Consider the following 57,671-nt stretch of genomic DNA (forward strand, 5'->3'; position numbering starts at 1 on the left):
GCATCCTCATATCCCTGCATCAGCATAAATACGCGTTGCTTTAAAAGTTTCTCTATCGTATGGGTGACTAAGATGGGATTGCGACTATCTGGAATAAATTTACTGAAATACCTGATTAACTTGTGTTCCCGCTCTATTTTCTCCAGTAAAACCAGAGAACCATCAGAACTTATTTCTTCTGCAGAAAAATCTACGGAAATTGATTTTTTACCTCGGTAGAAAACTGTATTTTTAGTACTCAAAATTGGGTGATTTTAGTGTTAGTAAAGATGCCTGTAAGCTCTTTAAATATAACACTTTACACCCAATTTTACTATATACCCATGAATTATCCGGGTTAATTGTGTGGGTATTGCCAATAACAGTATCGAAGGCCTTAATGGTATTTTAAAAAAAATGCCCCATATAGTTTTCATTCATTTGAACGAATCGGCCCACGAGTATTTCCATATGATGGCAGAATTACATCAATACATAAAGAAACTTCCGTTGTTTATAGCCGTTTCAAAAACCAAGGAATACGCCTATGAAGCAATAAAATCGCAATGCTATGACTACTGGCTGCTTCCTTACAATGAATATGACATTCGTAAGTCTCTTTTTAAACTGAATTTGAAATTAGGAGAAGAACAAAAACCACCAACTCTATTATTACAATCTTATAAGGATTGCCGCTATCTAAATACAGAAGAAATTGTGTATTTACAAGCTGATAATAATGCTACTGATTTCTATATGGTAGACGGCAGTATTATCAGTGCTTACAAAACCTTAAAGACCTTTGAGAACAATTTACCTGAAAACTTCATTAGGATTCATCAAAGTTTTATTATCAATATCAGCTATATCTCTAGAATAAATTACGGAAAAGGCATTTGCACCTTAAAGCACAATAAACACCAGCTTCCCTTTTCAAAAACCTACCGAAACAATATTGAATTCTTAAAAAAGACCCTATCCAAAAACACCATTTCGACCTTAAACTAATCGAATCCTCTCAGAGTACAACCACTCACTATCAAACAGATAGCATTCACCAAAGATCCTTTCGACAAATATTTTTGACGGTACCGCTTTCCTAGTTTCGTAATAGAAATTTAAAGTACTAACCCCCAAAAATATAGTAGGATGAACAAATTAGCTGGAATTTTCGGAATAGCCATAATAACTCTTGGTTTGGCTGAAACACCTCAAAAACCCTCCTTAGAAAGTCAACCGCCTTTGTTTCAAGAGACAGAAAACACGATCGCTACCGACGGTGACGATGTGCCGATTGACAGAAGGGACCGACCAAACACCATCCTCGCTTTCACGGACGGTGACGATGTACCGATTGACAGAAGGGAGCGACCTACCGTATAACATTTTTTAGCTAAAATGTAAACCCCTGAACATTCTTGTTCAGGGGTTTTTATTTATCTTGTGCTCCATATGGACGCTAAGATTTTACATCCTTTTTATTACGGTTTATTTTTCCTGTGTGTATTACTTTTCAACGGATGCAATCGAAAAAACGTTCTAAAAGATAATTCAGAGGTATCCAATAAAACGGATAGCGTAAAAATAATATTAGACAACCTTACCCCTAAAAGCCTTTCTTCGGACCTAAAGAAGGCATATTATCTTGCTCTTACCGAAAAGGACGACAGTGTTAAAAGCAAACATTTTTCTTCAATTTCATATGAGTTTTCATTTCTCAATGACTCCCTTTACTTTAGGCGTGCCAACAAACTAGCCATACAGATGGCTAAAAAAGTACAGGATTCGACCTCTTTAGCTAATAACTATTGGGACCTGGCATCATTTTTACAAAACACAGTATTAGTAGACAGTTCCTACTATTATTATTCGGAAGCCCTAAAAATATATAACCGTACAAACAATAAATTTTCGGCTGCACGAATGCTGTACAACATGGCTGTCATACAATCTAACGCCAAGGATTATACCGGAAGTGAAATCACCACCATTCAGGCAATCGAACTATTAAAACCGTTGCAAAAAAACCTAAACCTTTATTTTTGCTATAATAATTTAGGGTCTGTAGCCAATGCCCTTAAGGAATATGATAAAGCCCTTGATTACTACGACAAATCCTTATATTATTTAGAAAAACACCAACCATCAAGCGACCTAAGATACAAGTCTTTTAACAATACGGCTATGGTTTACCAAGAAATGGGAAACCACCAAAAGGCTATTAGTTTATTTGAAAAAATTATTCACCGCGACAGTATTTATTTTAAGGACACCAAGTTATATGCGCTTGCGTTATCGAACTATGCCCAAAGCAAAAACAAACTCGGCGACACCACAGGGGTACTCCCCCTTTTGCAGAAAGCCTTAAGGATCAAGGACAGTATCGGAGAGTATAACAGTTTAGCGATTACCAACTTTCAATTATCCGAGTATTATTTAGGGATAAATGACACTGCTACTGCCTTACAATACGCGTTACAATCAAAGTCTATTGCAAAACAAAGCAATAACAATATGCGTTTATTAGAAACTTTAGAATTACTATCCAAGATAGATGCACACAATTCGCTTTATTACACCCAACAGTACATCGACTTAAATAATAGCTTACAACTTGCAGAACGGGCTGTACGTAATAAATTCACTAAAATCCGCTTTGAAACCGATGAATTTATTGCCCAAAACGAATTATTATCCCGTCAGCGTCAACTATTATTAGGTATTTCGGTCGCCATTCTTCTCTTAGCCGGATCGACCCTTGTAATTTTGGATCAACGAAGAAAAAACCAAAAATTAAGGTTCGAACAGCTTCAGCAACAAAAGAACCAAGAGATTTTTAACCTGCTACTTACCCAAAACCAAAAAGTAGAGGAAGGCAAACAATTAGAAAAAAAACGAATTTCGGAGGAATTGCACGACGGAATAATTGGAAAACTGTTTGGCACAAGACTGATTTTAGCCTCACTTAATAGTAAAACGGACTCCGAGATAATAGAAAAACGCGCCGAATACATAAAAAGCTTACAGAATATAGAGGAGGAAATCCGCACAATTTCGCACGAATTAAACAAGGCTTCCCAAGAAAAAATACATAACTTTATAGTATCTATTGAAGAATTAATTCATTCGATCCAAGAATCTTCTAAAATCGAATGTGATTTTAAGTATGATCAAAGCATGGCTTGGGACCAATTGAAGGGAGAAATTAAAATTAACATATACCGTATTATACAAGAAAGTTTTCAAAACTGTATAAAACATGCCCAGGCTAGTCGAGTCGAATTATCCCTTATTAACCAAAAAGGCACATTAAAGATTGTAATACAGGATAACGGAATTGGTTTTAACACCAAGAAAAGCAAAAAAGGGATTGGCCTTAAGAACATACATTCTCGTCTAAAAAAACTAAATGGACACTACACAATTGAAAGTAGCGATAAACAGGGTACCGAGCTTACGGCCACTATCCCATACCGGCTTGACTAAGTTTAACAATAGTTCTAAAAAACATCCTCGACAAACAAGCTATAGATAATGAAGACGATACGAATACTAGCTGTAGATGATCATGAAATGATTACTACCGGATACAAATACATTTTAGAAGCTGCTGAATTTGATGACTTCAAGATAAAGATGGAGACCGCCAACTCTTATGAACTTGGAGCACAGAAAATTATGGACTCGGCCCGCTCCTTTCTTTTTGACCTCATATTATTAGATATTCAATTAACGCCCTCTCAAGAAAAAGAACCTCACTCTGGTGAAGAGTTAGGGTTGTTAGCGAGAAAGCTTGTCCCCGACTCCAAACTTGTTTTTATGTCGTCCTTCAGTGACAATTACAGAATTAACAGCATTCTAGAAAATGTGAATCCTGAAGGTTATATGGTAAAATCCGAGGTAGACGAAAAATCATTGATCGCCATGGTTAAAACCGTAACTACCTGCCCTCCTTATTACAGTCAGAAAGCCCTAGTTGCTATTAGAAAAAAAGTAGCGAACGACCTCATTTTAGACAACAAGGACAAAAAAATCCTTTACCATATCTCTATTGGCACCAAAACCATTGATATCGTAAACTATGTAAACCTTTCCCTCGCAGGCATAGAAAACCGAAAAAGACAACTTAAAGTTGTTTTTGGAGTAGAAAAACAAAACGATATGGCCTTAATTACCGAGGCTAAGAACAGGGGGTTCCTATAGTCTCTAGATAGCCATATTCCATTATTTCCGACAAAAACATCCCTTACCTGCATTTTATCTATTATGTTTTCGATAAAAAACATTGCCCCAAAGCAAAACCTTAGTTTTTTTAAGGTTTTCATTAGGTTCAAAATTAAAAATTAACATAATTTTGAAATTCGGTCATATAAAAATATAATATCCCAAGACGCCTATGTTATCAGAAGACTTTTTCAACAACCCCAAGACGGAATATAAAAGTATACAGCATATAAAGGGTCTAGATACTTTTAAAAAACAATTAGAAAAGTATTTTTTCTCGGACATCAATATTCACAATTATGGAACGGCTCAAAGTGCCGCAAAATTGGTGATAGAGATCGAATGTAACTTTGGCCTTAGCGAGGCACTTCACCACTTAAATCTCAGAAATAGAAACAATGAAGGCACTGTAATAAACAGCAAAAAAATCACTTTTTTCTTCACTTGGGTTTTAAAAAAATTAAAACAGGCAAATAACTTTCCTATAGATATTTCCGAAGTCACTATCTTTTTTGATGACACTACCTTATTAATTTCTAAAATTTACGACCAAAGTATTCCCGAACAGTTAGACGAAATCTTCAATAAACTTATTGAACACAGCGCCCACTACACCAACAGAGGAACCGTTGTTCCTTTTGAAATTTTTATTCCTGTTTTTGAAGACAAAACCGCCTTCGAATATATTTCATCAGAAAAAATAAGCTCTAAAACTAGTATGGATTATTATAAATATTGGGGAATTTACGGGGAAAGAACCGAGGAATGTGTCGTTTACAATTTAGAGACAAAAAGCATTATTATCGGGGATATCAATGTACTTACACCTTAGAAAAAACGTTAAAAAACAAAAAAACCAATAGCAGTGCTATTGGTTTTTTTTATACCTCCTTCTTAATGCTGTTAAGCGTTAAACAAGGCTCTTTCGTTCATTAAGGCATTTACCTTTTCTCTTACTTCGTCAATAAGGGTTTCATCCTCAGGATTCATAAGTACTTGATCGATAAACTCTACAATAGTTGCCATTTGATCTTCCTTAAGTCCTCTAGTGGTAATTGCAGCAGTACCAAAACGTATTCCTGAAGTCACAAAAGGAGACTTGTCGTCAAACGGAACCATGTTTTTGTTTGCGGTTATATCTGCTTTTACCAAGGCTTTTTCCGCATCTTTACCCGTGATGTTCTTATTTCTTAAATCGATAAGCATCATGTGGTTATCTGTACCACCAGAGATAATTTCATATCCTTTTGCTACAAAAGCCTGCGCCATCGCTGCCGCATTTTTCTTCACCTGTAACATATAGTGCAAGAAATTATCGCTAAGTGCTTCTCCAAAAGCAATTGCCTTAGCAGCAATAATGTGCTCTAATGGTCCTCCTTGGTTTCCTGGAAAAACTGCTAAATCTAATAAAGCCGACATTTTTCTAAGGCTACCATTATTCAATTTAATTCCAAATGGATTATCAAAATCTTCACCCATTAATATAAGACCACCTCTTGGTCCTCTTAAAGTTTTGTGGGTTGTAGTGGTAACAATATGACAGTGTGGAATTGGATCGTTTAATATTCCTTTTGCAATTAATCCAGCAGGATGAGAAATATCTGCCAATAAAATAGCCCCTACGCTATCGGCAATTTCCCTAAACCTTTTAAAGTCCATATCCCTTGAATAGGCAGATGCACCTGCTATAATCAACTTTGGCTGTTCTTTAGTAGCTATTTCCTGAATTTTATCATAATTCAACAAACCAGTTTCTTTATCGACCCCGTAAAACACAGGATTGTAAAGTCTACCAGAAAAATTCACCGGAGATCCATGAGTAAGGTGTCCTCCATGAGAAAGATCAAATCCAAGAATGGTATCTCCAGGTTTTAAACACGCATGGTAAACAGAAGCATTGGCCTGTGAACCAGAATGAGGCTGAACATTTGCATAAGCAGCACCAAATAATTCTTTTGCTCTATCAATGGCAAGTTGTTCTATCTCATCTACAACTTCACAACCGCCATAGTACCGTTTCCCTGGATACCCCTCGGCATATTTGTTGGTCAAAACAGATCCGGCGGCTTCCATTACTTGTTCGCTGGTAAAGTTTTCTGAAGCTATAAGTTCAATCCCGTTAATCTGGCGTTCCTTTTCCGCCTCTATTAGTTCAAAAATTTGATTGTCGCGTTGCATACTCTAAAAAGATTCTATTAATGAGGCGTAAAAATACAAATTACAGAGCGTTAATTGGAAGAAAATAATATATTTGATAAGATATTTATCAAATACAACTAAACAGACCAAAGATGCCACTACTCACAAATAGTCCAGAAAAAAAAACTTGGCTCCATGTGCCTGCAAATTCTGACTTTCCGATACAGAATATTCCTTTTGGAGTTTTCTTGACCCGGGACGATATCATTACCATAGGTACTAGGATAGGAGATTATGCGATTGACTTAGGCGCATTGCACCAGTTAGGTTATTTTAAAGGCATTCCGTTAACCGAGGATATCTTTTTACAAGACACTCTTAACGACTTTATATCTGATGGAAAAAAGACTTGGCGCTTGGTCCGAAACAGAATCAGTGAAATATTTGATATCAAAAATGAACAATTAAAGAATAACGAATCGCATAAAAATATTGTTCTTTTTACCTTGGACGAAATAGAAATGCAACTTCCGGTACACATCGGGGACTACACCGACTTTTATTCTAGCAAAGAACACGCCACCAATGTAGGCAAAATGTTCCGGGACCCTGAAAACGCACTTCTCCCGAATTGGCTACATATCCCTGTAGGCTACCACGGCAGAAGCTCTTCTATAGTCCCAAGCAATACTCCAATTAGAAGGCCTATGGGACAAACCATGCCCCAAGGAGCCACACAGCCTGTTTTTGGACCTTCCAACGCAGTCGATTTTGAATTGGAAATGGCTTTTATTACCACCGATGCCAACCTTTTGGGCGAACAAATTTCTGTTGCAGAGGCCGAGAATTATATTTTTGGCATGGTACTCTTTAATGACTGGAGCGCACGGGATATTCAGAAATGGGAATACGTACCTTTGGGCCCGTTTTTAGCCAAGAACTTCGCCTCTTCCATCTCTCCTTGGATCGTTACCCTAGACGCCTTAGAGCCATTTAGAGTAGCTAGTCCAAAACAAAATCCAGAACCCCTGCCCTACTTGCAACAAACAGGAAAAAGAGGTTTCGACATTAATCTAGAGGTTTCCATAACCCCTGAAGGAGCAGCCCCTACCATTGTTTCCAAGTCTAATTTCAAACATATGTATTGGACCATGGCTCAACAATTGGCCCATCATACAGTAAACGGATGCAATGTAAATAGCGGTGATATGATGGGAAGTGGCACCATTTCCGGTCCTACTCCGGATTCCTACGGCTCTATGTTAGAAATTACCTGGGGAGGCACGAAACCAATAGTGCTTTCCGACGGTAGCAGCAGAACATACATTGAAGACCAAGACACCGTTACCTTTACCGGATATTGCTCTAAAAACGGGAGCCGTATTGGTTTTGGCGAAGTATCAACCAAGTTATTGCCCGTCAATCAAAACAAGAAAAAGTAAGCAAGGCAAAACAATTACTTCTTTATATACTAATATTAATTGTACAGCGTTTTTTCATAAAGTATTTTTGGCACAACCTTTGGTTACGCTTAAAAACACCTAAAATGCATCGTTATGAAAAAAACTTTACTATTATCATTACTTTTTTTAACTTTCCTTTCCTGTGGCGGGGTTAAAAAAACCCAAGAGGCTCTTAATTTGGGGAATTACAGAAACGCGATAGATAATGCTTTAAAGAATCTGGCAGAAAACAAAACAAAAAAAAGCCACCAGCCCTATATACTTCTTTTAGAAGAAGCGTATAAAAAAAACACGGAAAGAGAACTTCAAGAAATTGCATTTTTAAAAAAAGATGGAAATCCAGCCAATTTGGAAAGTATTTTTAACAGCTATAATAACTTAAAGGCCATTCAACAAAGAATCAAGCCCTTATTGCCACTTAGACTTTACGAAGAAAATAGAAACGCTAAATTTTCATTTAAAAATTATGATGAAGAAATACTAGCGGCAAAAAGTCAATTCTCAGAGTTTTTATACGCTAGTGCCACCGAGGCCCTTAATACAAGTTCTTCGAAATTTGAGTATAGAAAAGCTTATGAAGATTTTAGGTATTTAAACGAAATAACCCCAGGATACAAGGATACTAGACAAAAAATTGAAGAAGCCTACAACAAAGGCTTAGACTACGTACAAGTGGTCATGACAAACGATTCTGAACAAATTGTTCCTGCCAAACTTGAAAGCGATCTTTTAAATTTCAACACCTATGGTATAAATGATATATGGACCGTTTATCACACCTCCCCAATAAAAGATATTTCCTATGATTATGAAATGCAGCTTGCTTTTCGCGAAATCAATATTAGTCCAGAACAAGTTAGGGAAAAAGAAAGCTCTATAGAAAAACAAGTAATCGATGGATACAAATATGCCGAAGATGCTCAAGGCAATATATTAAAAGATAGTTTGGGCAATAAAATTAAGATTGATAAGTTTAAAACGGTGAAATGCAATTTTTATCAATTTACACAATTCAAAAAAGTACAGGTTGTTGGCAACGTAAGTTTTTTAGATTTGCACACTCAGCAACAACTTAACTCCTACCCCCTAGTTAGCGAATTTGTTTTTGACCATGTCTATGCCAGGTACGACGGTGACAAACGAGCTTTAGAGAACGAATTGATCGACTTACTTAAAGTTAGCGCCGTAAGCTTTCCTTCGAACGAACAAATGGTCTATGACGCTGGAGAAGACCTGAAACTAAAATTAAAGAGCATTATATCACAACACAGATTTTATTAAAAAAGCACTTAACCATGGGTTATGAGGTCTAAGATTTCATAACCCATAATTCCTGCCTTTCTTCTCCTTTCTTCCTACCTACATTTACTTTCTTAGGCTTGGCAATTGCATGCAGAAGAACATTTTTATTTGGCCTTTAGTATTCCATTAAAAACGAAGGTAGATCCTTAAATATACTTTTGTAAGGAAAGCTGTGAAATTGCACCGTGCGACTCATGAGCTACCACAACCTCATTTTTAATAATTAACAACTGGGGAGATTCGTGGATAATTTGAAATTTGTACCCCACTTCATTGGAGACTTCCCTAAAACGAAGTAGATCTAAATAGTACAGATCCACACTATTCTCGGGCATATCATAAGCCTCTTTAAACCGTTTCATAACCATACTACTAATACCGCAAGTCGTAGAATGCTTAAAAATAACCTGCGTTTTTTGCAGTGATTTTTCTTTAATTTCATCTAACTGTTCCAAAGAGGTCAGAGGAATCCAAGGCAGCTCTTTTGCTTCTCGTTTTTCCTGAATATTTTTATTCCCAAATAAATTATTAAACAATCCCATTTCGTAACTTTATATTTATATTGTTCAGCTTCTAAAACACCCCAGACATTATGTCTTGCTTTACAGGAGGTTACCTGACGTTTTGTCTTACCGGCTCCATTGGTAAGGTTGTTGCCATTAACATTTCAAAAATAGTCAATAACATTATAAAAAATACCACTATATGAACTTTAACAACTTTACCATAAAATCGCAGGAGGCAGTGCAACAGGCACAACAGATTGCTCAAGGCCTGGGACATCAGCAAATAGAAAACGAACATGTTTTTAAGGCTATTTCTGAAGTTGAAGAAAACGTTTTGCCGTTTATACTTAAAAAATTAAATGTAAACACTGCGCTTCTACAACAAATTTTATCCAAAGAGCTAGAAAGCTTCCCTAAAGTTTCTGGTGGAGAAATCATCTTTTCCAGAGAAGCGGGAAAAGCATTAAATGAAGCCGGTATTATAGCCAAAAAGATGGAAGACGAATACGTTTCCATTGAGCATCTTTTATTGGCTATTTTTAAGTCTAAAAGCAAGATTGCCCATATCCTAAAAGATCAAGGGGTTACGGAAAAAGACCTTAAGGCCGCCATAGCAGAATTGCGAAAGGGGGGAAAAGTCACCTCCCAAAGTGCTGAAGACACTTATAACTCCTTAAACAAATACGCTAGGAATTTAAATGCCCTAGCCGATTCTGGAAAGCTCGATCCTGTCATAGGGAGAGATGAAGAAATTAGAAGAGTATTACAGATTTTATCCCGCAGAACCAAAAACAACCCCATGTTGGTTGGGGAGCCTGGGGTAGGTAAAACCGCCATTGCAGAAGGGTTGGCCCATAGAATTGTTCAGGGCGATATTCCCGAAAACCTCAAAGAAAAGACTATATACTCCTTAGACATGGGGGCTTTAATTGCTGGAGCCAAATATAAAGGAGAGTTTGAAGAACGATTAAAGGCGGTTATCAAAGAAGTGACCACTTCGGATGGTAACATTGTCTTATTTATAGATGAAATTCACACCCTCGTCGGTGCCGGAGGCGGACAGGGTGCCATGGATGCCGCCAACATCCTTAAACCAGCATTGGCCCGTGGAGAACTGCGCGCCATTGGAGCTACTACCCTAGACGAATACCAAAAGTATTTTGAGAAAGATAAAGCCCTAGAACGCAGGTTCCAGAAAGTTGTCGTTGACGAACCAGACACCGAAAGCGCCATAACCATTCTAAGGGGCATTAAAGAAAAATATGAAGCGCATCATAAGGTGAGAATTAAGGATGACGCGGTAATCGCAGCCGTCGAACTCTCGCAACGGTATATCACCAATAGGTTTTTACCAGATAAGGCCATTGACCTCATGGATGAGGCTGCGGCCAAACTACGCATGGAAATAAATTCAAAGCCCGAAGAATTGGATGTTTTGGACAGAAAGGTGATGCAACTCGAAATTGAGATTGCAGCAATTAAACGAGAAAACGACACCTCTAAATTAAAGGTGTTAAACGAAGATCTAGCGAACGTCAAAGAACAACGTAATGAGATTTTTGCCAAATGGGAAAGCGAAAAAACGGTCGTCGATGATATCCAAAGGACTAAAAATGACATCGAAAACTTCAAGCTAGAAGCTGAACGTGCCGAACGTAACGGCGATTACGGCAAGGTTGCCGAAATCCGGTATGGCAAAATAAAAGAGGCCCAGGAGAAATTAGAAAAACTTCAATCCGACTTAGACACTCAACAACAAGGAGAAACCCTTATTAAAGAAGAAGTTACCCATGAAGACATTGCCGAAGTTGTGGCCAAGTGGACGGGCATACCAGTTACTAAAATGTTACAAAGTGAACGCGAAAAACTATTGCGTCTAGAAGATGTACTCCACAAACGAGTTGTAGGACAAGAAGAGGCGATACAAGCCGTTTCTGACGCCATAAGGCGAAGCAGAGCAGGTTTACAAGACAGCAATCGCCCCATAGGCTCTTTCCTGTTTTTAGGCACTACAGGTGTAGGGAAAACAGAATTGGCTAAAACCTTGGCCGCCTATCTCTTTGACGATGAAAATGCCATGACCCGAATTGATATGAGCGAATACCAAGAACGTCATTCTGTAAGTAGATTGGTTGGAGCACCTCCAGGGTACGTAGGTTATGACGAAGGTGGACAATTAACGGAAGCAGTTCGAAGAAGACCTTATTCCGTGGTACTTTTAGACGAAATAGAAAAGGCTCACCCAGACACCTTTAACGTGCTGCTACAGGTCTTGGACGAAGGGCGACTGACCGATAACAAAGGTAGGGTAGCCGATTTTAAGAACACCATTATTGTAATGACCAGCAATATGGGAAGCCATATTATTCAAGAAAAATTCGAGGTCACCGAAGATACCTATAGTGCCGCAGAAACAGCAAAGGTAGAAGTAATGGGCCTGCTTAGGAAAACTATACGCCCCGAATTCCTGAACAGAATAGACGATATTATAATGTTTACGCCACTAAGCAAAGAACATATCCGCGAGATAGTACTTTTACAATTAGAACATCTTAAAAAACTGGTAGCCAAACAACAAATCAATATCAATGTTACCGATGAAGCTATAGATTATTTGGCAGATAAGGGATATGAGCCGCAATATGGTGCCCGCCCTATTAAAAGAGTCATCCAAAAAGAAGTTTTAAATAACATTTCTAAAGAACTGCTCGGCGGAAAAATCCATGCTGGTAGCGGCATCCTAATTGACTCCTTTAGTGACCAATTAGTATTTAGAAACGACACAACAGTGACAAAGTAAAAACAGCAACTCCAAAAAGGACGTTTTTTTTATAAAGAACGTCCTTTTTTTTGCTATTTTTAAATACCATACAGTATAAAAATCTATATTAGCATAAAACTGTAAGTATATGTCTACTAAAGCAGAAAGAACCACCGCTTATATTATTGAAACCGTAGCGCCTATTTTTAATAGACTTGGTTATGTAGGAACCAGTATGAGTGACCTTACTGAAGCCACAGGCCTTACAAAAGGTGCCATTTACGGGAATTTTGAAAATAAAGATTCCTTGGCCCTTGCCGCCTTTGAATACAATAGCAAAAAACTTCTTCGAGAGATTGACGAGAAATTGAATACTAGTGGCACTTCAATTCAAAAATTATTTGTGCTGACCAATTTTTATCGTCACTACGATGTTTTTATAGAAGAACTGGGAGGATGCCCCATTCTGAATGTTGGCATAGATGCCAACCATAATAATTCCCAATTATTAGCAGCAACCAAGGAGACCATTAAAACAATAGAAGGTAAAATTGCCTTGGTCCTAGAAAATGGAGTCAACAGCAGTGAGGTGAAATTACCGGTAACACCGCTTCAATTTTCCAAGCAATTATACACCATGATACAAGGAGCTGTTGCCATGGCCACAATCACCGGAGACAGAAAATATTTATTAAATACACTAGCTTATTTAGATCAGTTGATAATTAAAGAGATTAAAGTGTAACGGCTTTAACTAGGCCTTCCTCCTAAAGACCGATTTTTTTTTTGACTTACCTTTTATAAAAATGATTATCTCGGACTTGTTCTGCCTTCCTTAAGCTAGAGAACTGTCCAAATAAACACTGTGATCAATATTTGCTGCTCTTTAAAAGAATCTTGGCCCCATTCTTTTGATTTAAAACAAGGGCATGATTTTTAACCACAGATCAACTAGTAATCAAACCTAACTATTACGCCGTCTTATGTAGTAATCCCTTCATAATAAATACTTAGAAATAACAGCTTGCTCTGCGCTTTTTTATTGGTTATACTTACTGAAGTATCATGTGGCAGAAGGGCCTCCTTTTATCCTTCTGATTTATTATCGGAAATACTCCTTCTACAGCTACCTGATTCTTTGTTTGTCGTTAACAGTCAGTTTTTATGTTCTTTGGGATTTATTTTCAACCTCTATTCCAATGCCAGCATTTCCTACTGTCCAAACCCAAAAGCTGTAACAATCTCAAAACTTGGATCTTTTCCCTTCATGCGACTATCGACACCAAATTCAACCAAAGCACCCACAAAAAATCGTTTTAAAAACACTCCGCCTACACCTCCTGAAGCACCATAAAAACTATTATATCCGCCTTGTAGCCAAAACTTTTCGGACTTCAATATAACTCCTAATCCCAATTGGGATTCATCATTTGCTGTGGTTTTCAGGTATACCATGGGCTCAAGAAGTGTTTTCTTTCTATCGAAAATAGAAACCGGAATGTGATAACTGGCTACCCCTAAATATATTCTTTCTTCTTTTCTGGTATGTAATTCCCGATCTGAAAAATTATAATCAAATATATTTTCAGATGTAAAACCTATACTGAATCCAGCCATGGCAAACATTACTCCTGGGGAAAATTGTACTATAAAATCATCCGAGGTTTTTAATTGAGGCAAAGAAATATCTGGATTGGGAGGAAAGAAATGATCGGCAAATGCACTTTTATATCCCATTACATTCACTCCAAACGCCACTTGGATCTTAGCGGCCAAATTAAAAGAAAAGGCATAATTCAACATCCCTCCCGTATTTAAAAACACCCCTGTATTATGCTGTAGCAAGCCTACTCCCATTGCCGAACTAGTGTTTAACTGCCTGGTATAGTTTAAATAAAAAGTAGTTGGATTACCATCTATATGTTGCCATTGGTAACGGGACCAATACGCAATAGTATTACGGTTTTCGCTTTTCAATGAGTGCGCCGGATGGAGGAGACTGGAATTAAATAAAGATAAATTATGATGCCGTAAGTCTTGGGGTAATTCCACTACTTGTGCATACGACACTACTGTCATTAACAAAAAAGAATATAAAATACACTTTTTCAACATATACAAAAGAACAAAAACGATGTGTAAGGAATACTATTTTAGTGTATTTTTAGTTAAAATTATATAATCCTAGGACAGAACGAACATACTTTACAATGAAGACCTTAAAACTCCTATTCATCCTTTCTATCTTCTTCAGTGCAATTAGCTGTAAAGAAGAACAAAAACCAATAGAAATTCCTATCCAATCGGGCATTTCCACCTTTTACTTTATAAGGCATGCCGAAAAAGACCGCAGCGATCCAGAGAACAAGAATCCAGAATTAAATCAGGAAGGACTGGGAAGGGCTATTAAATGGGCCGAGGTTTTGGATCCTGTAGCCATAGACGCTATTTATAGCACCGATTTTAAAAGAACTACTATGACCGCGGCACCCACAGAAATAAAAAAGAACCTAACACTTCAGCCGTATAGTTTATCTAACTTAGATATAGAGGCTTTTAAAAACGATAATTTAGGAAAAAATGTATTGGTAGTAGGCCACAGCAACACCATTCCCGATTTTGTAAACCAAATGCTAGGAGAGCAAAAATATCCGGCCATGGACGACTATGACAATGGAAGTCTCTTTATTGTTCGGATAATAGACGGGATACCGACTGATATCCGATTAAAAATTGATTAGGGCGAGGTATTAACCGAAATGTTTTCCAATTCTATTTTAGAAAGCAACTGTAATTTTCCTTCTTGATACAAACGATCCACATCATCAAAAGAAACTTCTTGGCCATCTGTTTTTAAGTTTTCGTAATCTACGAATCGAATCCCGTTCACATACCGTTCATTATAAGCGACCCTAAACCTGGTCCCACCACCATTTACATGAAACTTATAGGCCAAATAATCGGCCTTAAAAGATTGCTTGTTAAACCAATACAGGTATACATCATCAAAATCGTCTCCTCCGCCTTCTTGATCGAAGGTTACTTTTACTTTATAATATTCCTGAGCTCCAATTGTCACCTCGCCCATCAACTCTTTGTTAACGGCACTATCATTAAGCCCATAGGGTAAAAAGGCAAAATAATGCACAGAATTCACAGAATTAGAATACAAGGTAGCCAAGGAATCCGTCAAAGGCACTTCCTGGCCATGAATGAATCGTCTAAACCCCTTAGTGTCTCTTATATCGATGATGGTATCGGAATCTTTCTTGCGAATTCTTTTAAGAATCCGTTTCCCTTTCTGCCATTCCGACCTATACAGGAGGTCTCTAAATTCAAAGGAAACATCACTAGTTTTATACAAGGGCCCGCCACTTGCTAAAATAGCCTTATCTACAATCTCCTGGGCTGTTAAAAGCTCTTTGGTTTTGTCTTTACAACCAACCAAAAAGAGACCTACAAACATAAAAAACACCCCCCTCATGACTTTTATTTTTAATATCATCGCAAAAACCTCAAATTTAAATAAAACATTCTTTAGATTCTGATTTATCTAAATGGTAAATCACAGAATTGTTCCTATTTTTGTCAAACCTATGCAGAAAAAAGTAAACATAAAAAATAAAAGAGCTAGATTCGATTATGAAATTCTAGACACCTATACGGCCGGAATCGTTTTATCGGGTACCGAAATAAAATCTATCCGTGAAAGCCAGGCTTCTATTTCGGAAAGTTTTTGTGAATTCAACGATCGGGGTGAGTTATTTGTAATTAACATGCAGGTCGATGAATATTCACACGGAACGCATTACAATCACAAACCTAAAGCCGAACGAAAACTTTTGCTTCAGCGCGGTGAATTAAAAAAGTTGGAAAAAGAGGTAAAGAATTCGGGCCTCACTATAGTACCCTTAAACCTATTTGTAAACGACCGTGGACTTGCCAAGATAAATATAGCTTTGGCTAAAGGAAAGAAACTTTATGACAAACGAGAGACCATTAAGGACAGGGACAACAAAAAGAACCTAGATCGGATTAAAAAAAGTTTTAACAACTAATATAGGCTACAACTTATTTGTAGCCTTAGTTCTTATCTTCCAATAAAGGAACAAATCTAAAGGAACCCAATTCTTTCTTTTCAAATTCTTTAGCCGATTTACGTACAAAAAGGGTCATAATTTGTTCATCTACACCTACCGGAATTACGAGCCTACCCCCTATTTTCAGTTGTGCCAACAAAGGATTGGGAACAAACGGGGCTCCGGCTGTCACAATAATACCGTCAAAAGGTGCTTCTTCGGATAAGCCTTTGTAACCATCTCCAAAAATGACGCTTTTTGGCCTATACCCCATCTTGTTAAAAAAGATGTTGGTCTTCTTAAACAATTCTAATTGGCGTTCTATGGTATACACCTTTGCTCCTAACTTTAATAAGACAGCTGTTTGATAACCACTTCCGGTGCCTATTTCCAATATTTTATGATTTGGCTGGACCTCCAAAAGTTCCGATTGGAAAGCAACGGTATAAGGCTGTGAAATTGTTTGATCGGCCCCAATCGGAAAGGCTTTATCCTGATAGGCATGATCCTCAAAACTGCTATCGAGGAACAAATGTCTGGGGATAGTACGAATCGCATTTAATACACTTTCATTGGCAATTCCTTTTTCGATAAGGACATCTACCAATTTATTGCGCATTCCTCTATGTTTTAGGGTATCTTTCACAAGGTTTATTTTGGCTACTAAGGTAAAATTGAATTGAAATAAAACAAAATATAAATGCCGCAATCTAAGCCTTTCAGACATATATACGTACTATATTTTGCAAATATTCGCCTAAGGGTCATTTCCATCCCTAAGGTCCGGATCAACCATCTATCAGCCTAAAAACAACGGACGATCCTCTTTCTTAACAATCGCACTGTTGTCCAACACCTTAGCAACACTAGTACACAGAACAAAACACAAGGTCCCCTTAATGTTATTAGGAACAACCTTACACCTCGCCAATAATTCAAATTTAAAGGCCGAACTTTTTCCATTTAAGACCAAAGAATAATAAACTATCCCTATTTTTGAAGAAAACTAAAACTATGCTAAAAGTTGGCGTCCTAGGAGCAGGACATTTAGGAAAAATACACCTCCGATTACTCAATCAATCTACAAAATATACATTAGTCGGTTTTTACGATCCGGATGCCATTAATGGAAAAAAGGTAGCAGCAGAATTCGGGTATGAATATTTTGACAATATAAATACATTGTTGGATGCTGTAGATGTCATAGATATTGTTACCCCTACCTTGTCGCATTTTGATTGCGCAAAAAAGGCCATAAAAAAGGGGAAACACGTTTTTATAGAAAAACCCATTACCAACACCTTAGAAGAAGCAGAAGAACTCCTTGCTTTAGAATTAGAATATGGGATTAAAGGACAAGTAGGTCACGTAGAACGATTTAATCCGGCTTTTATGGCGGTGAAAGATAATATCGACAGCCCTATGTTCATTGAAACGCACCGATTGGCCGAATTTAATCCGAGAGGAACCGACGTCCCAGTGGTTTTAGACTTAATGATCCATGATATAGATGCCATTTTAAGTGTGGTAAATTCCGAGGTAAAACAAATTAACGCTAGTGGTGTATCAGTGATCAGTAATTCACCAGATATCGCCAATGCCAGGATTGAATTCGAAAACGGATGTGTCGCCAACTTAACGGCCAGCCGAATTTCCTTAAAAAACATGCGTAAATCGCGCTTCTTTCAACGGGACGCCTATATTTCGGTAGACTTCCTAGAGAAAAAAGTAGAAGTTGTTAAGATGAAGGAAGCTCCGGAAGTAGCAGGAGATTTTGATATGATTTTACAAAATGCCGAAGGCGTGAAAAAACAAATCTATTTTGAGAATCCCGAGATCCCGGGCAACAATGCCATATTAGATGAATTGGAAACTTTTGCCGATGCCATAAATAACGATACTACTCCGGTAGTAACCCTTACACAAGGAACCCAGGCATTGCGAGTAGCCCTACAAATTATTGCATCCTTTTAAAAAAACAGGAGTATGAAGAATATTGCAGTTATCGGTGCCGGAACGATGGGAAATGGAATTGCCCATGTATTTGCCCAATATGGATACACTACCAACCTAATCGATATTTCACCAACATCCTTAGAAAAAGGCGTGGCTACTATTGCCAAGAATTTGGATAGAATGATCGCAAAAGCCGTCATCTCTGAAGAAGAAAAGGCAAAAACCCTCGCAAAAATAAGTACCTACACGGACTTAGAGCAAGGGGTGAAAAATGTTGATTTAGTAATAGAAGCGGCCTCCGAAAATCTGGCCTTGAAATTAAAGATTTTCAAGGAACTCGATATTCTTTGTGAGCCTAAAACCATTTTAGCCACCAATACCTCCTCCATTTCCATTACACAAATAGCGGCTGCTACCCAGCGGCCAGACAAGGTTATCGGGATGCATTTTATGAATCCTGTACCCATCATGAAACTGGTAGAAATCATTCGCGGGTATAGCACTTCCAATGAAGTCACCGAATTAATTATGGCATTAGCCCATAAGCTCGACAAAACCCCTACGGCCGTAAACGACTATCCTGGTTTTGTTGCCAATAGAATATTAATGCCAATGATAAACGAGGCCATTGAAACCCTGTACAACGGTGTGGCCGGAGTTGACGAGATAGACACGGTAATGAGATTGGGCATGGCACATCCTATGGGACCATTACAATTGGCCGATTTTATAGGACTCGACGTTTGTTTATCAATATTAAACGTTATGTACGACGGGTTTAAAAATCCAAAATACGCCCCTTGTCCATTATTGGCAAACATGGTTATGGCCGGCAAGTTGGGCGTAAAGTCTGGGGAAGGGTTTTACGATTATGCTGCCTCGCGCAAGGCAGAAACCGTCTCCAAACAATTTCAATAACCAAAACATCATGTAGCGTAGGACGGTCGCCCTACCACAATTAAAATTTTACAATACAAAACATGTCTGTTAAAGATAATCTTAGAATCATAAAGGAGTCTCTTCCGGCCCATGTCACCTTAGTGGCCGTTTCCAAAACCAAGCCAATCAGTGATATTCAGGAGGCCTATGCTGCAGGACAACGAATATTTGGCGAAAACAAGATACAGGAAATGACCCAAAAATGGGAAGTCTTGCCCAAGGACATCGATTGGCATATGATTGGTCACGTGCAACGCAACAAGGTAAAATATATGGCAGAATACGTGTCATTGATTCACGGGGTAGACAGTTTAAAACTTCTTCAGGAAATTAACAAACAAGCTAAAAAACACCAACGTGTTATTCCATGTTTGCTTCAATTTCATATTGCCGAGGAAGCTAGCAAGTTTGGGTTTGACGAGGCAGAATTCAACGATCTTATTACCTCCGAAAACATATCGGCTCTGCAACATATTAAAATAGTCGGCTGTATGGGAATGGCGACCTTTACAGAAGACCAGCATCAAATAAGAAGGGAGTTTAGAACCCTTAAAGCCCTATTCGATCGGGCTAAAATAAAATTCCCCGAAATATCTACCTTATCTATGGGAATGAGTGGCGACTATCAGATTGCTATTGAAGAAGGCAGTACGATGGTACGACTAGGGAGTAGTATATTTGGCTCCCGAAAATAGCCCTTCTACAACCCTTAGACTTGCAAGGGGAATACCTATATTTGTTTTAAATTTGAATCATAGCAGCATACATGTACGTTATACTTGACATAGAAACCACCGGCGGAAAATATAATGAAGAGGGGGTTACGGAAATTGCAATCCATAGATTTGACGGACATCAGGTTGTTGATCAATTTATAAGCCTTGTTAATCCCGAAAAAGAAATTCAGCCTTTTGTTGTAAAACTTACCGGAATCAACAACAATATGTTACGGACAGCCCCTAAATTTCACGAGGTAGCCAAACGCATCGTAGAGATTACCCAAGACGCGGTCATCGTAGCACATAATGCCCAGTTCGACTACCGTATTCTAAGAACGGAATTTAGAAGACTGGGGTACAATTTTGAACGAAAAACGCTTTGCACTGTAGAACTGTCCAAACAATTGCTGCCCGATGCCGACTCTTATAGTCTGGGGAAATTAGTGCGTTCGCTCGGAATCCCTGTCAGTGATCGCCACAGGGCCAACGGAGACGCTTTAGCGACCTTGCAACTCTTTAAGCTATTGTTATCCAAAGACTTGGACAAAACCATCATTAAGAGCGTCCTAAGAAGTGAAAACCAAGGAGAACTATCGCCTAGGCAATTGGATATTATAGATGGGCTTCCCTCAGAAACCGGAATGTACTATTTGTACAACAAAGATGGAGACCTAATATTGTTGGGAAAAAGCAGTAATATTAAAAAAAGGGTCAACCAATATTTTACCAGTAATGGCAGCCGAGCTAAAAAAATTCAAAAAGAAACCAAGAGTGCTACTTTTGAAAAAACAGGCAATGAGTTGATAGCTCTTTTAAAAGAAAACGCCGAATTAACAAGAAACAAACCCAAATTCAATACATTTTCTAAAAAGAGGTTGTTTTCCCATGGCTTGTACAAGGTGGTCAACGAACATGGCTATATAACAATCCAAGTGGCCAAAATAGCGCCAAGAACAAAACCCATTACTACTTTCAACAGTGCCCTGGCAGCAGAGAATTTCCTGTATAAACTAAGGGACGAATTTAGCCTTTGCAATAAGATCAATGGCTTGTCCCAGGCAAAAAACCACTGTTCGCATTACGATGAGCAAGCTTGCTACGGTGGATGTATTCAAAAAGAATCACCTGAAAGTTACAACCAAAGGGTACAACAGGCCATCGATAGATACAGTTTGTCCGGAAAAAACATTTTAATCACCGATAAAGGACGAGAATTAGGAGAACGCAGCGGAATATTAATTAAGAATGGTGTATTTAAAGGCTTAGGCTTTTTTAATTTAAACCATCAAATTAATAATAACCATATCTTAGAGTCCATTATTACTCCCATGAAGGCGAACCCTAATAGTTCTTACCTCATAGAATCATACCTTCGAAAAAAAAGAGTTTTAAAAATTATAGATATAAATTTTTAAATTTTGAAAACACAGCAAGCAAAAAATAAATGGATTGCAAAGCTTCATGAAGTCATTTATGGTACCCATACTCCTGCCGGGAGGCTTTTTGACATCATATTATTGGTTATAATTGTCTACAGCGTTATCATTGTAATGCTAGAGAGTGTACCTTGGATTGACCAACATTACCACAAATTCCTAAATTACTCCGAGTGGGTTGTTACCATTTTATTTTCCATTGAGTATATCCTGAGAATCATTTCTATCCGACAGCCCAGGAAGTACATTTTCAGTTTTTTCGGTATCGTCGATTTTCTTTCTACCATTCCAAAATACCTTTCATTATTCTTAATTGGATCCCAATATTTAACGGCCTTTAGAATATTGCGATTGCTAAGAGTTTTCCGAATTCTTAAATTGGTTCGTTTTGTCGGCGAGTCTAATAATTTGATCAGGGCATTAAACGCTAGTAAGACAAAAATATTTGTATTCGTATTTTTTATCGCCGTGATATCTATTTTATTAGGTACCGTAATGTATATTGTCGAGGGCCCTGATAATGGTTTCAATAGCATTCCACACAGCGTATATTGGACTGTTGTAACCCTAACCACCGTAGGCTATGGAGATATTTCCCCACAAACCCCTTTAGGGCAATTCATAGCCACTATTGTCATGATCATCGGTTATGGCATCATTGCCGTTCCTACCGGGATTGTATCGGCCGAATACGCCTCAGGAATGAATACGGCAAAAAAAATGGATGCTGGCAGAGCTTGTACCGAGTGCGGCTCGGAAATATTACGTGCCGATGCTCATTACTGTAGGCAATGTGGGAATAAATTGAGAGAAGAAGAATGAAAGAAAAAGTATTAATTTCTATAGTTGGTCCTACTGCGATCGGCAAAACAAAACTAGCCATTGCTTTGGCACAACATTATAAGACCGCTATCATATCTGCCGATTCCAGACAGTTTTTTAAGGAAATGACCATAGGAACCGCTGTTCCATCGAAAGAGGAGTTGCAGGCTGCCAAACACTATTTTATTCAGCACAAAAGTATTTTTGAAGAATACTCGGTTGGAGATTTTGAAAGGGATACTCTTGAATTGTTGGCTGAAGTATACGAAACCAATGATATTATTATCATGGTGGGCGGCAGCGGACTATATATTGACGCGGTGGTCAAAGGGCTAGACTCTTTCCCCGAGGTTTCTCCAGCCATACGGGCCGAACTAAATATAACCCTGGAGACAGAAGGTATTGCTAAACTACAAAAGTTATTAGAGGAATTAGATTTTGCCTATTATCAAAAGGTTGACATTAACAATCCGCATAGGCTTATTAGAGCTTTGGAGATCTGCCTAGGAACAGGACTACCCTACTCGTCATTTTTAAACAAGAAGAAAGAACCTCGTCCCTTTAAAACCATTACAGTAGGCATTAAAGCCGAAAGGGAGGTCATTTACGACCGAATCAATCAGCGCGTAGATCTTATGATGAAGGAGGGCTTATTGGACGAGGTGAAGCCTTTATTAGAACATCAAGCCCTAAACGCGCTACAAACCGTAGGGTACCGGGAACTTTTCCGTTATTTAAACGGTGAAATTCCGCTAGAATTTGCAATTTCCGAAATCAAGAAAAACACTAGGAGGTTCGCAAAACGACAAATGACCTGGTTTAACAAAAAGACCGATACTATTTGGACTACCCCAACAGAACAAATTGAAGATCTTATTGTTAAAATAAATCAAGAATTAGTATAGCGGAAGGTTATCTTATCGACTTTAATTCGCCTTATTATTTTAGCGGTAACACTCAAAAACCAAAACCTTTACAAGAGAGGAAAAATCGCAGTGGTTCTTTGCCAAAAACACATAAAACTGCCCATTGGGAATTGTTTTTATTTTTTTAATGAAACCTATGGCGCTAAAAGCCCTTTTCCTGCCCCAGGGCAATACAGTCTGCGCCGACAACCCACAAATATGACTCCAAGGGTTTTCTGTTCGATCCTGATGTTTACCTAGACCCTAGATTGAAAAATTAGGCTTCAAAACTCAATATATTTTCGTGTCAAAACGCTTGCATTCTTCGCTACTTCCGATTCCCATTTGGCTACTCTCTTTAAGATTTACACCAATTAAACTTGCAGATTAACCATTACTTTTATTGCAACATTGGCCGCTGGTATGCGTTAGGGATCGCGGCGGCATCCCCGCAGCAAAGCAAGGGATATAGCCAAGAGCCCGACCGACGAAGGAGGGAACGCCCAAATTAGAATGACCAACGCTTTTAGAATCTGTAATGGCCTAGCCCTATTACGAGATTTCGCTCCTTACAATCAGACTATCAATAGCTCTGCTATTTCTGTTAAAATAAAAAAGCACCCGAAAAACCCAGGTGCTCTATTATATATTTGCCAAATTTTAAGGATTTGACTTACTTATTGCCCCACAGCTATTTTAGTTATATGACACAATAATGATAGCGATTCTCTTGGTCACTCCTTCATAAATAAGAAAGGGCGCGATATTATTCCGTTTTCACAACTAACCTAAATCCTTCGCCGTGTATATTTAAAATCTCTACGGTATCATCCTTTTTAAGGTACTTACGCAATTTAGCTATATACACATCCATACTACGAGAAGTGAAATAATTATCGTCTCTCCATATTTTTGTCAAGGCGAGCTCCCTAGGCATTAAATCGTTCTCGTGTAGGGCCAACAAACGCAACAGCTCATTTTCCTTTGGGGATAATTTGATAGCTTCTTCATCTTTATATTTCAAGAATCGAAGTTTTGAATTCAAATGGAATCCACCTATAGTAAATTCGAACTGTTTGCTATCGGACAAAGAACTTGTAGATTTTCTTTGGAGCAACGCCCTTAGTTTCATCAATAACACTTCAGAATCAAAAGGCTTGTTCAAATAATCATCGGCTCCGGCCTTATACCCCTTCAACACATCTTCCTTCATGGTTTTAGCGGTAAGAAAAACTATAGGCACGTTTTCGTTCTTTTCTCTAATTTCTTTAGCCAAGGTAAAGCCATCTTTATATGGCATCATTACATCTAGAATACAAACATCGAAATTATCTTTTTTAAATTTCTCGAACCCTTCCATTCCATTTTTTGCCAACGTCACATCAAAATCGTTCATTGCCAAATAATCTTTTAGAACAATTCCAAAATTTGGGTCGTCCTCTACTAAAAGTATTTTCTTTTCAACTGTTTCCATCATAGTTTAAATTAAAGGTAGTTTTATATAAAAAGTGCTTCCTTTTCCTTTTTCACTTTCTGCAAAAACTTCTCCTTGGTGATCATCAATTATTTTTTTCACGTACGCGAGCCCTAATCCGTGCCCCTTAACGTTGTGTATATCCCCTGTGTGTTCTCTATAGAACTGTTCAAAAACCTTTTTAAGTACAGATTTACTCATTCCTGCCCCTTGATCTTGAACTTTAATAACAATAAAATTATTGGCCAATTCCGTAAATACATCAATTTTTGGCGTATCTGGGGAATATTTTACAGCATTATCCAATATGTTTACCATTACATTGGTAAAATGCATTTCATTGGCCAATACTTCAGATCGTTCTGCGTTAAAATGGGTATTGATATACCCTCCTCTATCGGCAACGATTAGTTCTACATGTGTAATCGCATCTGCTATTATGTCGTGTACATCTTCCCTATCCTTACTAATATCGAGTTGATTCTTTTCTAATTTTGAAATCCTCAATACATTTTCTACTTGGGCATGCATTCTTTTATTCTCATCTCTTATCATTTGCAAGTACCTCAGTACCTTCTCCTTGTCATTTATTATTTTTGGATTCCTAATAGCCTCTACCGCTAAGTTTATCGTCGCAATAGGTGTTTTAAATTCATGCGTCATATTATTAATAAAGTCAGACTTTATTTTTGAAATCTGTTTTTGCTTTATCAATTGATAAATTGCACCAGCATATGCCACCACAATAATTAATGTAAATGTCAGGGACAAAATTGCCATCCCTAGAATTGATTGTATTAAAAACCTTTTCTTTTTAGGAAAGGTCAACAAAAGGGAAAAATTTGTATTTCCTTCACTATCAGAAAACAATGGGGATTTATACAGGCTTGTATTCGAAAATTTAAATTTCTTGGATTTCACTTTCGTGGGCAAGCCCTTGCTGTATACCCCGTATTCATAATCAATATCTATACCACTATTTTTAAGCTCTCGGCTTAAGAACAGTTCGATCTCTTGTCTGGTCACTCGTTTATGAATAGACCTGGACTTAGCCAGCTCCCTAAAAGCCAGATCCATACCAATCCGATCTACTGAAGCAAGCTCACCGATTTTCTTTATTTTCTGAACCGGAGTAAGGGCATATGATTTGCCATCCAGACCAAATTCTTCTTTAAATATTTCTGTAGTTTTAGTACTCGTAATATTTTTAAAAGTGGTGGTTTCTGAACCAATATCAAAGAGCGTAGAGGCCAAATCGTAATCTTCTTCTAAAATACCGTGCGTATAAAACCTTATTTCATTGGAATTAATATCACGATCGAAAAAAAAGAAGTTCTTAAGATGGGCTGCTTTTGGCTCTCCTATTGAATCCTTTAGTTTGTAAAACTCATCTAGATAATCTTGAACTTCTCTTTTTTCAATATTTTCGACAACCCTATTCAATATTTGGGTTACCGTATTGGAAAACTGCTCTTCTTTATCTTGTACAGACTTATTGATCCAATAACTTTGGACAAAAATAATTCCAATTAAGGAAAGGCTCATTAAGACCACCAAAAGACCAAATAACCTTTTATTCATTTGCAAGTAAAATTATAAATTTAACATTTAGGGAATTGCCCCTTTAACCTAATCTTAACAAAGATGTTAAAACCCTGTCGATACCCTACATTTTAAGTAAGATTTTGTGCACCCGTTGCACTTCTTTAAGGGTTTGCTCAAGATCGGTGTTATGAATTACAAAATCGGATACTTCCTCTTTTTTTTGATCGGGCCATTGATTTTTCATTCTATCCTCGACTTTCTTCGCCTCCACTTGGTCTCTCTTCACCACCCTATTGACTCTATCTTCTTTAGGTGCGGTTACCAAAATAATTTTATCATAAAAATCGACGCTATTATTTTCAAAAATAATAGCAGCTTCCTGAATGACGTAAGCTGCGTTTTGCTTTTTTGCCCATTGCAAAAAATGCTGTCTCACTGCAGGATGGACAATCCGATTTAAAGCTTGCAGCAATTCCTTGTCCTTAAACACCTTATTTGCAATAAAAGTCCTGTTCAAAACTCCATTTTCATAACTTTCTGCCCCCAACAAGCCTCGAATATCTTCCTGTAGCTCCTTGGATTCGGCCATCAGTATTTTAGCTTGTACATCTGAGTTATAAACAGGCACCCCCAATGCTTGGAACATTGCTCCTACCGTAGATTTCCCACTACCAATACCACCTGTCAAGCCTACAATCTTCATTCTCTTTTTAAAATAAATTCTACTTCATTTTCTTTTAGTTCTACCACGTTTAAATGATCTGGCTTTTTAAGCAGTTTTAACTGAAGAATATTATCACGACCTTCCTTGATCTCGGCATAATCTACCACCACCAAAAAATTGGTTACGCTTATGTTTTTCAGATCTTCCAAACGGGCTTTGCAAATCACCGACACCCGATCTGGAAAGGTTCTTACCAAAGTTCCTTCGGGCACATTAATTACCTGCACGGGTACTTCTATAAGTTTCTCGGAAAATTTAAACACCTGCACAGAAACCGTCGTTTCCTTATGCGAATATCGGGTATGTTTTAAATTCTTAGGAAGCCTTAAGGCCAACTTTTTATTAAAATCCATTTTTAACTGAGGCACTACCAAGGATTCCGTCTCTATAAACTGCAAACTATCAATTTCATGTTTAGGTCCAATAACAGTAAGTTTGCTTGGCTCTAATCGCAGCGTTCCATCAATCAAATAATGTGGTTCTAAATTCAGTTTTACGTTAGCGGTTATAGGAATCTCCCTTTTGTATAATTTTCGGAAGTCAAAAAACAGGGTGTCCCTGTCCATATCCAGTATAGAGATCGATTTTGGCAATTGATTTTCGATCTGATTTTTATACACGGAAGGTGGTATATAATATTTTGTCCCCTTTTGTTTTAAGGACGACAACGATAAATGCACTTGCTTGTTTCTAAAACCAAACAATAAAAACTGAAATCCACTAGTCCGCAGTCTCACCTTGATATTTTTTTTAGAAGCTCCGTTAAACAACAAACTATCAGGGGGTCGACTGTATTGCAAATCGAACTCGGCGTTCTCTGTATAATTCTCGGTTAAATTAGTTACAAACCAGGCCAAAAACGAACACGTCAAAAAAATTAAGGAAAGCTTTACTTTCCTTTTATCAAGTCGTTTTTTTATATTATTTATCACGTTGTAAATTAGGTTTAAAAAATAACTTAGGGAACAATTCTTGCGGCTCCTTTTTACTTAGGGCCATAAGAACCGTATTCTTTAAAAACCCTGAACCATATCCCATAAACTGAATGGAGGCGGCGATTAGGGACAGAAATGCAATAACAATATTCTTATGCAGGACTAAAGAATGAACAAATAGGGCTATAAAATACAAAGCGAACAATGAAATAAGCCAATAACTCCCTAAGATCGCAAGCACCATGGCAGCGATAAATCCGACACAGAACAAAGTCGGGAACCAATAGGTAATTTTAGCTGTTCCGGGATGCCAACGATTTAGAATTGGTCTTACCTTTCCAAATTTACTTACTTGTTTATAGAACTTATTCCAATCGATCCTTCTTTTGTGATATACAAAAGCCTCTGGTATCAATTTAGTTTCAAATCCTTCCTTCCAGATTCTAAAAGTAAGATCTGGATCTTCTCCTGGGTGAATATTGCCATAGCCTTTTGTTTTTTCAAAGGCTATTTTAGAAATCCCCATATTAAAACTCCTCGGTTGAAACTTACCTACAGCGGCCTTCGCTCCTCTAATCCCTCCAGTGGTCAATAAAGAAGTCATCGCGTAGTTTATTGCCTTCTGAACCACGGTAAAAGATTCGTGTGCAGCATCGGGGCCACCAAAACAAGGAACGTATTTTTTGTTTAAGGATTCCGCTACCGCACCTAGGTAATGAGGCGGCAAAATACAATCGGAATCCAGGACAATAAAATAGTTTCCTTTGGCACGTTTCATCCCATAGTTCCTAGAATCGCCTGGGCCAGAATTTTTCTTAGTCAGGTAGGTAATAGAAAGATTGTCCTTAAAGGCTGCTACCACCTCTTGGGAACTATCTTCAGAACCATCTTCAACAACCACTACCTCAAAGGGCTTCCCGTACGTTTGCAAGCTGAGGCTTTGCAACAGCTCTTTTATTTCAATAGGTCTGTTGTAAACAGGAACGATAAAAGAAAAAAACAAATCCATTAATTTTGTATATAAAAACAAAAGCCATCCCAATGATCGGATGGCTATTGCATTAGTATTATAATTTTACTCGGAAAATTTATCCACTATCTCCTGGCTCACCCCAGTATTGGAAAAACCGCCATCATGGAATAAGTTTTGCATGGTTACCTTTTTTGTAAAATCCGAAAACAAGGTAACGGTATAATCGGCACAGTCTTGAGCAGAGGCATTGCCGAGCGGCGACATTTTTTCGGCATAAGAGATAAAATTATTGAATCCTTTTACTCCTTGGCCGGCCGTCGTAGGTGTTGGGGACTGAGAAATGGTATTTACTCTTACTTTTTTCTCTTTTCCAAAAAAGTACCCGAAGCTACGTGCCACTGACTCAAGATAGGCTTTATTGTCTGCCATATCGTTATAATCGGGAAAGGTACGTTGTGCCGCAATATAGGACAAAGCTACCACGCTTCCCCATTCGTTCATGGCATCGGCCTTGTACAAGCTCTGTAACACCTTGTGAAAGGACAAAGCGGACACATCCCATCCTTTGGTCGTGAAATCGTATTTCTCGTCAGTATATGCCCTGCCTTTACGTACGTTTACGGACATCCCAATAGCATGTAGTACGAAATCTATTTTGCCACCAAGAATTTCCATTGATTTGGCCACTAAATTATCCAAATCTGCCTCACTAGTAGCATCGGCAGGAATGATTTCGGAGCCTGTTTTTTTTGCTAATTCATCTATTTGCCCCATACGCATAGCGATGGGTGCATTGGTCAACACAAAAGTACCGCCCTGTGCATGTACTGTTTCTGCTGTCTTCCAGGCTATTGAATTTTCGTCCAAAGCCCCAAAAATAATTCCTTTTTTTCCTTTCAATAAATTAATCGACATACGAATCTTTATTTATTTAAGATCATTAATTCAATAACTGTTTTGCATGGGCCAAGGCCGACTGGGAGATTGTTTTTCCGCCTAGCATTTCGGCCAGTTCTACAACTCTTTCTTCTTCGGATAGCTTTTTCATTTTTGTATTGGTTCCCAAAAGCTCCTCTTCCTTATATACCTTATAATGATATTTTCCTTTAGCCGCAACCTGAGGCAAATGCGTAATGGAAAATATTTGCATTGTTTTACTCATTTCCTGCATGATAGCTCCCATTTTGGTAGATATTTCTCCAGACACCCCGGTATCGATTTCATCGAACATCATCGTAGGCAAATTTTCATACTTCGCCAAAATAGCTTTAATGGCCAACATGATTCGCGACAACTCCCCTCCGGAAGCTACCCGCTTTAATTCGCCATAGGCAGAGCCTTTATTTGCCGAAAACAAAAAGACCAGATCATCCTTTCCTGAGGACATAAACTCCTTACTTGGATTGATCTCTATTTTAAAGGTAGCACTTGCCATCCCCAATTCTCCCAAACTGGCTGCCAATTGCTCTTTTAGAGTTTCTATGACAGACTTTCTATTGTTGCTGATGTGCTGTGCCCTTGCATTCAGCTCTTTTTCTAAAAGCTGTAGTTCTTTCTTCTTTGCCAAAATATCGGCATCGATATTCTCCGTAGCACTGACGCTTTTTTCAAGCGCTTCCTTTATAGCTATCAGCTCGGACACATCTTGCACCTTGTGCTTCTTTAACAAATCGTATAACAATTGCAGTTTTCCATTGACTTCTTCCAGCAATTGTGGATTCACCTCCAAGCGCTCCTGAAACTGGTTAAGTTCACCAGATATATCATCCAATTCAATGAATACCGAAATAATACGTTCGTTTATAGCCTGGTATTGGTTCCCAAAGGCAGACAATTTACTGGAGGTCTGTTTTAATTGTGTCAATAAATTTAACACCCCTACCTGTTCGTCATTAAGGAGCTGCTCCCCGTGAGAGAGCTGATCCATAATAACTTCTACATTATTAAGTTCCTCGTACTGTTCTTCCAATTCTGCTACAATCCCTTCTTTTAAAGGGGCAGCACTTAATTCCTCTAACAAAAAACTATTGTACTCGTGCTCCTTAGCGGCCGTTTTTTGAAAGTTAATTAAGCGATCTAATTCTTTAGAAGTCTTTTGATATACAATAAGGTCTTCTCTATACGCTTGTAGTGGTTTTTCATTATCCGCCAAGGCATCGATGACCTTTAATTGAAAATCGTTTTCCCCCAACTTTAGGGTTTGGTGTTGCGAATGCACATCTATCAACCGCTCTCCCAATTGGGTCAAGACCCCTAGGTTCACAGGAGAGTCATTGATAAAAGCCCTAGACTTGCCACTTGGCAATATTTCTCTTCTAATAATAGTCTTTTCCTCGTATTCTAGATCATTAGCCTCAAAAAAAGGTTTTAAACCATATTTAGAGACCTCAAATTCGGCCTCGACAATACATTTATTATCTTTTTCTTTTAAGGATGATAGATCTGCTCTATTGCCCAGCACCAAGGACAACCCACCTAGTAAGATTGACTTACCAGCACCGGTTTCCCCGGTAATTATGGTAAAACCATTGGTAAACTTTACGTTTAAATGGTCTATTAAGGCGTAGTTTTTTATGGATAAATTTGTCAGCAATGTATAAAGTTTATTGCAGTAAAGATAAATTTTATTCCAGTGGAAAAAAACGGTTTAAAATTTTATTTCGTTCCAACTGGAAGAATATAGCGGCGCTATCTTATTTAGGGTTTCTTTTAAGGCAACCACATCGACTTTTGGGCCATCGGAAAATACATTTTGAATCTCTTCGGCCTTGGCATCAAAAAAGATCTGCATTAAAAAACCATTCGGCCGGCGGTTAACCATGGTTTCGAATAGGCGCATGGTACCCGCTACTACCTGTTTTCCCGAACTGGTATTATCGGCTAATACATCCATGCCTTTTCTGTGGTAATTATACAATGCCACTCGGTATTCCTTATAGGTATTAGATAATAGGTTATCTACTAGCTCAAACCTACTTCGATTCCCTGATGCCTGTGCCCAGCCCGAAAAATTAGCACTTTGCGCCAAGGCTACAATCTGTTGGGCCTTTTTAAAATAATCATTTCCTCCTTCCAAGGAAAACGTATCGGCATCTAATCCCAAAATAATATTAGCATAATACGAAATCACTGCCACTAGGTTAGATTGTATATTATTTTCATTGAACACCAAAGGCTGAAACTCTATATACTCAAAATTAAATTGATTGTCCTTATAGTTAAAAATTGGGCTTTCGTAGGCGGTATTAAAAACAGGCCTTGAAGATTGTATTTGTATACTGGCCTTAAACCTATTGGACTCAAATTCAGAAATAGCAATAAACATCTGGGCGTTTACCCTTTCGTTCTCCTTATAAATTCTGTCGGACCAAGTGGTTTTATTGACAAAATCGTTCAGGGAGCGTTCCAAGGTTTTAAATATTTGCTGATTGGTTTGCCCTACCTGATCGGAATTTACAGTGACCACACAGTTCAACTCCTGAGCTCCCAAAAGGAAGGAGAAACTTATAAAGAATAGGGTTAATATCAGCTTACGCATAGATTTTAGCTATAATTTCATTTAAAATATCCGCAGCAACCGCTGACTTGGTTTTTAACTCAAACGTTTTAATATTCAAATTCTTATCTATGAAGGATATTTTATTGGTTAATTCACCAAAACCTGCCCCCGAATCGTTTAATGAATTGAGAACAATAGCATCTAGATTTTTCCTTTTTAATTTTCCTATCGCATTTTCCACTTCATTCTGGGTTTCCAAAGCGAAGCCTACAAGAAACTGCTGCTTTTTTAATTCTCCCAATGAAAATAAGATATCCCGGTTTTTTACCAAGGTAATCGTAAATTCTTCTGTAGATTTCTTTATTTTCTGATCAGCGACAGCCTTAGGCCTGTAATCGGCCACCGCAGCCGCACAGATTACGATATCACAAAGATGGTAATCCCTTAAGGTTGCCTGATACATTTCGTCGGCCGATTTCACTTTTATCAACTCAATATTGTTATGCTGAATTGACAAGTGGGACGGCCCTGACACTAAAATCACTTTAGCCCCCAAGGAAGCTGCTTTTTTGGCCAATTCATACCCCATTAAACCAGTAGAATGGTTCCCAATATAACGAACCGGATCAATAGCCTCATAGGTAGGCCCTGCGGTAATTAATACTCGTTTCCCACTTAAGGGCAATCCCTTTGCTAGATGCTCTTGTAGAAAATCGACGATCTCCTCTGGTTCTGCCATTCTCCCTTCACCATAGAGTCCGCTCGCCAATTCCCCCGAAGTTGCCGGAATCATGATATTACCAAAAGAAGCTAATTTTTCAAAAGAGGCCGCAGTAGAGGGATGTTGGTACATATCCAAATCCATTGCTGGCGCAAAATACACCGGACACTTGGCCGATAGATAAGTTGCCATCAGCAAATTATCGCAAGTACCATTGGCCATTTTAGACAAGGTATTTGCCGTAGCCGGAGCAATCAGCATTATATCTGCCCAAAGCCCTAAGGCTACATGATTGTTCCAATCCAAGCTTCCCTCCTCTTGATCTACAAAAGACGTCAGCACCGGATTTTTAGATAGTGTCGCTAAGGTAAGGGGGGTAACAAAAGAGCTGGCGCTTTCTGTTAAAACAACTTTAACATCAGCGCCAGCTTTAATAAGTAAACGAACTAAAAAGGTAGTCTTGTATGCAGCTATACCCCCAGAGATTCCTAAAAGTACTTTTTTACCGCTCAACATCCTTATTAAGCGTCTTTTTCTGTGTTCCTGTGATAAATCTTATCGTCTAACCACTCTCTTACTGCCAATGCGTGTGGTTTTGGTAATTTTTCGTAAAACTTGGAAACTTCAATCTGCTCCTTGTTTTCAAAAACCTCTTCCAAACTATCGCTATAAGTAGCAAACTCTTCCAATTTCTCTAAAAGCTCCTTCTTAATTTCAGAATTTATCTGAACAGCTCTTTTAGAGGCAATGGATATAGCTTCGTATATGTTTCCTGTAGGTGCATCAAAATCGTTCTTATTGATGGTTACCGTAGAAACAGGAGCTTTCGAATTTTTTAAGTCATTCATATTCATGTGAAAAGGAGTTTTATTTGGAATAATTTTGTAATTCTTTATCTATTTTCTCTAAAGTCTTATTAGCATCTTTTAGATAACCGGACTCTGGATAATATTTTTTCAACACGGTATAAACAGATTTCGCATCGGTCAATCGCTGTTTCTTTAAATAATCGAAACTATTCATGGCCAAACTTGTAGAGGCCATAAACTTATAATACAATGCATCTTCTCTATAAACCGACCCTGGGTTATCTGAAATAAAATTATCAAAAGCAGTTACTGCAGGCGTCAAAAAAGAATAATCAAACTCACCAATGGTCTTGTATTGCTTCGCAATTTCAAAAGCTTTACGTTCCTTTTTGGTAGTTAATTCCTTCGCCATAATATTAGCTTCGGCCATATACTCTGCATCTGGATATGTATTGATAAAATTCTGTAATTTCATCAAGGCTTTATCTGTATCTGTCTGATCCAAAGAATATTTTGGAGAAAGCTTGTAATAACTTTTTGCCCCTAAAAATCCAGCTTCTACCGCCTTATCACTTTTAGGATACGATTTCAAAAATCTTTCAAACTGATATCCTGCCATATTATAATCCCTATTCTCGAAATAAGAATTCGCTAGAAAAAACATCACCCTCTCTCCTTGAGGTTTCCCTATATATTTGGGAGCTATTTGCTCTAACAAACGGTTTGCCCTTTTATAATCGCCTTCGTTATAAAATTTTTCTGCCAAATCGTACTTTGCTTTAACATCCTCGTTTTTAAGCACCTTTTGATACTCACTACAAGAGTTTAATAGTACGGCTGCAAATAATATGGAAAATAGTCTCTTCATTTTTAAAAACATTCTGCAAAATTAGGGATTCTAAACGGATATAAAAAACATTTTTATAGCACTAAAATAACTACCTGCCCTGCCAACTACAATCTTTTGTGCAAGTTTTAACTTTAATCATATTTAATTTTGAGAATATTAGGAACCCCCAAACACCTAAGCCACAGTTTTAATTAGGCTATCCATAAATGTTTTTAAGCTGTTTTTCAGTGACGAAGTAGCCTCTACCAAAGGCAATCTCACCTGAGCAGAACATAGTCCTAAAATTTCAAACACAGCCTTAATACCTGCCGGATTCCCTTCCTTAAAAATTAGGTCGGCACCATCTTGTAGGGCATACTGCAATTCGAAAGCCTCTTTTACTTTTCCTTCCAGCCCAAAACGAATCATTTGTGAAAAGGCTACGGGCACCCCTTGTCCTAAAACAGAAATAACCCCTGCCCCACCGGCAAGCACTGTAGACAGCGCCGTAAAATCGTCACCGGATATCACCATAAAATCTTCTGGTTTGTCTTTTATGATTCTCATTACCTGAACCATATCGCCAGAAGCCTCCTTTATAGCTACGATATTTGTAAAATCGTTGGCCAACCTCAATACTGTTTCGGGTAACATATTACTTCCCGTTCTTCCTGGTACGTTATAAAGTATAACAGGTTTGGAAGATGCAATGGAAACCGCTTTAAAATGCTGATAAATTCCTTCCTGGGTAGGCCTATTATAATAAGGAGAAACTGATAAAATAGCAGCAAATTCATCCAAATTAGTCTTCTCTAACTCTTCTACCACCGCTACTGTGCTATTTCCACCTACACCCAACACTAATGGAAGTCTGCCAGCATTGGCCGCTACAACGGTATCGATTACAAGTTGCTTTTCCTTATCGGTCAGCACTACAGATTCTGCCGTTGTACCCAAGACCACAAGGTATTCTACCTCACCGTCAACACAGTAATTTACTATTTTCTCTAACGCAAGCGTATCAATAGAGAGATCCTCCTTAAATGGAGTAACCAAGGCAACACCCGTACCAATCAATTGTTTCATTATTTAATCGCATTTAAAACCCTTAAGTATTTCGCCAGTTCTTTTTTGAACGTTTGAAAATCCTTAATAGGAATATTCAATATCAAATCATTTAAATTTTTATCCACTTCCCCAAAACCTACTTTTAACTTGGTCTTGGCTTTTATCGTCATTAATTGCAACAACAATTTGTCTTTGGTATAATAGTTCACCAACAGGTCGTACTCTCTGCCTAAGAATTCTGAAACATGACTGTTTTCAATTTTTCCACCCCACCCTAAATCCTTGTCGGAAAATATAGCAGTGGTATAAGGCGAGTTTTTGTCGTGATGTTTTTTATATCCAATTATCTGAACAGCATTGGAACGCAATGAAAATTCTTCTATAAACTCATAAAACTGCGTAGTATCCGTCACCTCATCCAAATCAACAATACAACCTATAGAACTTATTCCTTTATTAGGACTAACAAGCCTTGACGACTCCTTTAACCCTTGTTTTAAAGCCTTTTTACCGGCTTTAAACTTAATTTTTTCTGTGAGCGATTTTAAAAACATGTACTTTTACATTATCGTGGTGGTAAAAGTAAATAATATCATCTCAATAATAATACGAAGGTAATAACTATATGATTTTAAAAAACCAACATTTTGTTATTTTTGTAACAACACTACTATTTACCTCCTGTAAACACTCCGTTTCCAAAGTAGATACCATAGAAGGGAAAATTATTAAAATCGACTCTTCTTACGCCTCTGAAGGCACTATTGAAGCATTTGTAAACCCTTATAGAGAACGGATAAATCAGGTATTGGACAGCACCCTTGCTTATGCCCCTAAAACGATTTCGAAAACGGACGGCAAATACAATTCTACGGCCGGGAATTTAATGGCCGATATTGTCCTAGAGGAAGTAAATCCGATTTTTAAATCCAGGACCGGCAAGGATATAGATTTTGTTCTTCTTAACCATGGTGGCATAAGAACCAATATTTCTAAAGGCAATATCACCACTAGGACTGCCTATGAAGTAATGCCGTTTGAAAATTCCGTTTTTATTGCCGAATTAAATGGGACTGCTGTAGAAGCCTTGGTTTCTTATCTTATACAATCTACCAAACCACACCCTATAGCTGGCATCCAAATTACAGTGGACGAGAATAAAAATTTAAAAGCTGTAAATATCCAAGGCAAACCATTCGACAAGGACAAAGTTTATTTTGTGGCCACATCAGATTATTTAATAACTGGAGGCGACAATATGAGCTTTTTTAAAGAGCACCTCTCTTTGACCAATGTTGATTATTTGCTTAGAAACACTTTGATCGATTATTTTTCTAAAAAAGACACTATTACTTCTGTAGTAGACGACAGATTTATACAAGAAAATTAAAATGGAGCGTAGAGAATTTATATCAAGAACTGCAGCTACCTCAGCTTTTATTGGCCTAGGCGGATTATCTTTTAGTTCTTGCCAAAGTACCGCTAAAAAGCATATCACAATTTTACACACCAATGATGTGCATAGCCATATTGACCCCTTTCCGGCCCATCATTCTAATTTTCCAAATTTAGGAGGATTGGCAAGACGCGCTACATTGGTAGCCCAAATCCGAAATGAAAACCCCAATACCCTTTTATTCGATGCCGGGGATATATTTCAGGGCACCCCCTATTTTAATTTTTATGGCGGAGAACTGGAGTTTAAAATAATGAGCATGTTAAAATACGATGCTACCACCTTAGGTAATCACGATTTTGATAATGGCCTAGAGGGACTTTACGCCCAATTGCCCCATGCAAAATTTGACTTCTTATCGGCCAATTACAATTTTTCAAACACCCTTATGGATGGCCACGTAAAGCCCTATAAGACTTATTTACGCGATGGTGTGAAAATTGGCGTTTTTGGATTAGGAATAGAACTAAATGGTTTGGTAAGCAAGGATCTATATAAAGAAACCGGATACCTGAACCCGATAGAAGTAGCGCAGGATATTAGTCGTACCTTAAAAGTTGAAGAGAAATGTGATATCATCGTCTGCTTATCGCATATGGGATATCAATACCAAAACCTTCAAAAACCGGACGACTTAAAACTAGCTGCCCAAACAGAGCACATCGATTTAATTATTGGCGGACACACCCATACCTTCTTAGACAAACCCACCATTGCAAAAAACAAAAACGACCGGCAAGTATTGGTCAACCAGGTAGGTTGTTTCGGAATCAATTTAGGGAGAATCGACTTTTATTTAGACGAACAAAAAAACATCAGTACAGAAGGAACATCCATCACAGTGTAAAGTAAATACCATGGACAAGGACACCAAAAAATCTACCTTAAAAAAGCAAATCATTAAAATTAAGGGCGAAACCATAGAGGAGGTGGACGATTTTTTGGCCGTTGAAGATCCATTGGAAATTAGCCTTAGCATCCTAGACGCCTCCCCTAAGGTAACCCATAAAAACATTTCCATCACCATGCGTACCCCGGGCAGCGATAAAGAATTGGCTCTTGGATTTTTATTTACCGAAGGTATTGCCTCTTCTAAGCAACAAGTAGCCAAGGTCGATACCACCCCTAACACCACACATGTATTCCTCAATACTTCCGAAAAATTAAACCTCAGCTCCTTAGACAGGCATTTTTATACCAGCAGCAGTTGTGGGGTTTGTGGAAAAGCCAGCTTAGATGCCATAAAAACCGTTTGCCGATTGCCCAGCACTCCCGGCAGTTTTCAAATAGAGCCACATGCCATCAAAACCTTCCCATCCATATTAAAACAGAAACAAGCTATTTTTAAAAATACAGGAGGTCTCCATGCCGCTGCTATATTTAATACCAATGGAACTTTCATTTGCCTAAAGGAAGATGTTGGAAGGCACAATGCCTTGGACAAACTAATAGGACACTTTTTTCTAAAAGACCAATTACCCTTAGACCAACACCTATTATTACTAAGCGGTCGTGCCAGTTTTGAACTCATTCAAAAAGCTGCCATGGCCGGAATTCACTTCATCATGGCCGTAGGAGCTCCTTCGAGCTTGGCAGTAGAGATGGCCAAGGAACACCATATAACTTTAATAGGGTTTCTCAACGAATCTAGATACAACATATATAGTGGTGCTGATCGTATAAAACTTTAGCCGTATATTCTTTGAAGCCAAATTCTTAATTCCTAGCTTTAGGAAGTAAGTTTAATCACGATATGAGCATGACCAAAATTTGGTCGCAAACACCAATTCAGCTATACTGAATTACACACTTGTACTGAGCCCAGCCGAAGTAGGACCGTTATAAAACAATAAACAGCTACATATGAAAATAAGAATTCAAGGCAATTCCATTCGCTATCGACTTACTCGTTCCGAGGTTCAAAAATTAGGACAGAGCGGCTATATTGAGGAACGTACGGAATTTAACGGAAAAAGTTTTATTTATGTGGTAAGAACAAAACCAGACATTACCACCCTATTGGCCGAATTCAAACATGACACCATCACCTTATTCTTACCGGCTTCAGAACAAAACCTATGGCCACAAAGTGAGCGTATTGGGTATGAACACAAAATGGTTTTAAACAACGGAAATACCTTATCCCTTTTGTTAGAAAAAGACTTCGTTTGTTTAGATGAACGCATAGAAGATCAATCTGATAATTACCCTAATCCGACAGCAGCCAAAAAATAATGGATCCTTCTTCTAAAGACAAGACGCCCAAGGCAGAATCACCGGCAAAATTAACCGGTCTACGGACTTCCGAGCCCAAAAAAGTAGCTGCAGGAATCCCTGCCGTCATTTCGTCTGCCAAACATGTTTTTAGTGAAATGGGTATTCTTAGAGGCTTCAAAGCTATGGCAAACCTCAACCAAAAAGGCGGTATTGATTGCCCCGGCTGTGCTTGGCCAGATCCGGACGACGAACGCAGCCCTATTGCCGAATACTGCGAGAATGGCGCAAAGGCCATTGCAGAGGAAGCGACTACCAAAAAACTAGGACCCGCTTTTTTCAAAACCAAAAGTGTCTCCGAGCTATCAAAACTATCGGACTATGAAATTGGCAAAAAAGGCCGAATCGCCCAACCGATGTACCTCCCCATAGGCTCCGACCATTACCAAGCTATAAGCTGGGAAGCTGCTTATAAAAAAATCGGCGCACATTTAAACGCTTTAGAAAGTCCGGACCAAGCTATATTTTACACCTCTGGCCGTACTAGTAACGAAGCCGCTTTCCTATACCAGCTCTTCGTTAGGGAATTTGGAACCAACAACATGCCCGATTGCAGCAATATGTGCCACGAAAGTAGTGGCGTAGCCCTTAACGATACGCTAGGCATCGGCAAGGGATCTGTTACCTTAGACGACTTCTACAAAACGGAAGTCATCCTTATTTTAGGACAAAATCCCGGCACTAACCACCCCAGAATGCTTAGCGCCCTGCAAAAGGCCAAGGAAAATGGAGCTACGATAATTGCTGTAAACCCTATCATGGAAACGGGATTGCTAAATTTTAAAAATCCTCAAGAGGTGAAGGCCCTTTTAGGAAGCAAGACCAAGCTGTCCGATATTTATCTTCAGGTAAAAATAAATGGCGACATGGCCCTATTACAAGCTTTGGTAAAGCTTATGATGGCCGAGGAGAAAAACAATGCGGGAAAGGTATTTGACTTGTCCTTTATTAGTAAAAAAACAATGGGCTTTCACGATTATCTCACCCATATCGAAAGCCTTGATTTAGATACCCTAATCGCGACCTGTGGCATATCTTTGGTACAACTACAACAAGTAGCCAGTATATTGAGTAACAAAAACAAAATTATCGCCTGTTGGGCAATGGGCCTTACACAGCACAAAAATGCTGTCGCCACTATTCAGGAAGTTGTCAACCTCCTACTTTTAAAAGGAAGTATAGGAAAACCAGGGGCTGGTACCTGTCCGGTTCGCGGACATAGCAATGTTCAAGGAGACCGCACCATGGGTATCTATGAAAAACCTCCCAAGGAATTATTAGACAGCCTGGAAAAGGAATTTAACTTTAAACCACCCCGAAAAAACGGCTACGATACGGTTGAAAGTATAAGAGCGATGTCTGAGGGCCGGGCAAAAGTGTTTTTTGCCATGGGTGGCAATTTCCTTTCCGCTACTCCAGACACCTTATACACGGCCCAAGCATTACAGCGCTGCGACCTGACAGTACAGGTATCTACAAAATTAAATCGCAGCCATTTAATTCATGGTAAAGAAGCCTTAATTTTACCGTGTTTGGGCAGGACAGATAAGGACATCATTAACGGAGAGCAACAATTTGTGAGCGTAGAAAACTCTATGGGAGTTGTCCATAGTTCCAAGGGAAGCCTACAGCCTATCTCGGAACTCTTACAAAGCGAACCTTCTATAGTGTGCAATATAGCCAAAGCCACCCTTAAAAAAAGCAAGGTTAACTGGGATCACTTTTTAGCGCATTACAATCATATCAGAGACAGCATAGAAGCCTGTATACCAGGTTTCAAAGATTACAACAATCGCGTTCAGGAAGGCTTTTATCTGCCCAATACCGCCAGAGAAAACACCTATACAACCCCTACAGGGAAGGCGCATTTTACCATTTCCGACAATACCCCAATACCTTTGGAAAAGGACGATTTAATGATGATGACCGTCCGTAGCCATGATCAATTTAACACCACTATATACGGACTAAACGACCGGTATAGAGGTGTTTACAATGAAAGAAGAGTAATTTTTATGAATCCAGCCGATATTTCTAAGTTTGGTCTAAAAGAAGGCGACTTAGTAGATCTTTACAATTTTCATGACAAGGCCACAAGGGTCGCAAAAAAGTTTATTCCGGTACCCTACAACATACCTCAACAATGTTGCACCACTTATTTTCCAGAAACCAACGTCTTAGTCCCCATAAGCAGTACGGCCGATAAAAGCAATACCCCCACCTCCAAATCGGTTGTGATAAAAATAAAAATACACCAATTAGAGGATTAAAGCTTAAGTTTCTTTAATTCATATCAAGTCAAAAGCATGGGATTTACAATAAAAATAGCAATCTATAATTTCGCTTATAGTAAAAATAATTTGGGCGTTCCCTACTTCGTCGGGCGGGCCCTTGGCTATATCCCTTGCGCGGCTGCGGGGATGCCGCCGCGGTCCCTAACGCAAAAAAAGCCACTGCTGAACAACTATCAGCAGTGGCCTTTCAAGAACTACTTGAAAAGGCAATCCGAAATTCTTATTGTTCTAAAAAATACGTTACCATTATTTTCTGTTCCTCCTTTAAACTTACCTTCGGATAATCTCGGCCAGCCTGTCGATACCAATAGCCAGCATTAAATTTATCGCCTTCTTGTCGATGTAAATACCCATGAATCCAACTCCCCTCCATCGTATGCAAATCTTGCGCAATATTGTGGGAAGCATTCCAGTCCCCTTTTAAATCGTACCACATTGCCCGTAAGGCTTCGGTCCAAAATGAAGGCGGCGTATCGGCCTGTAATGTTTCTAGAAATTCTTTAAAAGTTTTAGGCTTCATCTTCATTAAAATTTTTAATCTACTTATAAACTGTTCTGACGGCAACACCTACCAGAAATAAAACTACCTTATCACTTCTATTTAGTCTAAGGAAGTTTCCCCATACCTTATAGCATTTCGAGAAAATCCTCCTCTGAAATAATGGGCACCCCTACACTTTCTGCCTTAGTTCTTTTACTGGGCCCCATTTTATCCCCAGCGACAAGAAAGGAAGTTTTAGAAGAAATACTCGATCCCACTTTACCCCCATTATCCTCGATCATTTTTTTGAGCTCGTCCCTACTCACTTTTTCGAACACGCCAGAAACGACAAAGGTTTTCCCTTTAAAGAGTTCTGTCTGATTTAGAAGCTTATCTGCAGAAAGTTCAAACTGCACACCATAGGATCTTAACCTTTTTAATATTTCCAAATTCTTTTCGTTTCCAAAAAAGCCGACAACACTTTCGGCAATACGCTGTCCAATTTCATCAACAGTCATCAGTTCTTTAACAGAAGCTTCCATTAAGGCCTCTATGTTTTTATAGGCTTTGGCCAATTTTTTAGCCACCGTTTCCCCAACAAACCTAATCCCTAAGGCAAACAACACCCTTTCGAAAGGAATATTAACAGAGGCTGCCACCCCATTTATCAAGTTTTCGGCCGACTTTTCTGCCATTCGCTCCAAGGGCAATAACTGTTCTTTGGTCAGCGTATATAAATCGGCATAATTTTCAATCAACCCTTCTTTAAAAAGCAATTCTACTGTTTCCCCGCCCAAGCCTTCTATATCCATGGCTTTTCTAGAAATATAGTGTTGAATACGCCCAGTAATTTGTGGTGGACACCCATATTCATTGGGGCAATAATGCTTGGCATCGCCTTCTGTGCGCACCAAGGACGCATGACACTCTGGGCAGTGGTCTATATATTGCGTCGGCAGTGAATTTTCCGATCTTTTTATTAAGTCCACTCCGACTATTTTCGGTATTATCTCGCCTCCTTTTTCCACAAAAACGGTATCTCCTACCCTGATGTCGAATTTTTCAATTTGATCGGCATTGTGCAAAGAAGCTCTTTTTACGGTAGTACCGGCCAAAAGAATCGGTGTTAAATTGGCGACAGGAGTAATTGCCCCTGTACGACCTACCTGATAGGTAATCTCTTCTAAAACTGTAGACACTTGCTCTGCCTTAAATTTATAAGCCATAGCCCAACGCGGCGATTTAGAGGTGTACCCCAATTCTTCTTGTTGTTGAATACTATTTACCTTAACCACCACACCATCGGTTTCATAAGGCAATTCATGCCTATGAATATCCCAATACTCTACAAATTCCATTACCTCATCGGTGGTTTTACACAATTTTGCCACGGAAGGCACTTTAAAGCCCCAGTTTCTGGTTTTTTCCAACACTTGGTATTGCGAGCTCAGCCCTAGATTTGTTCCCACAACACTATACAGCAAACACTCCAAAGGCCGTTCCGCCACCAAGGCACTATCTTGTAATTTTAGACTCCCAGCGGCTGTATTTCTTGGGTTCATATAAGGTTCCTCTCCGTTTTCTATTCTTTCAAGGTTCATTTTTTCGAAAGCTTCAAAAGGCAAAACAATTTCCCCTCTAATATCGAACTTTGAAGGATAGTCGCCTCTTAATTGTAAAGGAACGGTCTTAATTGTTTTTATATTATTGGTGACATCATCTCCTTGAAAGCCATCTCCACGGGTTAGGCCGCGGACCAATTTCCCATCTTCATAGGTTAAACTAATAGAAGCCCCATCATATTTTAGTTCACAGGTAAATTCGACGGTCACATCGCCCAATATTTTTTGAATCCTTTTTTCCCAATCTTCCAAATCCTCCTTGGAATAAGAATTGTCCAGGGAATACATGCGATGCTCATGAACAAGAGTTTCAAAATTTTTAGTAACCATTCCACCAACCCTTAAGGTAGGAGAGGTAGCATCGTAGAATTCAGGATAATTAGCTTCCAATTCCTGTAATTCCTTTAGTTTCATATCAAATTCAAAATCAGATATGGTAGCACTATCCAATACATAATAATTATAATTATGCTCTTGTAGCGCTTTGCGCAGTTCTTCTATTTTTTGTTTTATATCCATTTAAAAATGCTCCTTTTTCCCCATGTTCATCACGGAAAAGGTTTTTAATTTTTTGTTCATACAACAACTTCCACTTTTCGCTAATGGATCGTCATTTTCTTAATTATCTTTATTGCTTTAACACACCTTTCAGCATTCTGTCGTTTCCGAACATATCTTTACGGAGTTCTATATCCGTAAATTTTGCATCTACCAACAGCTCTTGCGAGGCCTCCCCCAAATATTGGTTAATTTCAAAAAACAATACCCCTTCACTTTTTAGATGGGCAGCGGCAAATGCTGTTATGGTCCTATAAAACACCAACGGATCATGGTCCGACACAAAAAGAGCCAAATTAGGCTCATGATCGAGCACATTGGCATTCATCTCCTTTTTTTCGAGTTCCCTTACATAAGGCGGGTTAGAGACAATAACATCAAAGCTGTCATCCAGTGTTTTCAATTGGAGTATATCAGAATGTATAAATTCAATTTCCACCTCATTATCCAAAGCGTTTTGCTTGGCTATTTTTAAGGCATCCTCAGATACATCGAGGGCAAAAACCTTTGCATCGCCAAGATTTTTGGCCAAGGCAATAGCAATGCACCCACTACCGGTCCCGATATCTAAAATTCGAATTGGTTTTTCACTCTCCCTAGCATCTTCCTTTCTGATTGAAATGGTATCTAGAATCCATTGCACCAATTCTTCTGTTTCCGGCCTAGGAATCAATACATCTTGGGTCACGGAAAACTCCAAATCAAAAAAATAGGCTTTTCCTAGAATATGTTGAATGGGGCGTTGTAATTTTAATTGACTCAATCCGGAAAACAAGGAACCTTCTTCCTCCTTAGAGACCATCAAATTGGGCTCTAAAGCCAAAACAAATCTTTCTAGCCCCAAATAATGTTCTATCATCATATAAAAAAAGCTATCTATCTCCTCTTTGGGATAAACAGGACCAAGTTCTTGATGAAAAATATTTTTAATTTCTTTAAGCAGCATAGCATAGGCGTTGTAATCGCCAAATTTCGCCTTTCTATTTCATTTCTGCAATCAATATATAAACCACAGATTAAGATAATTCCTTTAGCATCCAAACAGGACAGGAATAGTGACCTGTATTTCCCATTGGCGATTCTATATATTCAAATCCCGATGCAAGGTATAGCTTCTGAGCATCTTTCATAAAGGGCATGGTCTCTAAATAACATTGTTCATAACCGTATTCTTTAGCTTTCCGCAAACATATTTCCATCATCTTAGCCCCTAGACCCCGGCCTCTAGCTTCTTCCAAAAAATACATTTTTTGCAATTCACATACGTTCCCTTGGTAATTCTCCAACGGGGCTATTCCTGCTCCCCCTATAATTTTTCCTCGGTCCTCCACCACAAAATAATCGGCTTTGGGTTGCTCATAATTTTCGAACATATGGTCTAAGGAAGCATCCTCATAAGCAGTACCTACCTTTGGCACCCCCAAATCTTCCAAAACTTCCCGGATTACCTTGGCTACCACTTTGTTGTCTTCAGACTTTATTTCCCTTATAATTGCTGTGATCATATGGTTCTTAAAACTATCTAATTATTATACTATTTTTGTGAAGTGAAGATACATGAAAAATATATTTCCAGGTGCATTGAACTAGCTAAAAATGGCCTGGGCACAACCTTTCCCAACCCTATGGTTGGCAGTGTCATTGTGCATAACGACAAAATAATTGGCGAGGGCTATACGAGCCCCTATGGAGGACCACATGCCGAAGTAAACGCCATTCTATCCGTTGCCGACCCTAGTGTACTAGCCGAGGCAACCATCTATGTAACCCTTGAACCTTGTTCCCATTTTGGAAAGACCCCTCCTTGCGCCGACCTTATCCTAAAACATAAGATTCCAAATGTAGTTATTGGTCTTTTAGACCCACATGAAAAAGTAGCCGGAAAAGGAATAGAGAAACTAAAAGCTGCAGGTTGCCATGTAAGTGTTGGTGTTTTGAAAAAAGAATGCAAGGACCATCACAAACGCTTTCTGACCTTCTACGAGAAAAATCGACCTTATATTATTTTAAAATGGGCCGAAACTAGTGACGGGTATATAGCTCCTTCCCAAGAGAAAAGGAACAGTACACCAGAACCTTTTTGGATCACCAATGCAAACTCCCAACAAATGGTGCACCAATGGCGCTCTGAGGAACAAGCTATTTTAGTGGGCACCAATACCGCATTGCAAGACAATCCTAAATTAGATGTCAGGCATTGGAAGGGAAAAAACCCTATAAGAATTGTAATAGATAAAGCACTTAAAATTCCATCTCATTACCATCTAATGGACGGCAGTGTTAAAACAATTGTCCTCACTGCGGTGGAAGAAACAAACGCCCATATTAAAGACATTGATTACGAAATCATTGATTTCTCAGGCAATATCGCCCAGCAAATTTGCGAAGTCCTTCACAAACATCAGATTTTAAGTGTTATTATTGAAGGAGGCAGCCAAACCCTGCAATCCTTTATTTCTGAAAATTTATGGGATGAAGCTCGAATTTTTATCGGTAAACCCGTTTTTGGAAAAGGGCTAAAAGCCCCTACAATAAATGGGCGTCGCCATTCTGAACAATATATTGATACGGACAACTTAATTTTTCTAAAAAATGATTAAAAACATCATCTTCGACTTTGGCGACATTTTCATTAACCTGGACAAACAAATTGTTTTTAAAGAGATGAAAAAACATGGGATCCATGATTTCCTGCCTAGATTAACCCCTTTAAATGAAGCGTTTGAAGTAGGCAGCATTGGTCCCGATGAATTTTTAAACGAACTGCATTTACATTTCCCCCAGGTAAGTCCTTTGGAAATAAAACGAATATGGAATTCTATGTTATTGGATTTCCCTGAGTATCGATTACAATTTCTTGAAGATTTGGCCAAACAACAAGATTACCGCCTATTCCTTCTTAGCAATACAAATGCCTTGCATATTCCGCATGTAGAACAACAAATGGGAAAACTACAATTTGAACGTTTTAGGAATTGTTTTGAGCAGTTTTACTTATCTCATGAAATTAAGCTAAGAAAGCCAAACCAAGAAATCTTTGAGTTTGTCCTGAATGAAAACAATTTAAAGGCTTCAGAAACATTTTTTATAGACGACACCTTAGAAAACACAGTGGCCGCAACACCACTTGGCATAAAAACCTGGAATCTTTTAGTTGGCAAGGAAGACATCATCAGTTTAAAAGAAAGGCTTTAAAATGGTAAATTTAGCCTTAAGTGTTATTTTCTCTAGCTTAATTTTTGTCATTTTTAAATTATTTAGGAAATACGATATAGAAACACTTTATGCTATTATCACCAATTATTTTGTAGCGTGTATCGTAGGGGTATTATTTTACCAAAAGAATGTCTCTTATGCCGAGATCCCCAAGAAACCGTGGTTTTTAGGCTCCCTGCTCCTAGGGTTTTTATTTATCCTCGTTTTTAACCTTATGGCCGCCACTTCCCAAAAGAGCGGCGTATCGGTGGCTTCGGTGGCCACCAAAATGTCATTGGTGATTCCGGTACTGTTCAGTGTTGGTTTTTATAATGAAAAGCTTTCCTTTCTTAAAATTGTCGGTATCGTATTAGCGCTTGCCGCGGTCTATTTTGTCTCGGTCAAGGAAAAGGGGTTTAAAATCAATAAAAGAGTTCTAATACTCCCTTTATCCGTTTTTATAGGTTCCGGGATCATAGACACCAGTATAAAGTACTTAGAAACGAGTTGGGTTCCTCAGGAAGAATTTCCTTTATTCTCGGCTGCTGTTTTTGCCTCTGCTGCTAGCATTGGCTTTATTTACTTGATTATTAAATCTTTTAAAACCAGGATTTCCATCAATTTAAAAAACGTCCTAGCCGGGGTATGCCTTGGGATACCAAATTACTTTTCGGTTTATTTTTTATTAAACGCCTTACAACATGAAAGTTTGAGTACCGCAACCGTGTTTACATTAAACCATGTTGCCATAGTTATGCTGTCTACTTTATTGGGAATTATCTTGTTTAAGGAGCATATGAGCAAAAAAAATTGGGCAGGAATAGCACTAGCAGTTGCCAGTATCTTTTTAGTTGCGTTATTTTGAAGATTCTTATGGAAACAGACACCTACAAAACCCTAGACACCCCTTCGACTGAAATCCTATTCAAGGAGAAAAAAAGTAAATTCTTCGGATACGCCTTTCCGATAGAGAACGAGGACGATGTTAAAACCATTATTGAAGACCTTAGGAAAGTGCACCATACTGCCAACCATGTTTGTTATGCATGGCAATTAGGGGTAGAACAACTTAGGTACAGAGCCAATGATGACGGCGAGCCTAATAATAGCGCAGGGATGCCTATTTACGGCCAGATACAATCTTTTGGGGTCACCAATGTGCTTGTTGCCGTAGTTAGAATCTTCGGAGGCACAAAGCTCGGGGTAGGCGGATTGATAAGCGCTTATAAGACCGCTGCCCAATTGACCTTAGAAACTGCCGTGATCGTAGAAAAAACGCTGAAAAAAGAATTTGTCCTATATTTTGACTATCCGGAAATGGATAAAGTAATGCGCACCATTAAGCAGCAACAACTCGAAATTATTTCACAAGAAATGACCATGAAGTGTAAGATCCGCTTATCGGTAAGAAAACAGGATGCACCACGCATTGAAAAAATATTTTCAATAATGCATCCTGTAAAAATAGTTCAGCATAATTAAGACTTCAATTTTTCCATAATGTAATCGGGACATCTCATTGGTCTATTTGTCTTCATATCTATAAAAGCCAAAACCGTATTTGCTTCTATCAACAACTCTTTGTCTTGGTTGTATATTTTATAGTCAAACTCTATTTTCACCATAGGTGTTTTCTTTAGACTTGTAACCACAGTAATAAGGTCGTCGTATAAGGCCGATTTCTTAAAATTTATATTCAATGACACCACTGGGAGCATAACTCCGTTCGCTTCCATCTTTTTATAGGACACCCCTATTTTCCTTAACCACTCTACCCTACCCATTTCCAAGTATTGGGCATAATTTCCGTGATATACCACGCCCATTTGATCTGTCTCACCATATCTAACCCTAAAAGAAATTTCGTCGTACTTCATAATAATCGTTATAATTTTGATATCCTTTAAAAGGAGCCGCAATCGGCATCCGGCATGGGGAAAAAAAACAAGATATTCAACCCCTTTTCAATTTTTTTCTTAGAATAATTGTTCACATATTTGCCTAACGTGATAGCGCTGCAAAACAAAGCAAAATATCAACAATATTTACAATAACAACAAAAAAGAGGATTTTAAAAATGAGTGTTACTGCAACTTCCGTATGGAACAATTGTTTGAGCTTTATTAAGGACAATATCCAGCCGCAGGCATTCAAAACTTGGTTTGAGCCGATTAAACCTATAAAGCTATCCGACAATGCTTTAAGTGTACAAGTTCCAAGCAAATTCTTTTACGAGTGGCTCGAAGAGCACTATGTAAAGCTTTTAAAAGTTTCCCTTACAAAAGAATTAGGAGAAACAGCAAAATTGGTATATATTATCAAAATGGAAAATACTTATGGCAATCGTGAACCTTTTACAGAAAAAATACCAAGCGCTAACAGATCGCGTGTTGAGCCGCAAGAGCTAGATGTTGCTATAAAATCAAAAAATCCAGAATTAAAAAATCCTTTTGTGATTCCTGGCATTCGAAATATAAAAATCGAATCCCAATTAAATCCCAATTATAGTTTTGATAATTTCCTGGAAGGAGACGCTAACAGATTAGCAAGATCTGCTGGTATGGCCGTTGCCAATAAACCAGGAGGCACCTCTTTTAACCCTTTATTAATTTTTGGAGGCGTGGGGCTCGGAAAAACCCATTTAGTACATGCCATAGGGGTCGAGATAAAAGACAAGTATCCCGAAAAAACAGTACTTTACATTTCTGCCGAGAAATTTACACAACAATATATAGAATCTGTAAAAAAGAATACAAGGAACGATTTTATCCACTTCTACCAGTTGATAGATGTCCTAGTTATAGACGATGTACAGTTTTTATCCGGAAAATCGGGTACACAAGATGTATTCTTCCATATATTCAACCACTTGCACCAGAATGGGAAGCAAGTAATTTTGACTTCGGACAAAGCTCCTGTTGATATGCAGGATATCGAACAACGCTTATTGTCTCGTTTTAAATGGGGACTGTCTGCTGAATTGCAAACACCAGGTTATGAAACCAGGATTTCCATTCTAAAAAACAAACTATATCGTGATGGCGTCGAAATGCCGGAGGAAATTATTGAATATGTAGCCAAACATATAAAATCTAATATTAGAGAGCTAGAAGGCGCTATTATTTCATTAATAGCCCAATCTTCCTTCAACAAAAAAGAAGTTACATTAGAATTAGCACAATTCGTAGTAGAGAAGTTTGTTAAGAATACAAAGAGAGAAGTTTCTATCGACTATATTCAAAAGGTAGTTTCTGATTATTTTGAGATGGATGTCAGCACATTACAATCAAAAACCAGAAAGAGACATATTGTACAAGCAAGACAGCTAGCCATGTTTTTTGCAAAAAAATTCACCAAAGCTTCTTTGGCCAGTATTGGTTCCCAAATAGGAAAAAGAGATCACGCTACTGTACTACACGCTTGTAAAACGGTTGATAATTTAGCCGAAACCGACAAGCAGTTTAAAAAATACATAGAAGACTTAAGCAAGAAATTTTCATAAACAAGGCATTCCATGAAAACCAAAATTCTTATGGTTTGCCTTGGTAATATTTGCAGGTCGCCCTTGGCAGAAGGTATTCTTACCGACAAATTAGACCCTAACAAAGTATTTGTAGATTCTGCTGGCACTGCTGGCTATCATATTGGAAAAAGTCCCGATCCCCGATCTATTGCCATAGCAAGAAAGTACGGGATCGATATCAGTCAACAACGGTGTCGAAAATTCACTGACTCAGACTTTGAATTGTTCGATCATATCTTCGTTATGGACAAGAGTAATTATGACGATATCATGGCCTTGACCAAGAACGATAAGGATCGCGAAAAAGTAAGCCTACTATTAAATCAAATAGAGAGCAATTTACACGAGGTTCCCGACCCCTATTACGGCGGAGACGAAGGCTTTGAAAAGGTATATCATTTAATTGACAAGGCTTGCACTATAATAGCCAAAGAGTTAAATGCAAAATAACAGCAACAAATGGAACAAAACACAAATAGAAGAGGAAGATTATTTTTAATCCCCACCACCTTGGGCGACAACGAACCTCTTGAGGTTTTACCCATTTCGATAAAAAGGACCATTGAGGAAGTTGACCACTACATTGTAGAAAACGAAAAAACAGCCCGGCATTTTATAAAAAAAATAAGCCCTAAAAAATCTCAACCAAGCTTACAGCTAAATTTACTGAATAAATTTACCCCTCCTGAAATTCTGCCTACTTTCCTAGATGCATGCATCGATGGTTTTGATGTGGGAATTTTATCGGAAGCAGGTTGTCCTGGCATTGCAGACCCCGGAGCAGACATCGTTGCTATTGCACACAAAAAAGGCATACAAGTTGTCCCTTTGGTTGGCCCATCTTCTATTTTACTGGCATTAATGGCCAGTGGTCTCAACGGTCAAAGTTTTGCCTTTAACGGCTATTTGCCAATTGAATCCAGCGAAAGAAAGAAGAGTATCAAGAGATACGAAAAAATTTCTCGCGACCTTGATCAATCACAAATATTTATAGAAACCCCGTACCGGAACAATAAATTATTTGAAGAATTATTAAAGACCCTTTCCGAAAATACTCAAATCTGTATTGGTACCGATATCACTTTACCTACAGAGTACATTAAAACTAAAACAGTAAGAGAGTGGGGAAAAATAAAACTCGAACTCCATAAAAGACCTACGATATTTATCATCCACGCATAATAAAAAAGCCTTAACAAAAAGAAGTTAAGGCTTTTTTATTATTCATTTTATTAAATCCTAGGGTTTCGTTTAGGGGTTACATGAGAAACATCATACCCGGAAAACTTTTTGATATAATAATCTATACCAGTACCAAAACTATCGCTCACATTCATGGTACCCATGGAGCGCAAATACTTTTTTACATTACCGGCACCCGCCAAATGCGCTGCCGCTAAAATTCCAGATTCCGTTATTTCCTGGCCATTAATCACCTTTCCGACAAAACGTTTGATGTCCTTTCGGAGAATCCATTTATTCCTGGAAAGATTGGTATGAAATACCTTTTCCTGTAAAATAGGATCGTTTAAAAACCTTGTTGCATTATACACGCCAAGCAGCTCTAGGGTTCCTATACCAAATTGGTACTTACCCAAATATCCAAAAGCATTGGTGGTAAAATAATTTCCTTGAGACTCCTTAAACGCTAAGGCTTCTTTAAATCCATTATAGGAGGTTCCTAAAAATGGAGGGGCAACCAGCGGCATTTTTAAAATTGTTTTGTGTTCGGGATACAAAACTTCAGTAGGTCCATTTACTCTTAAGGATTCGGGTACTTCTACCTTTTTAGTATTAAACCCAAAACCAAAACTAATAAGAATAAAAATAATGATAACGGGGAACAAATAATTTGTCCACTTTCTCATATGTTTGTTTTCTTAAGACTTATAATCAAAAAACTGATTTGCTTAAATTACAGGCTGCAAATATAAAACCGTTTTTTGAGACACCCTCTAATTTAACCAAAAATTATCTTTTAGATTAATTTTATTAGTCAAAAGGCCTTATTAAAAAGTTTAGCGGTTAATCTTTTGTGCGTTGATCCAGCGTACATATTGCTCCTTATTACGGTTGTGCTGCGATAAAGTCTTGGCGAATTTATGGTAACCAAAATTTTCCACATTGGCCACGAAATACAAATAATCGTGTTTTTCTGGATTCAATACGGCTTCTATAGCCGATATGTCGGGCATCGCTATAGGCCCAGGAGGCAGGCCGGCCACCTTGTAAGTATTGTATGGAGAATCTAATTCCAGGTCCTTATAGAGCACTCGTTTAATTATGGTATCAAAATTTCCGGAATGGAGTTTTATAGCATAAATAACAGTAGGGTCGGCTTGCAAAGGCATTCCTATGCGCAACCTATTAAGATAAACACCAGCCACCCTTGGCCTTTCATCTACCTTAGCCGTTTCTTTATGTACAATAGAAGCCATTACTACTACCTCAGCCGGAGTAAGCCCCAAGACCTTTGCCCTTTCCTTTCGTTTATCGTTCCAAAACCTATGGTATTCTTTAAGCATTCTGCTCATAAAGCCATCTGCTGATGTATTCCAAAAGAACTCATAACTATTGGGAACATACATACTTAAAGCTGTTGCTTCATTAAAACCATTAGCTTCCAAAAAGCCTGTATTCCTAAAGGCACTAACCAAAGAAACACTGTCCGCTTCGATCTGTTGCGAAATCCTCCCCGCCAATTCTTCCAAGGTTTCTTGATTATTAAATGCCACCTTAACCGGAATATTTATGCTTCGAAGGGAATTTATGATCTCATTATTAGTCATGCCCTTTTTAACAGCAAACTTACCTGCCTTCAAATGAACATCGTATCCTTTTTTCTTGGCAGCCGTTTCAAATGTCCCCATATCCTTCAATAAAGGCTCTAAACTTTCCTTTACCGAATCAAAATTGGCATCTGAAGAAACATAGATATAAGCAGATTCATTGCTGAATTTTGTGTTTGGCATAAAAAAGACACTATAAACCTTATAGGTAAAATACCCTCCTACCAATACACCTATTATTACGATCAGCAGAATAATTTTTCTTATATACATTACTTATTTAGCTTTTGAAACAAAATTTCATTTTTAAATTTACCATTGGAAATAATCCAATCTTTTTTTACGCCCACTTTTTCGAAACCCAATTTCGCAAACAAATGAAGACTGGGCTCATTATCTTCCAAAACGTTGGTATAGATTTGTTTTAATCCAAGAACCGAAAAAACATACTCTGTCAATAAAGCAACAGCTTCTGTACCGATACCTTTATTTCGATCCCCGGGCTGACGAACTATAATCCCTAATCCCGCCCGTAAGTTCTTAGGATCAAAATCGAAAAGGTCAATAAAACCAATGGCACGGTCTTTCAGATCGCATATGCACAAACGCAATTGCTTTACTTCATAAATATCCTTATGAGCGTTTTCTAGGTAAAGTTCCAAAACATGCTTAGAATATGGTGCTGTAGTACCACTAATCTCCCAATTCTCCGGATCATTTTCTAGGAGATAAAGGAACTTTAGATCTTCGGGCTCCAAGGCCCTTAGGTAAATTTGTTTTCCTTTAAGACTCAACATCTATCTCTCCTTTAAAGACTAGCTTGGCTGGGCCTATTAAAAATATTTCTTTATAACCCTCCTTGGTTTTATTAAATTTCACCTGTAGCTCTCCACCCAAGGTTCCTATGGTAACATGATTGCTTTGTGTTTTCCCGCTGTTATGCATCGCCAAGGCTACGGCCGTCACTCCTGTACCACAAGACAAGGTTTCATCTTCCACGCCTCGCTCATAAGTCCTTACATTGAATACCGCTTGATCCTCTTGATGAACAAAGTTAATATTACTACCTTCTTTCCCATATATTCCGTAACGCAACTTTTTCCCTTCCTTGGAAACATCAAGATCCTCAAGATTGCTAACGATTTGCACATGATGTGGCGATCCTGTATTTAAAAAATCGTAATTTGTTTTTTCATTAATTTCGGACACATCCTGCATTTGTAGGCTAACCACATCTTCGGCAATACTGGCATGGTGCAAACCATCTACAGCAACAAAAGTCGCCTCCCCTTTTATAACCTCTAGTTGATTCGCAAAGGCCACCAAGCACCTTCCTCCGTTTCCACACATACTGCTCTGGTTTCCATCGGAATTATAATACACCATTTTAAAATCGGATTCCGCGTCATTTTCCAACAAAATAAGTCCATCGGCACCAATGCCAAATTTCCTGTCACATAAAAAAGCCACCAATTTGGTATTTGATTTCGGAAAAGTCCCCTCCCGATTATCGATCATGACAAAATCATTCCCTGTCCCTTGATATTTAAAAAACTGTAGTTTCATATTAAATTTTATACCACAAATATATAATTTTATTAAGGTTATTTTAGCAGTTAAAAAGGCGTTAAACCAAATTTATGGTTTCGAAAATATGTTAATTTTACAAAAGCTAATTCAAATCTTTGTTTTTATGAAAAAAATCGGAAGTTTATTATTAGTAGCTGTTTTTGCAGGAGCAATTACCTTGGGGGCTTACAAGTTTTTTTTCGAAAAACCGAACTTTGCAATCATCTCTCAAGATAATGGTTCACGCGTACTAACAACCTCCAGCTACACACCAACCTCGGCCAGGGGAGCAGGAATTAACGAGGTAGATTTTACTTCGGCAGCCGAAAGCACCGTAAATGCCGTGGTACACGTTAAAAATGTCACCTTAAACAAGACTCCTTCGAATATCATAGAATATTTTTACGGCTCCGGAAGCACTCCTAGGCCTCAGGTGGGTACGGGTTCGGGCGTCGTCATTTCATCGGATGGGTATATTGTCACCAATAATCACGTAATAGACAAGGCAGACCATTTACAAGTTACATTAAACAATAACAAAACTTATGATGCCGAATTAATCGGTACCGACCCTAACACGGATATTGCTCTTTTAAAAATAAATGCAGACAGACAACTCCCTTATTTAGCCTTTGGAGACTCGGACAATACCAAGGTTGGAGAATGGGTATTGGCCGTTGGCAACCCCTTTAACCTTACCTCTACGGTTACCGCCGGAATTGTCAGTGCCAAGGCAAGGGCATTAGGAAGAATAGACCAATCATTTATCCAGACCGATGCCGCTGTAAATCCAGGTAATAGCGGTGGAGCTTTAGTAAACACCAATGGAGACCTTATCGGAATTAACACAGCCATTACCTCCCAAACAGGTTCCTATGTGGGATATTCATTTGCTGTCCCCAGTAATATTGCCAAAAAGATAGTAGAAGATATTATGGAATACGGCAATGTTCAAAAAGGAATCCTAGGGATCACCCCTCCTCGACTTTCTAGCGAATATGCCATAAAAAATGGCCTTCATAATATTGATGGTGTTTATGTAGAATCTATTGAAGAAGATTCTGGTGCCTATGATGCAGAAATGCAAACGGGTGATATCATTAAGAAAGTTGACGAGATTAACATTCACACCTCCTCTGACCTAACTGGATATATTGCTACAAAAAGACCTGGAGACCAGGTTAAAGTTACGGTGTTGAGAGATGGTGAGAGCCTAGAATTTGATGTTACCCTAAAAGAAAGGCAGACTATTGTTATTCCGGTAATCGGGTTTGAAGTAAAAAATCTTACCGAAAAAGATAAAAAGACGTTCAGAACGAAAAAAGGCGTAAAAATCATTGGTGTTCCCGAAACCTTTAGAGCATATGATTTAGAAGGAAAGGTATTACTTTCTTTTGGAGACCAAGAAATCAACAATATCAAAGAGGCCAAGACCTTATTTGGCAGAATCTCTAGATATGGTAGAGCCAGTATCACCATGCTAACGGAAAAAGGAGAAAAAGAAAGGCTGATTATTCAGTAAGAAAAGAAACACTAGTTAAAAGCGCCCTCAAACTGGGCGTTTTTTTTATTTCACAAATTTGTACGAAAACGTTTGAAATTTCTATTTTTACAAAAAAATAACTCACCAACAACTAACAAACTAAGACCAATGAATGCGAACACATTGTATGAAAAGGAACTAGCTTTTCAGGCCGACAGAAGAAAAGCCACCACCGAATTCATCAAAATCATCAGTGACCTATGGTATGACAAATCCATCGAAATTGTACTTTTCAAAAATCAAGTCATTGATAGAAATGTCAGCGATATTATTAATCTACACGAATACGCTGGTCAATTTGTCCAAAAGCCCATTTCAATTTTCGATTCTGTAGAAATATTAAGAACCATCAACGACATAAATTTACCCCCATCCAAATTAGACATTGGAAAACTTACTTATGAATATCATTCCGACCATCAGAGCGCTATCGACATCAATAGCTTTATCATGGAAAAACTGGAAAAAGCCAAATCCTGTGAAGAAATAATCCCAAAGGATGTAGTACTGTATGGTTTCGGCAGGATTGGCAGGTTAATTGCTCGAGAATTAATGGCTAA

General features: G+C 38.3%; 59 protein-coding genes (1 of these 59 running past the window's edge). 31 read left to right on the forward strand and 28 right to left on the reverse strand.

Annotation, left to right across the window (positions count from 1 at the left end; all coding sequences use genetic code 11):
- The coding region (locus BUA16_RS13365) for a transposase (protein ID WP_178338883.1) at positions 1-242 on the reverse strand (242 nt) is incomplete at its 3' end.
- Positions 243-396: 154 nt separating this feature from the next.
- On the opposite strand from BUA16_RS13365, the gene BUA16_RS13370 reads away from it, so the two are divergent.
- The 5 genes from BUA16_RS13370 to BUA16_RS13390 all read left to right on the forward strand — a co-directional run bounded on the left by BUA16_RS13370 (position 397) and on the right by BUA16_RS13390 (position 5,035).
- On the forward strand, positions 397-987 hold the full coding sequence (locus tag BUA16_RS13370) for a LytR/AlgR family response regulator transcription factor (protein WP_084668506.1): 591 nt from the start codon (positions 397-399) through the stop codon (positions 985-987).
- Positions 988-1,128: 141 nt separating this feature from the next.
- Entirely contained in the window at positions 1,129-1,362 is a 234-nt protein-coding gene (locus tag BUA16_RS13375; protein ID WP_072765264.1) for a hypothetical protein, read from the forward strand.
- A 69-nt stretch (positions 1,363-1,431) separates the two neighbouring features.
- Entirely contained in the window at positions 1,432-3,465 is a 2,034-nt protein-coding gene (locus BUA16_RS13380) for a tetratricopeptide repeat-containing sensor histidine kinase (RefSeq protein WP_072765265.1), read from the forward strand.
- A gap of 48 nt (positions 3,466-3,513) precedes the next feature.
- Entirely contained in the window at positions 3,514-4,182 is a 669-nt protein-coding gene (locus BUA16_RS13385) for a response regulator (protein ID WP_072765266.1), read from the forward strand.
- A 193-nt stretch (positions 4,183-4,375) separates the two neighbouring features.
- Positions 4,376-5,035, forward strand: a complete 660-nt coding sequence (locus BUA16_RS13390; RefSeq protein WP_072765267.1) for a hypothetical protein — start codon at positions 4,376-4,378, stop codon at positions 5,033-5,035.
- Positions 5,036-5,106: 71 nt separating this feature from the next.
- On the opposite strand, the gene glyA is transcribed toward BUA16_RS13390, so the two are convergent.
- Entirely contained in the window at positions 5,107-6,381 is a 1,275-nt protein-coding gene (glyA, locus tag BUA16_RS13395; protein ID WP_072765268.1) for a serine hydroxymethyltransferase, read from the reverse strand.
- A gap of 113 nt (positions 6,382-6,494) precedes the next feature.
- On the opposite strand from glyA, the gene fahA reads away from it, so the two are divergent.
- Positions 6,495-7,784 carry a fumarylacetoacetase gene (gene fahA / locus BUA16_RS13400; protein ID WP_072765269.1) on the forward strand — a complete coding sequence of 430 codons (1,290 nt, stop codon included), beginning with the start codon at positions 6,495-6,497 and terminating at the stop codon, positions 7,782-7,784.
- Positions 7,785-7,898: 114 nt separating this feature from the next.
- Positions 7,899-9,086 carry a hypothetical protein gene (locus BUA16_RS13405; protein WP_072765270.1) on the forward strand — a complete coding sequence of 396 codons (1,188 nt, stop codon included), beginning with the start codon at positions 7,899-7,901 and terminating at the stop codon, positions 9,084-9,086.
- Between the two features lie 167 nt (positions 9,087-9,253).
- Here BUA16_RS13405 and ytxJ read toward each other — a convergent pair whose 3' ends face one another.
- A complete protein-coding gene (gene ytxJ / locus BUA16_RS13410; protein ID WP_072765271.1) occupies positions 9,254-9,649 on the reverse strand; it encodes a bacillithiol system redox-active protein YtxJ in 396 nt (131 codons plus the stop codon).
- A gap of 163 nt (positions 9,650-9,812) precedes the next feature.
- Between ytxJ and clpB the strand changes: the two genes are divergently transcribed.
- Complete coding sequence (gene clpB / locus BUA16_RS13415; RefSeq protein WP_072765272.1) at positions 9,813-12,413, forward strand: ATP-dependent chaperone ClpB; 2,601 nt, start codon at positions 9,813-9,815, stop codon at positions 12,411-12,413.
- A 109-nt stretch (positions 12,414-12,522) separates the two neighbouring features.
- A complete protein-coding gene (locus BUA16_RS13420) occupies positions 12,523-13,119 on the forward strand; it encodes a TetR/AcrR family transcriptional regulator (RefSeq protein WP_072765273.1) in 597 nt (198 codons plus the stop codon).
- A gap of 467 nt (positions 13,120-13,586) precedes the next feature.
- On the opposite strand, the gene BUA16_RS13425 is transcribed toward BUA16_RS13420, so the two are convergent.
- A complete protein-coding gene (locus BUA16_RS13425; protein ID WP_072765274.1) occupies positions 13,587-14,489 on the reverse strand; it encodes a PorP/SprF family type IX secretion system membrane protein in 903 nt (300 codons plus the stop codon).
- 95 nt (positions 14,490-14,584) lie between these two features.
- Here BUA16_RS13425 and BUA16_RS13430 point away from each other — a divergent pair, with 95 nt between their 5' ends.
- Positions 14,585-15,115: a SixA phosphatase family protein gene (locus tag BUA16_RS13430; RefSeq protein ID WP_072765275.1), complete on the forward strand. Its 531-nt coding sequence runs from the start codon at positions 14,585-14,587 to the stop codon at positions 15,113-15,115.
- Here the strand turns inward: BUA16_RS13430 and BUA16_RS13435 are convergent.
- Complete coding sequence (locus tag BUA16_RS13435; protein WP_245795567.1) at positions 15,112-15,879, reverse strand: DUF6503 family protein; 768 nt, start codon at positions 15,877-15,879, stop codon at positions 15,112-15,114. The two genes, BUA16_RS13430 and BUA16_RS13435, sit on opposite strands and share 4 nt — an antisense overlap.
- 91 nt (positions 15,880-15,970) lie before the next feature.
- Here BUA16_RS13435 and smpB point away from each other — a divergent pair, with 91 nt between their 5' ends.
- Positions 15,971-16,432, forward strand: a complete 462-nt coding sequence (smpB, locus tag BUA16_RS13440; RefSeq protein WP_072765324.1) for an SsrA-binding protein SmpB — start codon at positions 15,971-15,973, stop codon at positions 16,430-16,432.
- Positions 16,433-16,457: 25 nt separating this feature from the next.
- On the opposite strand, the gene BUA16_RS13445 is transcribed toward smpB, so the two are convergent.
- Positions 16,458-17,099, reverse strand: a complete 642-nt coding sequence (locus BUA16_RS13445; RefSeq protein WP_072765325.1) for a protein-L-isoaspartate(D-aspartate) O-methyltransferase — start codon at positions 17,097-17,099, stop codon at positions 16,458-16,460.
- A gap of 368 nt (positions 17,100-17,467) precedes the next feature.
- On the opposite strand from BUA16_RS13445, the gene BUA16_RS13450 reads away from it, so the two are divergent.
- The 6 genes from BUA16_RS13450 to miaA all read left to right on the forward strand — a co-directional run bounded on the left by BUA16_RS13450 (position 17,468) and on the right by miaA (position 23,230).
- Positions 17,468-18,427: a Gfo/Idh/MocA family protein gene (locus tag BUA16_RS13450; RefSeq protein WP_072765277.1), complete on the forward strand. Its 960-nt coding sequence runs from the start codon at positions 17,468-17,470 to the stop codon at positions 18,425-18,427.
- A gap of 12 nt (positions 18,428-18,439) precedes the next feature.
- A complete protein-coding gene (locus BUA16_RS13455) occupies positions 18,440-19,327 on the forward strand; it encodes a 3-hydroxyacyl-CoA dehydrogenase family protein (RefSeq protein WP_072765278.1) in 888 nt (295 codons plus the stop codon).
- 62 nt (positions 19,328-19,389) lie between these two features.
- The gene (locus tag BUA16_RS13460) at positions 19,390-20,043 is read left to right on the forward strand and encodes a YggS family pyridoxal phosphate-dependent enzyme (RefSeq protein WP_072765279.1); all 654 of its coding nucleotides are present in this window, start codon (positions 19,390-19,392) and stop codon (positions 20,041-20,043) included.
- 71 nt (positions 20,044-20,114) lie between these two features.
- Entirely contained in the window at positions 20,115-21,482 is a 1,368-nt protein-coding gene (locus BUA16_RS13465) for an exonuclease domain-containing protein (RefSeq protein WP_072765280.1), read from the forward strand.
- 3 nt (positions 21,483-21,485) lie between these two features.
- Positions 21,486-22,325: an ion transporter gene (locus BUA16_RS13470; protein ID WP_072765281.1), complete on the forward strand. Its 840-nt coding sequence runs from the start codon at positions 21,486-21,488 to the stop codon at positions 22,323-22,325.
- Positions 22,322-23,230 (forward strand): tRNA (adenosine(37)-N6)-dimethylallyltransferase MiaA, encoded by a 909-nt coding sequence (gene miaA, locus BUA16_RS13475; protein ID WP_072765282.1) that lies wholly within the window; start codon positions 22,322-22,324, stop codon positions 23,228-23,230. The genes BUA16_RS13470 and miaA overlap by 4 nt, the downstream gene beginning before the upstream one ends.
- A gap of 766 nt (positions 23,231-23,996) precedes the next feature.
- On the opposite strand, the gene BUA16_RS13480 is transcribed toward miaA, so the two are convergent.
- The 13 genes from BUA16_RS13480 to BUA16_RS13540 all read right to left on the reverse strand — a co-directional run bounded on the left by BUA16_RS13480 (position 23,997) and on the right by BUA16_RS13540 (position 36,361).
- A complete protein-coding gene (locus tag BUA16_RS13480; RefSeq protein WP_072765326.1) occupies positions 23,997-24,704 on the reverse strand; it encodes a response regulator transcription factor in 708 nt (235 codons plus the stop codon).
- Positions 24,705-24,710: 6 nt separating this feature from the next.
- On the reverse strand, positions 24,711-26,285 hold the full coding sequence (locus BUA16_RS13485) for a sensor histidine kinase (RefSeq protein ID WP_072765283.1): 1,575 nt from the start codon (positions 26,283-26,285) through the stop codon (positions 24,711-24,713).
- A gap of 85 nt (positions 26,286-26,370) precedes the next feature.
- Positions 26,371-26,952, reverse strand: a complete 582-nt coding sequence (gene coaE, locus BUA16_RS13490; RefSeq protein ID WP_072765284.1) for a dephospho-CoA kinase — start codon at positions 26,950-26,952, stop codon at positions 26,371-26,373.
- A complete protein-coding gene (locus BUA16_RS13495; protein WP_143150512.1) occupies positions 26,949-27,830 on the reverse strand; it encodes a YbbR-like domain-containing protein in 882 nt (293 codons plus the stop codon). Before BUA16_RS13495 ends, coaE begins: the two co-directional genes overlap by 4 nt.
- 64 nt (positions 27,831-27,894) lie before the next feature.
- On the reverse strand, positions 27,895-28,917 hold the full coding sequence (locus tag BUA16_RS13500; protein WP_072765286.1) for a glycosyltransferase family 2 protein: 1,023 nt from the start codon (positions 28,915-28,917) through the stop codon (positions 27,895-27,897).
- 66 nt (positions 28,918-28,983) lie between these two features.
- Complete coding sequence (locus BUA16_RS13505; protein ID WP_072765287.1) at positions 28,984-29,796, reverse strand: enoyl-ACP reductase FabI; 813 nt, start codon at positions 29,794-29,796, stop codon at positions 28,984-28,986.
- Positions 29,797-29,821: 25 nt separating this feature from the next.
- Entirely contained in the window at positions 29,822-31,474 is a 1,653-nt protein-coding gene (gene recN / locus BUA16_RS13510; RefSeq protein WP_072765288.1) for a DNA repair protein RecN, read from the reverse strand.
- 54 nt (positions 31,475-31,528) lie between these two features.
- A complete protein-coding gene (porD, locus tag BUA16_RS13515) occupies positions 31,529-32,419 on the reverse strand; it encodes a type IX secretion system protein PorD (protein ID WP_072765289.1) in 891 nt (296 codons plus the stop codon).
- Positions 32,412-33,617 carry a bifunctional phosphopantothenoylcysteine decarboxylase/phosphopantothenate--cysteine ligase CoaBC gene (gene coaBC / locus BUA16_RS13520; RefSeq protein WP_072765290.1) on the reverse strand — a complete coding sequence of 402 codons (1,206 nt, stop codon included), beginning with the start codon at positions 33,615-33,617 and terminating at the stop codon, positions 32,412-32,414. Before coaBC ends, porD begins: the two co-directional genes overlap by 8 nt.
- Positions 33,618-33,622: 5 nt before the next feature.
- Positions 33,623-33,955 (reverse strand): DNA-directed RNA polymerase subunit omega, encoded by a 333-nt coding sequence (locus BUA16_RS13525; protein WP_178338886.1) that lies wholly within the window; start codon positions 33,953-33,955, stop codon positions 33,623-33,625.
- Positions 33,956-33,968: 13 nt separating this feature from the next.
- Entirely contained in the window at positions 33,969-34,790 is an 822-nt protein-coding gene (locus tag BUA16_RS13530) for an outer membrane protein assembly factor BamD (protein WP_072765291.1), read from the reverse strand.
- A 144-nt stretch (positions 34,791-34,934) separates the two neighbouring features.
- On the reverse strand, positions 34,935-35,825 hold the full coding sequence (gene dapA, locus BUA16_RS13535) for a 4-hydroxy-tetrahydrodipicolinate synthase (RefSeq protein WP_072765292.1): 891 nt from the start codon (positions 35,823-35,825) through the stop codon (positions 34,935-34,937).
- Positions 35,825-36,361 (reverse strand): DUF6913 domain-containing protein, encoded by a 537-nt coding sequence (locus BUA16_RS13540; RefSeq protein WP_072765293.1) that lies wholly within the window; start codon positions 36,359-36,361, stop codon positions 35,825-35,827. The genes dapA and BUA16_RS13540 overlap by 1 nt, the downstream gene beginning before the upstream one ends.
- A gap of 71 nt (positions 36,362-36,432) precedes the next feature.
- Here BUA16_RS13540 and BUA16_RS13545 point away from each other — a divergent pair, with 71 nt between their 5' ends.
- The 5 genes from BUA16_RS13545 to BUA16_RS13565 all read left to right on the forward strand — a co-directional run bounded on the left by BUA16_RS13545 (position 36,433) and on the right by BUA16_RS13565 (position 41,807).
- Positions 36,433-37,197 (forward strand): 5'-nucleotidase C-terminal domain-containing protein, encoded by a 765-nt coding sequence (locus tag BUA16_RS13545; protein WP_072765294.1) that lies wholly within the window; start codon positions 36,433-36,435, stop codon positions 37,195-37,197.
- Position 37,198: 1 nt separating this feature from the next.
- The gene (locus BUA16_RS13550) at positions 37,199-38,110 is read left to right on the forward strand and encodes a bifunctional metallophosphatase/5'-nucleotidase (protein ID WP_072765295.1); all 912 of its coding nucleotides are present in this window, start codon (positions 37,199-37,201) and stop codon (positions 38,108-38,110) included.
- A gap of 10 nt (positions 38,111-38,120) precedes the next feature.
- Entirely contained in the window at positions 38,121-38,954 is an 834-nt protein-coding gene (fdhD, locus tag BUA16_RS13555) for a formate dehydrogenase accessory sulfurtransferase FdhD (protein WP_072765296.1), read from the forward strand.
- A 172-nt stretch (positions 38,955-39,126) separates the two neighbouring features.
- Positions 39,127-39,498, forward strand: a complete 372-nt coding sequence (locus BUA16_RS13560) for a DUF7009 family protein (RefSeq protein WP_072765297.1) — start codon at positions 39,127-39,129, stop codon at positions 39,496-39,498.
- On the forward strand, positions 39,498-41,807 hold the full coding sequence (locus BUA16_RS13565; protein ID WP_072765298.1) for an FdhF/YdeP family oxidoreductase: 2,310 nt from the start codon (positions 39,498-39,500) through the stop codon (positions 41,805-41,807). Before BUA16_RS13560 ends, BUA16_RS13565 begins: the two co-directional genes overlap by 1 nt.
- Positions 41,808-42,051: 244 nt before the next feature.
- Here the strand turns inward: BUA16_RS13565 and BUA16_RS13570 are convergent, their stop codons facing one another.
- The 4 genes from BUA16_RS13570 to BUA16_RS13585 form a co-directional block, all read right to left on the reverse strand.
- On the reverse strand, positions 42,052-42,351 hold the full coding sequence (locus BUA16_RS13570) for a hypothetical protein (protein ID WP_072765299.1): 300 nt from the start codon (positions 42,349-42,351) through the stop codon (positions 42,052-42,054).
- A gap of 107 nt (positions 42,352-42,458) precedes the next feature.
- On the reverse strand, positions 42,459-44,453 hold the full coding sequence (gene ligA, locus BUA16_RS13575) for an NAD-dependent DNA ligase LigA (RefSeq protein WP_072765300.1): 1,995 nt from the start codon (positions 44,451-44,453) through the stop codon (positions 42,459-42,461).
- A gap of 109 nt (positions 44,454-44,562) precedes the next feature.
- Positions 44,563-45,438 carry a peptide chain release factor N(5)-glutamine methyltransferase gene (prmC, locus tag BUA16_RS13580; RefSeq protein ID WP_072765301.1) on the reverse strand — a complete coding sequence of 292 codons (876 nt, stop codon included), beginning with the start codon at positions 45,436-45,438 and terminating at the stop codon, positions 44,563-44,565.
- 70 nt (positions 45,439-45,508) lie between these two features.
- Entirely contained in the window at positions 45,509-45,997 is a 489-nt protein-coding gene (locus tag BUA16_RS13585) for a GNAT family N-acetyltransferase (RefSeq protein WP_072765302.1), read from the reverse strand.
- A gap of 42 nt (positions 45,998-46,039) precedes the next feature.
- On the opposite strand from BUA16_RS13585, the gene ribD reads away from it, so the two are divergent.
- The 4 genes from ribD to BUA16_RS13605 are packed head-to-tail and all read left to right on the forward strand — an operon-like array spanning position 46,040 to position 49,169.
- Positions 46,040-47,092, forward strand: a complete 1,053-nt coding sequence (gene ribD / locus BUA16_RS13590; RefSeq protein WP_072765303.1) for a bifunctional diaminohydroxyphosphoribosylaminopyrimidine deaminase/5-amino-6-(5-phosphoribosylamino)uracil reductase RibD — start codon at positions 46,040-46,042, stop codon at positions 47,090-47,092.
- The gene (locus BUA16_RS13595) at positions 47,085-47,687 is read left to right on the forward strand and encodes an HAD-IA family hydrolase (RefSeq protein ID WP_072765304.1); all 603 of its coding nucleotides are present in this window, start codon (positions 47,085-47,087) and stop codon (positions 47,685-47,687) included. Before ribD ends, BUA16_RS13595 begins: the two co-directional genes overlap by 8 nt.
- A gap of 1 nt (position 47,688) precedes the next feature.
- Positions 47,689-48,552, forward strand: a complete 864-nt coding sequence (locus BUA16_RS13600) for an EamA family transporter (protein WP_072765305.1) — start codon at positions 47,689-47,691, stop codon at positions 48,550-48,552.
- Positions 48,553-48,560: 8 nt separating this feature from the next.
- On the forward strand, positions 48,561-49,169 hold the full coding sequence (locus BUA16_RS13605; protein WP_072765306.1) for an IMPACT family protein: 609 nt from the start codon (positions 48,561-48,563) through the stop codon (positions 49,167-49,169).
- Here the strand turns inward: BUA16_RS13605 and BUA16_RS13610 are convergent.
- Positions 49,166-49,564: an acyl-CoA thioesterase gene (locus BUA16_RS13610; protein WP_072765307.1), complete on the reverse strand. Its 399-nt coding sequence runs from the start codon at positions 49,562-49,564 to the stop codon at positions 49,166-49,168. The genes BUA16_RS13605 and BUA16_RS13610 overlap by 4 nt on opposite strands.
- A 200-nt stretch (positions 49,565-49,764) precedes the next feature.
- Here BUA16_RS13610 and dnaA point away from each other — a divergent pair, with 200 nt between their 5' ends.
- Genes dnaA through BUA16_RS13625 form a run of 3 tightly spaced genes read left to right on the forward strand, consistent with a single transcriptional unit; the run spans position 49,765 to position 52,392 of the window.
- Positions 49,765-51,189 (forward strand): chromosomal replication initiator protein DnaA, encoded by a 1,425-nt coding sequence (gene dnaA / locus BUA16_RS13615; RefSeq protein WP_072765308.1) that lies wholly within the window; start codon positions 49,765-49,767, stop codon positions 51,187-51,189.
- Positions 51,190-51,201: 12 nt separating this feature from the next.
- The gene (locus BUA16_RS13620) at positions 51,202-51,660 is read left to right on the forward strand and encodes a low molecular weight protein-tyrosine-phosphatase (protein ID WP_072765309.1); all 459 of its coding nucleotides are present in this window, start codon (positions 51,202-51,204) and stop codon (positions 51,658-51,660) included.
- A 9-nt stretch (positions 51,661-51,669) separates the two neighbouring features.
- Entirely contained in the window at positions 51,670-52,392 is a 723-nt protein-coding gene (locus tag BUA16_RS13625; protein ID WP_072765310.1) for an SAM-dependent methyltransferase, read from the forward strand.
- 50 nt (positions 52,393-52,442) lie between these two features.
- Here the strand turns inward: BUA16_RS13625 and BUA16_RS13630 are convergent, their stop codons facing one another.
- The 4 genes from BUA16_RS13630 to dapF all read right to left on the reverse strand — a co-directional run bounded on the left by BUA16_RS13630 (position 52,443) and on the right by dapF (position 55,565).
- A complete protein-coding gene (locus BUA16_RS13630; RefSeq protein ID WP_072765311.1) occupies positions 52,443-53,078 on the reverse strand; it encodes a hypothetical protein in 636 nt (211 codons plus the stop codon).
- A gap of 150 nt (positions 53,079-53,228) precedes the next feature.
- Positions 53,229-54,272, reverse strand: a complete 1,044-nt coding sequence (mltG, locus tag BUA16_RS13635; protein ID WP_072765312.1) for an endolytic transglycosylase MltG — start codon at positions 54,270-54,272, stop codon at positions 53,229-53,231.
- A complete protein-coding gene (locus BUA16_RS13640; protein WP_072765313.1) occupies positions 54,272-54,796 on the reverse strand; it encodes a GNAT family N-acetyltransferase in 525 nt (174 codons plus the stop codon). Before BUA16_RS13640 ends, mltG begins: the two co-directional genes overlap by 1 nt.
- Positions 54,783-55,565: a diaminopimelate epimerase gene (gene dapF, locus BUA16_RS13645; protein WP_072765314.1), complete on the reverse strand. Its 783-nt coding sequence runs from the start codon at positions 55,563-55,565 to the stop codon at positions 54,783-54,785. Before dapF ends, BUA16_RS13640 begins: the two co-directional genes overlap by 14 nt.
- A 127-nt stretch (positions 55,566-55,692) precedes the next feature.
- Here dapF and BUA16_RS13650 point away from each other — a divergent pair, with 127 nt between their 5' ends.
- Positions 55,693-57,090, forward strand: coding sequence for a trypsin-like peptidase domain-containing protein (locus tag BUA16_RS13650; RefSeq protein ID WP_072765328.1), 1,398 nt, complete (start codon positions 55,693-55,695; stop codon positions 57,088-57,090).
- Positions 57,091-57,219: 129 nt separating this feature from the next.
- A protein-coding gene (locus tag BUA16_RS13655; RefSeq protein WP_072765315.1) for a glyceraldehyde-3-phosphate dehydrogenase crosses the window boundary here: on the forward strand, positions 57,220-57,671 show its 5' end (the start). Its footprint extends 997 nt past the window's final position; the window shows 452 of its 1,449 coding nt (coding positions 1-452); the start codon lies at positions 57,220-57,222; its stop codon lies beyond the right edge, outside the window.

This window comes from Arenibacter nanhaiticus, assembly GCF_900141935.1.
GTDB lineage: Bacteria > Bacteroidota > Bacteroidia > Flavobacteriales > Flavobacteriaceae > Arenibacter > Arenibacter nanhaiticus.

Coding starts and splice junctions, on each gene's coding strand:
- BUA16_RS13570 (WP_072765299.1), bottom strand. CDS start 42,351: ATGAAGCCTAAAACTTTTAAAGAATTTCTAGAAACATTACAGGCCGAT.
- mltG (WP_072765312.1), bottom strand. CDS start 54,272: ATGTATATAAGAAAAATTATTCTGCTGATCGTAATAATAGGTGTATTG.
- porD (WP_072765289.1), bottom strand. CDS start 32,419: ATGCGTAAGCTGATATTAACCCTATTCTTTATAAGTTTCTCCTTCCTT.
- BUA16_RS13405 (WP_072765270.1), top strand. CDS start 7,899: ATGAAAAAAACTTTACTATTATCATTACTTTTTTTAACTTTCCTTTCC.
- BUA16_RS13450 (WP_072765277.1), top strand. CDS start 17,468: ATGCTAAAAGTTGGCGTCCTAGGAGCAGGACATTTAGGAAAAATACAC.
- smpB (WP_072765324.1), top strand. CDS start 15,971: ATGCAGAAAAAAGTAAACATAAAAAATAAAAGAGCTAGATTCGATTAT.
- dapF (WP_072765314.1), bottom strand. CDS start 55,565: ATGAAACTACAGTTTTTTAAATATCAAGGGACAGGGAATGATTTTGTC.
- BUA16_RS13540 (WP_072765293.1), bottom strand. CDS start 36,361: ATGTTTTTAAAATCGCTCACAGAAAAAATTAAGTTTAAAGCCGGTAAA.
- BUA16_RS13435 (WP_245795567.1), bottom strand. CDS start 15,879: ATGATATTAAAAATAAAAGTCATGAGGGGGGTGTTTTTTATGTTTGTA.
- BUA16_RS13455 (WP_072765278.1), top strand. CDS start 18,440: ATGAAGAATATTGCAGTTATCGGTGCCGGAACGATGGGAAATGGAATT.
- fdhD (WP_072765296.1), top strand. CDS start 38,121: ATGGACAAGGACACCAAAAAATCTACCTTAAAAAAGCAAATCATTAAA.
- coaE (WP_072765284.1), bottom strand. CDS start 26,952: ATGAAGATTGTAGGCTTGACAGGTGGTATTGGTAGTGGGAAATCTACG.
- BUA16_RS13600 (WP_072765305.1), top strand. CDS start 47,689: ATGGTAAATTTAGCCTTAAGTGTTATTTTCTCTAGCTTAATTTTTGTC.
- coaBC (WP_072765290.1), bottom strand. CDS start 33,617: ATGTTGAGCGGTAAAAAAGTACTTTTAGGAATCTCTGGGGGTATAGCT.
- BUA16_RS13485 (WP_072765283.1), bottom strand. CDS start 26,285: ATGAATAAAAGGTTATTTGGTCTTTTGGTGGTCTTAATGAGCCTTTCC.
- dapA (WP_072765292.1), bottom strand. CDS start 35,825: ATGAAACAATTGATTGGTACGGGTGTTGCCTTGGTTACTCCATTTAAG.
- BUA16_RS13620 (WP_072765309.1), top strand. CDS start 51,202: ATGAAAACCAAAATTCTTATGGTTTGCCTTGGTAATATTTGCAGGTCG.
- BUA16_RS13380 (WP_072765265.1), top strand. CDS start 1,432: ATGGACGCTAAGATTTTACATCCTTTTTATTACGGTTTATTTTTCCTG.
- BUA16_RS13560 (WP_072765297.1), top strand. CDS start 39,127: ATGAAAATAAGAATTCAAGGCAATTCCATTCGCTATCGACTTACTCGT.
- BUA16_RS13385 (WP_072765266.1), top strand. CDS start 3,514: ATGAAGACGATACGAATACTAGCTGTAGATGATCATGAAATGATTACT.
- BUA16_RS13545 (WP_072765294.1), top strand. CDS start 36,433: ATGATTTTAAAAAACCAACATTTTGTTATTTTTGTAACAACACTACTA.
- BUA16_RS13425 (WP_072765274.1), bottom strand. CDS start 14,489: ATGTTGAAAAAGTGTATTTTATATTCTTTTTTGTTAATGACAGTAGTG.
- fahA (WP_072765269.1), top strand. CDS start 6,495: ATGCCACTACTCACAAATAGTCCAGAAAAAAAAACTTGGCTCCATGTG.
- BUA16_RS13605 (WP_072765306.1), top strand. CDS start 48,561: ATGGAAACAGACACCTACAAAACCCTAGACACCCCTTCGACTGAAATC.
- BUA16_RS13565 (WP_072765298.1), top strand. CDS start 39,498: ATGGATCCTTCTTCTAAAGACAAGACGCCCAAGGCAGAATCACCGGCA.
- ligA (WP_072765300.1), bottom strand. CDS start 44,453: ATGGATATAAAACAAAAAATAGAAGAACTGCGCAAAGCGCTACAAGAG.
- BUA16_RS13525 (WP_178338886.1), bottom strand. CDS start 33,955: ATGAATATGAATGACTTAAAAAATTCGAAAGCTCCTGTTTCTACGGTA.
- BUA16_RS13650 (WP_072765328.1), top strand. CDS start 55,693: ATGAAAAAAATCGGAAGTTTATTATTAGTAGCTGTTTTTGCAGGAGCA.
- BUA16_RS13595 (WP_072765304.1), top strand. CDS start 47,085: ATGATTAAAAACATCATCTTCGACTTTGGCGACATTTTCATTAACCTG.
- BUA16_RS13625 (WP_072765310.1), top strand. CDS start 51,670: ATGGAACAAAACACAAATAGAAGAGGAAGATTATTTTTAATCCCCACC.
- BUA16_RS13460 (WP_072765279.1), top strand. CDS start 19,390: ATGTCTGTTAAAGATAATCTTAGAATCATAAAGGAGTCTCTTCCGGCC.
- prmC (WP_072765301.1), bottom strand. CDS start 45,438: ATGCTGCTTAAAGAAATTAAAAATATTTTTCATCAAGAACTTGGTCCT.
- BUA16_RS13640 (WP_072765313.1), bottom strand. CDS start 54,796: ATGTTGAGTCTTAAAGGAAAACAAATTTACCTAAGGGCCTTGGAGCCC.
- BUA16_RS13465 (WP_072765280.1), top strand. CDS start 20,115: ATGTACGTTATACTTGACATAGAAACCACCGGCGGAAAATATAATGAA.
- dnaA (WP_072765308.1), top strand. CDS start 49,765: ATGAGTGTTACTGCAACTTCCGTATGGAACAATTGTTTGAGCTTTATT.
- BUA16_RS13500 (WP_072765286.1), bottom strand. CDS start 28,917: ATGGATTTGTTTTTTTCTTTTATCGTTCCTGTTTACAACAGACCTATT.
- BUA16_RS13480 (WP_072765326.1), bottom strand. CDS start 24,704: ATGGAAACAGTTGAAAAGAAAATACTTTTAGTAGAGGACGACCCAAAT.
- glyA (WP_072765268.1), bottom strand. CDS start 6,381: ATGCAACGCGACAATCAAATTTTTGAACTAATAGAGGCGGAAAAGGAA.
- BUA16_RS13370 (WP_084668506.1), top strand. CDS start 397: ATGCCCCATATAGTTTTCATTCATTTGAACGAATCGGCCCACGAGTAT.
- BUA16_RS13630 (WP_072765311.1), bottom strand. CDS start 53,078: ATGAGAAAGTGGACAAATTATTTGTTCCCCGTTATCATTATTTTTATT.
- BUA16_RS13585 (WP_072765302.1), bottom strand. CDS start 45,997: ATGATCACAGCAATTATAAGGGAAATAAAGTCTGAAGACAACAAAGTG.
- BUA16_RS13550 (WP_072765295.1), top strand. CDS start 37,199: ATGGAGCGTAGAGAATTTATATCAAGAACTGCAGCTACCTCAGCTTTT.
- BUA16_RS13390 (WP_072765267.1), top strand. CDS start 4,376: ATGTTATCAGAAGACTTTTTCAACAACCCCAAGACGGAATATAAAAGT.
- clpB (WP_072765272.1), top strand. CDS start 9,813: ATGAACTTTAACAACTTTACCATAAAATCGCAGGAGGCAGTGCAACAG.
- BUA16_RS13505 (WP_072765287.1), bottom strand. CDS start 29,796: ATGTCGATTAATTTATTGAAAGGAAAAAAAGGAATTATTTTTGGGGCT.
- BUA16_RS13420 (WP_072765273.1), top strand. CDS start 12,523: ATGTCTACTAAAGCAGAAAGAACCACCGCTTATATTATTGAAACCGTA.
- BUA16_RS13530 (WP_072765291.1), bottom strand. CDS start 34,790: ATGTTTTTAAAAATGAAGAGACTATTTTCCATATTATTTGCAGCCGTA.
- BUA16_RS13375 (WP_072765264.1), top strand. CDS start 1,129: ATGAACAAATTAGCTGGAATTTTCGGAATAGCCATAATAACTCTTGGT.
- BUA16_RS13430 (WP_072765275.1), top strand. CDS start 14,585: ATGAAGACCTTAAAACTCCTATTCATCCTTTCTATCTTCTTCAGTGCA.
- miaA (WP_072765282.1), top strand. CDS start 22,322: ATGAAAGAAAAAGTATTAATTTCTATAGTTGGTCCTACTGCGATCGGC.
- BUA16_RS13610 (WP_072765307.1), bottom strand. CDS start 49,564: ATGAAGTACGACGAAATTTCTTTTAGGGTTAGATATGGTGAGACAGAT.
- ytxJ (WP_072765271.1), bottom strand. CDS start 9,649: ATGGGATTGTTTAATAATTTATTTGGGAATAAAAATATTCAGGAAAAA.